The organism is Microbacterium meiriae (assembly GCF_032364335.1).
GTDB lineage: Bacteria > Actinomycetota > Actinomycetes > Actinomycetales > Microbacteriaceae > Microbacterium > Microbacterium meiriae.
Window position 1 is genome coordinate 2,766,060 of the sequence record NZ_CP133984.1, and the last position, 53,497, is coordinate 2,819,556.

A 53,497-nucleotide genomic window follows, 5' to 3' on the forward strand; every position below is an offset into this window, starting at 1 on the left:
GAGCTTCACGGCGATGTCGCCGTTGCCGAGAACCTTGACCTTCTCGTTCTTGCGAACCGCACCCTTGGCGACCAGGTCGCTGACGGTGACGTCGCCACCCTGGGGGTAGAGCTCGGCGAGCTTCTCCAGGTTCACGACCTGGTACTCGACGCGGAACGGGTTCTTGAAGCCGCGCAGCTTCGGCGTGCGCATGTGCAGCGGCATCTGGCCACCCTCGAAGCCGACGCGCACGGTGTTGCGGGCCTTGGTGCCCTTCGTGCCGCGACCGGCCGTCTTGCCCTTCGAGCCCTCACCGCGACCGACACGGGTCTTCGCGGTGTTGGACCCGGGGACGGGACGCAGGTGGTGGACCTTCAGCACACCGGGGCGGGACGCCGGGGCGTCCTTCTTCGGCGCAGCCTTCGCGGAGCCGTCAGCCTTCGCATCGGCGGCACTGGTCTTGGCCGGTGCCTTCTTCGCGGCGGGCTTCTTGGCAGCGTCGGCCTTGGGAGCCGCCGCCTTCTTGGTGGCCTTCTCGGCCTCGACGGCCTCGTTCTTCTCAGCCATTAGTCGATCTCCTCAACCTTGACGAGGTGGGCGACGGTCTTGACGTAGCCGCGCGTCTGCGCGTCGTCGGGGCGGACGGTGGTGTCACCGATCCGCTTGAGACCGAGGCTGCGCAGCGTGTCGCGCTGGTTCTGCTTCTCGCTCACCTTGGACTTGATCTGCGTGACCTTGAGTCGCGCGGCCATCAGGCACCTACCTTCTGTGCGGCGATGGCCTCGGCCTCGGCGCGGACGAGCCGGGCCGGGGCGACCTGGTCGAACTCGAGACCACGGCGTGCGGCGACGGCGCGGGGCTCCTCGAGCTCCTTCAGGGCGGTGACCGTCGCGTGCACGATGTTGATCGTGTTCGACGAGCCGAGCGACTTGGACAGCACGTCGTGGATGCCGGCGCACTCGAGCACGGCGCGGACCGGACCACCGGCGATGACACCGGTACCGGCAGCGGCGGGGCGCAGGAGCACCACACCGGCGGCCGACTCACCCTGCACGGGGTGCGGGATGGTGCTGCCGACGCGCGGGACGCGGAAGAAGTTGCGCTTGGCCTCTTCGACACCCTTCGAGATCGCCAGGGGGACCTCACGGGCCTTGCCGTAGCCGACGCCCACCAGACCGTTGCCGTCACCGACGACCACGAGAGCGGTGAAGCTGAAGCGACGACCACCCTTCACGACCTTCGAGACGCGGTTGATGGTGACGACGCGCTCCAGGAACTGGTTGTCGCCGCGGTCGCGCGAGTTGCGGTCGCGGCCGCCCTGGTTACGGTCACGTCCGCCGCGGCGGCCGTCCCGCTGGTCGCGAGAGGGCTCAGCCTGCGTGGTGCCGGCGGCCGTCTCGGAAGTGGCAGCAGCCGCTTCGGTCACTTCGTTCTCCTTGTTGTCACTCACAGTGCCAGACCCCCTTCACGGGCGCCGTCGGCGATGGCGGCGACACGACCCGCGTAGCGGTTGCCGCCACGGTCGAACACTGCCTCGGAAACGCCTGCGGCCTTCGCGCGCTCGGCGAGGAGCTCGCCGACCTTGCGAGCCTTGGCGGTCTTGTCGCCATCCAGCGAACGCAGGTCGGTCTCGAGCGTCGAGGCCGAGGCGACCGTGTGGCCCTTACTGTCGTCGACGAGCTGCACGAAGACGTGACGCGCCGAACGGTTGACGACGAGGCGCGGACGCACCTCGGTGCCCACGATCTTCTTGCGAAGACGGGCGTGACGACGCGCGCGGGCGTCAGACTTTGACTTGAGAGCCATGGTTACTTACCACTCTTTCCGGCCTTGCGACGCACGTTCTCGCCGGCGTAGCGCACACCCTTGCCCTTGTACGGTTCGGGCTTGCGGATCTTGCGGATGTTCGCAGCCGCCTCACCGACGGCCTGCTTGTCGATCCCGCTGACGGTGAGCTTGTTCGTGCCCTCGACCGTGAGCGTGATGCCGGCGGGCGGGTCGATCAGGACCGGGTGCGAGAAGCCGAGGGCGAACTCGACCGAGTTCCCCTTCTGCTGCACGCGGTAACCGGTGCCGACGACCTCGAGACCCTTGGTGTAGCCCTGGGTCACGCCGATGATGTTGTTGTTGATGAGCGTGCGGGTCAGGCCGTGGAGAGACCGGGACTCGCGCTCGTCGTCGGGGCGGGTGACGAGAACCTGGTTCTCCTCGACCGACACCTCGATGGGGCTGGCCACCGTCAGGGTGAGCTCACCCTTGGGGCCCTTCACCGCGACCTCGCGGCCGTCGACCGAAACGGTCACGCCCGCGGGAACGTCGATGGGAAGTCGTCCAATACGCGACATTTCGGATTACCACACGTAGGCGAGAACTTCTCCGCCCACGCCCTTCTGCTCAGCCTGGCGGTCCGTGAGGAGACCGGAGGAGGTGGACAGGATGGCCACGCCGAGGCCGCCGAGGACCGTGGGGATCTCGGTCGACTTCGCGTACACGCGCAGGCCGGGCTTCGACACGCGCTTGATGCCCGCGATCGAACGCTCGCGGTTCGGACCGTACTTCAGCGTCAGCGTGAGGTTCTTGCCCACGCGAGCGTCGGAGGTCTCCCAACCGGCGATGTAGCCCTCCTGCTGGAGGATCTCTGCGATGTGCGTCTTGAGCTTGCTCGACGGCAGCGTCACGGTGTCGTGGTGCGCCGAGTTCGCGTTGCGCAGACGGGTCAGCATGTCTGCGACCGGGTCTGTCATTGTCATTGTTGTCTACTTTCGATCATGAGGTTCCGGCTGCCGTTACACGACAGACGGCCTGCGATGAGCACGCAATCTTCAATTGTACGTGCACATCGACGGGCTCAGTGACACGGAGACCACTGAGCCCGTCGAAGGGTCACGCCTGGGCGTCGTCCGCGCGGAACGGGAAGCCGAGGTGACGCAGCAGCGCGCGTCCCTCGTCGTCCGTCTTCGCCGAGGTCACGACAGTGATGTCGAAACCACGGACGCGGTCGATCTTGTCCTGATCGATCTCGTGGAACACGCTCTGCTCCTGGAGACCGAAGGTGTAGTTGCCGTTGCCGTCGAACTGCTTGCCCGACAGACCGCGGAAGTCGCGGATGCGGGGCAGCGCGAGCGACACCAGGCGGTCCACGAACTCCCACGCACGGTCGCCACGGAGGGTGACGTGCGCGCCGATGGCCTGGCCCTCACGCAGCTTGAACTGCGCGATGGACTTGCGGGCCTTGGTGACGATCGGCTTCTGGCCGGTGATCTTGGTGAGGTCGTCGACCGCCCCATCGATCACCTTGCTGTCGCGAGCAGCCTCGCCGACACCGGTGTTCACGACGACCTTGACCAGGCCGGGGATCTGCATGACGTTCTCGTAGCCGAACTCGTCCTGCAGAGCCTTCTTGATCTCGGCGTTGTACTTCGCCTTCAGGCGGGGCTGGATCTTGCCAGCCACCGCAGCGTCGGTCGTTGCCATCAGAGGTCCTTACCGCTCTTCTTCGCGAAGCGCACGCGGACGGTGCGCTTCACGCCGTCCTTGGTCTGCTCCTCGACCCGGTGGCCGACCTTGGTCGGCTTCTTGGTCGAGGGGTCGACGAGTGCGACGTTCGAGATGTGGATGGGCGCCTCGACGGTCTCGAGGCCACCCGTCTTGGTGCCACGCTGCGTCTGACCGACGCGCGTGTGCTTGGTGACGTAGTTGACGCCTTCGACGACGACACGGTTCTGCCCGACGAGGACGTCGAGGACCTTGCCCTGCTTGCCGCGGTCGCCACCACGCTCGGGCTTGGCGCCCGAGATGACCTGAACCAGGTCGCCCTTCTTGATCTTCGCCATGATCAGATGACCTCCGGTGCCAGCGAGACGATCTTCATGAACTTCTTGTCGCGAAGCTCACGGCCGACCGGCCCGAAGATACGGGTGCCGCGGGGCTCCCCGTCGTTCTTCAGGATGACGGCGGCGTTCTCGTCGAACTTGATGTAGGAGCCGTCGGGACGACGGGACTCCTTCTTGGTGCGGACGATGACCGCCTTGACGACGTCGCCCTTCTTGACGTTGCCACCGGGGATCGCGTCCTTGACGGTCGCGACGATGGTGTCGCCCAGACCGGCGTAGCGGCGGCGCGAGCCACCGAGGACGCGGATCGTGAGCAGCTCCTTGGCGCCGGTGTTGTCGGCGACCTTGAGGCGGGACTCCTGCTGAATCACTTGGCCTTCTCCAGAATCTCCACCAGACGCCAGCGCTTGGTGGCGCTCAGCGGGCGGGTCTCGTTGATCAGGACCAGGTCGCCGATGCCGGCGGAGTTCGCCTCATCGTGCGCCTTGACCTTCGACGTCCGGCGGATGACCTTGCCGTAAAGCGGGTGCTTCACGCGGTCCTCGACCTCGACGACGATCGTCTTGTCCATCTTGTCGCTGACGACATAGCCACGGCGGGCCTTGCGGTAGCCGCGGGCAGCGGAGTCGCGGACGTCGTGCTCAGACGACTCGTGTCCTGCGGCCTGCGTCTCCACAGTCGCTTCCTTCTTGGTGGCCATCACTCAGCCTCTTCCTTCGGGGCGTCCTCGGCGGCGTCCGCCTTCTTCGCCTTCGACTTGGTCGCCTTCTTCGCGGGAGCCTCGACCGGAGCGGGCGTCGCACGGATGCCCAGCTCGCGCTCGCGGATCACCGTGTAGAGGCGCGCGATGTCGCGCTTGACGGCGCGGATGCGGCCGTGGCTCTCCAGCTGGCCGGTGGCCGACTGGAAACGGAGGTTGAACAGCTCCTCCTTGGCCTTGCGCAGCTCCTCAACGAGGCGCTGGTCTTCGAACGTGTCGAGCTCTGCCGGAGCGAGCTCCTTGGTGCCGATCGCCATTACGCGTCGCCCTCCTCGCGCTTGATGATGCGTGCCTTGAGCGGCAGCTTGTGGATTGCACGGGTCAGTGCCTCGCGAGCGAGCTGCTCGTCGACACCCGCGACCTCGAAGAGGACGCGGCCCGGCTTGACGTTGGCGACCCACCACTCGGGGGAACCCTTACCGGAACCCATGCGGGTCTCGGCCGGCTTCTTCGTGAGCGGACGGTCCGGGTAGATGTTGATCCACACCTTGCCGCCACGCTTGATGTGACGGGTCATCGCGATACGAGCGGACTCGATCTGACGGTTCGTCACGTACGCGGGGGTGAGGGCCTGGATACCGTACTCGCCGAAGGAGACCTTCGTGCCGCCGGTGGCCTGACCCGAGCGCCCCGGGTGGTGCTGCTTGCGGTACTTGACCTTACGGGGGATGAGCATTATGCCGACGCTCCTTCTGCAACAGGTGCCTCGTTGCGCGGGGCACGGCGGCGGTCACCACGGTCGTCACGGCGCGACTTCGGCGCGTTGGCCTGCTCGCGCGCGAGCTCCTTGGCGGTGAGGTCGCCCTTGTAGATCCACACCTTCACGCCGATGCGGCCGAAGGTGGTCTTGGCCTCGTAGAAGCCGTAGTCGATGTTCGCGCGCAGCGTGTGCAGCGGCACACGACCCTCGCGGTAGAACTCCGACCGGCTCATCTCGGCGCCGCCGAGACGGCCCGAGACCTGGATGCGGATGCCCTTGGCGCCGGCGCGCTGCGCGCCCTGCAGACCCTTGCGCATCGCGCGGCGGAACGCCACACGAGCCGAGAGCTGCTCGGCGATGCCCTGGGCGACCAGCTGAGCGTCGGCCTCGGGGTTCTTGACCTCGAGGATGTTCAGCTGGATCTGCTTGCCCGTGAGCTTCTCGAGGTCGCCGCGGATGCGCTCGGCCTCTGCACCACGACGACCGATCACGATGCCCGGACGGGCGGTGTGGATGTCGACGCGGACGCGGTCACGGGTGCGCTCGATCTCGATGTTCGAGACGCCGGCACGGTCGAGCTGCGTCTGCAGCAGGCGACGGATCTTGATGTCCTCGGCCACGTAGTCGGCGTAACGCTGACCCGGCTTCGTCGAGTCGGAGAACCAGCGCGACACGTGGTCCGTGGTGATGCCGAGGCGGAAGCCGTACGGGTTGACCTTCTGTCCCATTACTTGCTCGCCTTCTTGTTGCTGTCGCCGGCCGCGGCAGGAGCCGCCTCCGGCGTCGAGAGCACGACCGTGATGTGGCTCGTGCGCTTCTTGATCTGGAAAGCGCGACCCTGTGCACGGGGCTGGAAACGCTTGAGCGTCGTGCCCTCGTCGACGTAGGCGTTAGCCACGTACAGGTCCTGCTCGTCGAGGTACTCGCCGTCACGATCCGCCTTGACCTGCGCGTTGGCCATGGCCGACGCGACAAGCTTGTAGATCGGCTCACTGGCGGACTGCTGAGCGAACTTCAGGATCGCCAGAGCCTCCTGGGCCTGCTTGCCCTTGATGAGCGCGACGACACGACGAGCCTTCTGAGGGGTCACGCGGATGTGTCGCACGCGTGCGATGGACTCCACCATTTCTCTCTCCTCTATCGCCACCGCGTCAGCGGCGGCGGCCCTTCTTGTCGTCCTTCTCGTGGCCGCGGAAGGTGCGGGTGGGCGCGAACTCGCCCAGCTTGTGACCGACCATGGTCTCGGAGACAAACACGGGGATGTGCTTGCGACCGTCGTGGACCGCGATCGTGTGACCCAGCATGGCCGGGATGATCATGGACCGGCGGGACCAGGTCTTGATGACGTTCTTCGTGCCGGCTTCGTTCTGCACGACCACCTTGCGAAGCAGGTGCTCGTCGACGAAGGGGCCCTTCTTGAGACTGCGAGGCATCTTCTCTTACTCCTACTTGCGCTTCTTGCCGGCGTTGCGACGACGCACGATGTACTTGTCGCTTTCCTTGTTGGCGTGGCGGGTGCGGCCCTCGGCCTGACCCCACGGGGAGACGGGGTGACGTCCACCGGACGTCTTGCCCTCACCACCACCGTGCGGGTGGTCGACCGGGTTCATCGCGACACCGCGGACGGTCGGGCGGACGCCCTTCCAGCGCATGCGGCCGGCCTTGCCCCAGTTGATGTTCGACTGCTCGGCGTTGCCGACCTCGCCGATGGTCGCGCGGCAGCGCGCATCGACGTTACGGATCTCACCGGAGGGCAGACGCAGCTGGGCGTAGGGGCCGTCCTTGGCGACGAGGCGGACCGATGCACCGGCCGAGCGCGCCATCTTCGCGCCGCCGCCGGGGCGGAGCTCGATGGCGTGGATGACGGTACCCGTCGGGATGTTCTTCAGCGGGAGGTTGTTTCCCGGCTTGATGTCCGCCGCGGGGCCCGACTCGACGATGTCGCCCTGCTTCAGCTTCGCCGGCGCGAGGATGTAGCGCTTCTCGCCGTCGAAGTAGTGCAGCAGCGCGATGCGCGCGGTGCGGTTGGGGTCGTACTCGATGTGCGCGACCTTGGCGTTCACGCCGTCCTTGTCATTGCGACGGAAGTCGATGACGCGGTACTGGCGCTTGTGGCCACCACCGATGTGACGGGTCGTGATGCGGCCCTGGTTGTTGCGACCACCGGTCTTCGAGATCGGGCGCAGCAGCGACTTCTCCGGCGTCGATCGAGTGATCTCGGCGAAGTCAGCCACCGACGAGCCGCGACGGCCCGGGGTCGTGGGCTTGTACTTGCGAATAGCCATGATTGTCCTTTATCCCCCGGATCAGCCGATTGCCGTGAAGATGTCGATGGTGCCCGACTTCAGGCTCACGATGGCGCGCTTGGTGTCCTTACGCTTACCGGTGCCGAAGCGGGTGCGACGGGCCTTGCCGACGCGGTTGATCGTGTTGACGGACGCGACCTTGACGCCGAAGATCTTCTCGATGGCGAGCTTGATCTCGGTCTTCGAAGCGCGCGGGTCGACGAGGAAGGTGTACTTGCCCTCGTCGATCAGGCCGTAGCTCTTCTCGGACACGACCGGCTTCAGGATGATGTCGCGCGGGTCCTTGTTCAGGGCCGTCTGGAGAACAGATGCCTGCTCGCTCATGCGGAGACCTCCTGGTTGGCGCCGGACTTGGAGGCGATGAAGCCCTCGAGCGCGGCCTGGGTGAAGACGATGTCGTCGGAGACGAGCACGTCGTAGGCGTTGAGCTGGTCGTACGACAGCAGGTGCACGTTGCCGAGGTTGCGCAGGCTCTTGAGCGCGAGCTCGTCGCCGCGCTCGATGACCACGAGGACGTTCTTCGACGTGGCGACCTGGGCGAGGAAGCCCGCAGCAGCCTTGGTCGACGGCGCGCCGTCGGTGCCGAACGTGTCGATCGCGTGCAGGCGGTCGCCCCGGAAGCGGTCGCTGAGCGCGCCCAGCAGGGCGGCCGCGATCATCTTCTTGGGGGTGCGCTGCGAGTAGTCGCGCGGCTTCGGGCCGTGCACGATGCCACCGCCGGTCATGTGCGGCGCGCGGATCGAGCCCTGACGGGCGTTACCCGTGCCCTTCTGCTTGAAGGGCTTGCGGCCGGCACCGGAGACCTCACCACGACGCTTGGTCGAGTGCGTGCCCTGGCGAGCCGCCGCGAGCTGCGCGACGACGACCTGGTGGATGAGCGGGATGTTCGTCTTGACGTCGAACAGAGCGGCGGGAAGCTCGACGGAGCCTGCCTTCTTGCCGTCTGCCTTGAGGACGTCGAGCGCGAGAGTGGAGTCAGCCATGGTCAGGCACCCTTCACTGCGTTGCGGACGTAGACGATGCGGCCGCGAGCACCGGGGACGGCGCCCTTGACGAGCATGAGTCCCTTCTCGATGTCGATGGCGTGCACCGTGAGGTTGAGGACGGTCACGCGCTCGCCACCCATACGGCCGGCCATGCGCATGCCCTTGAAGACGCGGCTCGGGGTCGACGATGCGCCGATGGAGCCGGGCTTGCGGTGGTTGCGGTGTGCACCGTGCGATGCCGAGACGCCCTTGAAGTTGTGGCGCTTCATGACACCGGCGGTGCCCTTGCCCTTGCTCGTGCCGACGACGTCGACGAGCTGGCCGGCCTCGAACGTGCCGTCCACCGTGAGCTCCTGGCCCAGGGTGTAGTCGGCGGCGTCGGCCGTGCGGACCTCGGTCACGTGGCGACGCGGCGTGACGCCGGCAGCCTCGAAGTGAGCCGAGAGGGGCTTGTTCACCTTGCGGGGGTCGATCTGGCCGTACGCGATCTGCACGGCGTTGTAGCCGTCCTTCTCGGGGGTACGGATCTGGGTGACCACGTTCGGCGCGAGCTCGATGACGGTGACGGGAACGAGCTTGCCGTTCTCGTTCCAGACCTGGGTCATGCCGAGCTTGGTGCCGAGCATGCCCTTGGAAACCTTGGAGTTGATGTCAACCATGGCGGACCTCAGAGCTTGATCTCGATGTTGACGTCAGCCGGCAGGTCGAGACGCATCAGCGAGTCGACGGCCTTGGGCGTCGGGTCGACGATGTCGATCAGACGCTTGTGGGTGCGCATCTCGAAGTGCTCGCGGCTGTCCTTGTACTTGTGGGGCGACCGGATGACGCACACGACGTTCTTCTCGGTCGGAAGGGGCACGGGGCCGACGACGGTCGCGCCCGCACGGGTCACGGTGTCGACGATCTTGCGTGCGGACGTGTCGATGACCTCGTGGTCATACGACTTCAGGCGAATGCGGATCTTCTGTCCCGCCATTGTCTGCTCTCTCTCTTTCAGCGTCTTACCGTCCTGGACCGGGTGGCCCTGGGGCATTGGACGCACGTCGGCGCTGTTCGCGCCTCGGCACTCGTCTTCTCGGACTCCTCGACCTCGCGGCCCGGGAGCCTGTCGAAGAGGCTGCACCACTGTTCTGCTGTCAGCCGCCCACCCGAAGGTGAACGGATGCCCGACCCCCGCCGCGCACGGCAGTGCCCTCGATGATGAAGGTGTCGGGATTGTGTTCTGCTACCCGCGGCCTAGAACCCTGCAGCCTCCCGGAGGAGGTGCCGTCTATGCACTGCCCTGGCAGTGATCCGGCGCACGCACAGCGGCGACGGAATATCGAACCTGTCTATTCTGCCACGGCGGATTTCACTTCTGCAAACCCGGGCGTGTCGCGCTCACCGGACTCCCAGCGAACCTCGTCGCCGCGGGGGCTCAGCCCGCAGAGGAGCGCGGGGCGAGGCATCCCCATGCCTCGCCCCGCTTGGGGAGGGCGTCCGGTGCGAGGGGGCACACCGAACGCGAGGAATCCGGCGTGAAGGGACGCCGGACGCCTCGACCGAGGGCACGGCGGAAGACCCGCCGCGCAGGCGGGGAGACGCTCAGGCGCACGGAGTGCGCGCGTCGCACGATGATCCCCAAGATCGCTTTCCCCAGTGTGAACGCGGATGACCCGCGTGATTCGGGAGCCGAACCCCTTCGGCGCCCCGACCGCAAGATCCCCAGGCGGTCGAGACGATCCTACTCGATCTCTCGGAGAATCCGCCACATCCGAGGGCGCCGCGCTTCTCCCGACGCGGAAGAGCGGCGGTCCCGGGCACGGGGACCGCCGCTCTTCGCGGAGACGTCCGGCTCTACTCGTTGCCGATGCTCTTGTCAGCGCTCTCGCGGATCTCGTCGATCTTGTCGGCGGCGCCGGGTGCGATCTTCTTCGCGAAGTCGGCGACGCCGTCGAGGACCTTGTCGCTGATGTCCTCGGCCTGCTCGCTCTTGACCGCTTCGGCGAGCTTGTCCTTGTTCTGCTCGTACAGGTCCTTGCCCTTGTTGACGGCGTCCTCGATACCCATGTGAATCCCCTTCGGAGGTTTGTGCGTCCGGCGATCCCGCCGGACCACCTCATTGTGCAGGGCAGAGCCGAGCGACGGAACCCTCGATCCGGAAAACGACAGAGGGGCCGAGCCCGAAGGCTCGACCCCTCTGCGAGGAAGCGGATGCTTACTTGATGATCTTCGTCACCGTACCGGCGCCGACCGTACGACCACCCTCACGGATGGCGAAGCCGAGGCCCTCCTCCATGGCGATCGGCTGGATCAGCTCGACCGTCATGTCGGTGGTGTCGCCGGGCATGACCATCTCGGTGCCCTCGGGCAGCGAGATGACGCCGGTGACGTCCGTGGTGCGGAAGTAGAACTGCGGACGGTAGTTCGTGTAGAAGGGGTTGTGGCGGCCACCCTCGTCCTTGGACAGGATGTAGGCCGTGCCCTCGAAGTTGGTGTGCGGCGTGACCGAACCCGGCTTCACGATGACCTGACCGCGCTCCACGTCCTCGCGCTTGGTGCCGCGGAGGAGCAGACCACAGTTCTCGCCGGCCCATGCCTCGTCGAGCTGCTTGTGGAACATCTCGATACCGGTGACGGTCGTCTTCTGCGTCGGGCGCAGACCCACGATCTCGACCTCGGAGTTGATGGCCAGGGTGCCACGCTCGGCGCGACCCGTGACGACGGTGCCACGACCGGTGATCGTGAAGACGTCCTCGACGGGCATGAGGAACGGCTTGTCGCGGTCACGCTCCGGGTCCGGAACGCTGTCGTCGACAGCCTGCATGAGCTCGAGGATCGCGTCGACCCACTTCTCGTCGCCCTCGAGGGCCTTGAGAGCGGAGACACGGACGACGGGAGCGTTGTCGCCGTCGAAGCCCTGGCTCGAGAGCAGCTCGCGGACCTCGAGCTCGACGAGCTCCAGGATCTCCTCGTCGTCGACCGCGTCGGACTTGTTCAGCGCGACGAGCAGGTAGGGGACGCCGACCTGCTTGGCGAGCAGAACGTGCTCGCGCGTCTGCGCCATCGGGCCGTCGGTGGCAGCGACGACGAGGATCGCGCCGTCCATCTGCGCCGCACCCGTGATCATGTTCTTGACGTAGTCGGCGTGGCCGGGGGCGTCAACGTGTGCGTAGTGGCGCTTCGGGGTCTCGTACTCGATGTGCGAGATGTTGATCGTGATACCGCGCTGGCGCTCTTCCGGCGCCGAGTCGATGGAAGCGAAGTCGCGCTGCACGTTCGTGTCGGACGGGTACTTGTCGGCAAGCACCTTCGAGATCGCTGCGGAGAGCGTGGTCTTGCCGTGGTCGACGTGACCGATCGTTCCGATGTTGACGTGCGGCTTGGTCCGCTCGAACTTGGCCTTAGCCACTGGGTCCTCCTCAGGACGTCGTTGTAGAGGTGCCGGGCACTGGTTTGCGACCGGTTCTCTACGGGTTAGGTTCTCAGTTTAGTAGAGAGGGAATGTGAAGTTGTAGGTGACCTGGGAACCCCGGGTGCGTCGACAGGCTCAGCGACCCAGGGCTCCCAGAAGAATTACTCGCCCTTGGCCTTCTGGACGATCTCGTCGGCCACCGCGCGCGGGACCTCGGCGTAGCTGTCGAACTCCATGGAGTAGACGGCACGGCCCGAGGTCTTCGAGCGCAGGTCGCCGATGTAGCCGAACATCTCGGACAGCGGCACCGCGGCGCGCACGACCTTGACGCCGGCGGCGTCCTCCATCGACTGGATCTGGCCACGACGCGAGTTCAGGTCGCCGATGACGTCGCCCATGTACTCCTCCGGAGTACGGACCTCGACGGCCATCAGCGGCTCGAGCAGCACGGGGTTGGCACGGCGAGCGGCCTCCTTGAAGCCCATGGAGCCCGCGATCTTGAACGCCATCTCCGAGGAGTCGACGTCGTGCGCCGCACCGTCGACGATGGTCGCCTTGACGCCCACCATCGGGTAGCCCGCGAGGACACCGACGTTCATGGCGTCCTGGAAACCGGCGTCGATCGAGCCGATGTACTCGCGCGGGATACGGCCACCGGTGACCGCGTTCACGAACTCGTACGTCTTCTCGCCGTCGAGCTCGAGCGGCTCGATGTTGAACTGGATCTTGGCGAACTGGCCCGATCCACCGGTCTGCTTCTTGTGCGTGTAGTCGTGCTTCTCGACGGCCTTGCGGATCGTCTCGCGGTACGCGACCTGCGGCTTGCCGACGTTCGCCTCGACGCGGAACTCGCGCTTCATGCGGTCCACGAGGATGTCGAGGTGCAGCTCGCCCATGCCCTTGATGGTCGTCTGACCGGTCTCGGGGTTGAGCTCCGTGCGGAAGGTCGGGTCCTCCTCAGCGAGCTTCTGGATCGCGAGACCCAGCTTCTCCTGGTCGGCCTTGGTCTTCGGCTCGATGGCGACCTCGATCACCGGCTCCGGGAACGTCATCGACTCGAGGACGACCGGCTGCGCGATGTCGGCGAGGGTGTCACCGGTGGTGGTGTCCTTCAGGCCGATGACGGCGTAGATGTTGCCGGCGGTCAGCTTGTCGACCGGGTTCTCCTTGTTGGCGTGCATCTGGAAGATCTTCCCGATGCGCTCCTTCTTGCCCTTGGTCGAGTTGATGACCTGGGCACCCGACTCGAGCTCGCCCGAGTAGACGCGCACGTACGTCAGACGACCGAAGAACGGGTGCACGGCGACCTTGAAGGCCAGGGCCGCGAACGGGTCCTTCGCGTCGGGGTGACGCTCGATGATCTTCTCCTCGTCCTTCGGGTCGTGCGCCTCGATGGCGGGCACGTCCAGCGGGGACGGGAGGTAGTCGACGACGGCGTCCAGCATCGGCTGCACACCGCGGTTCTTGAAGGCGGAGCCGCAGAGGACCGGGTAGATCTCGCTGGCGACGACCATCTTGCGGATGGCGCCCTTGATCTCCGCGACGGTGAGCTCCTCGCCGCCGAAGAACTTCTCGAGAAGCTCCTCGTCGGTCTCGGCGACCGTCTCCAGCAGCTGCTGGCGGTAGTCCTCGGCCTTGTCCTTGAGGTCGGCCGGGATCTCCTGCACCTCGTAGGAGGCGCCCATGGTCACGTCACCCTTGGCGTCGCCGGGCCAGACCAGAGCACGCATCTCGACGAGGTCGATGACGCCGACGAAGTCGTTCTCGGCACCGATCGGGAGCTGCAGCACCAGCGGCTTCGCGCCGAGGCGGTTGATGATCGTGTCGACCGTGAAGTAGAAGTCCGCGCCGAGCTTGTCCATCTTGTTGACGAAGCAGATGCGGGGGACGTTGTACTTGTCGGCCTGACGCCACACGGTCTCGGACTGGGGCTCGACGCCCTCCTTGCCGTCGAACACGGCGACCGCGCCGTCGAGGACGCGGAGCGAGCGCTCCACCTCGACCGTGAAGTCCACGTGACCGGGGGTGTCGATGATGTTGATCTGGTTCTTGTTCCAGAAGCAGGTCACGGCGGCAGACGTGATCGTGATGCCGCGCTCCTTCTCCTGCTCCATCCAGTCGGTGGTCGACGCGCCGTCGTGCGTCTCGCCGAGCTTGTGGTTGACGCCCGTGTAGAACAGGATGCGCTCGGTCGTCGTGGTCTTGCCGGCATCGATGTGCGCCATGATGCCGATGTTGCGGACCTTGCTCAGGTCCGTGAGCACGTCTTGTGCCACAGGAGTGTCCTTATCTATTGGAGCAGCAGGTGTACTGCGAAGAGGGGGTGCGACGGGCCCAGGAACGCGGAAGGGTCCCTGAGCCCGTCGAAGGGGTTACCAGCGGTAGTGAGCGAACGCGCGGTTCGACTCGGCCATCTTGTGGGTGTCCTCACGGCGCTTGACCGCGGCACCCAGGCCGTTCGACGCGTCCAGGATCTCGTTCTGGAGACGCTCGGTCATCGTCTTCTCACGACGACCCTTGGCGTAGCTCACGAGCCAGCGCAGCGCGAGGGTGTTCGCACGGTGCGGCTTGACCTCGACCGGAACCTGGTAGGTCGAGCCACCGACACGGCGGCTGCGGACCTCGAGCGTGGGGCGCACGTTGTCGAGCGCCTTCTTCAGGGTGGCGACGGCGTCCTGGCCGTTCTTCGCCTCGACGCCGCGGAGGGCGCCGTAGACGATCGACTCGGCCAGCGACTTCTTGCCGTCGACGAGGATCTTGTTCACCAGCGAGGTGACGATCGGTGCGCCGTAGACCGGGTCGTTGACGACGGGGCGCTTGGGGGCGGGACCCTTACGAGGCATCTAACTCAACCCTTCTTCGCGCCGTAGCGGGAACGAGCCTGCTTACGGTTCTTGACGGCCTGGGTGTCCAGGGCACCACGGACGATCTTGTAACGCACACCGGGGAGGTCCTTCACACGACCGCCGCGGACGAGCACCAGGGAGTGCTCCTGCAGGTTGTGGCCCTCACCGGGGATGTACGCGGTGACCTCGGTCCCGTTGCGGAGCTTCACACGAGCGACCTTGCGCATCGCCGAGTTCGGCTTCTTCGGGGTGGTGGTGTAGACGCGGGTGCAGACCCCGGCCTGCTGCGGGTTCGCCTTGAGCGCGGGTGCCTTGGTCTTCGTGACCTTGGGCGAGCGACCCTTGCGAACCAACTGCTGAATGGTTGGCACGTTCTCTCCTCATAGTGCTGCACGGTGACAGCGTGATGGGTTTCACATCATGACCCACCGGCACGCCGGAACCGACGAGCTTTTGGTGTGGTGGGTATGCCGTGGGGGCGGACCGGCGAGGTGCCGACGCCCAGCGCGCACGTCAGGACGTGCACACACCTGATCAAGTGTAATGCCGCGTAACCTGACGGTCAAATGACGGTCGCGCTCCGCGGCGCCGCCCGAAGTCAGGGGATGTCGGGGTCGAACGGCGAGTCCAGCGACTCCGTGAGCTCGGCCAGGAGCGCTTCGATCTGCGGCTCGACGTGTCGCGACACCGCCGCCTGGATCGTGATCCGGTGTCGGAGCAGGATCCCGCAGATCTCGCGCCCGACGAGGTTCGCGTATTCGTCCGCCAAGGCGACTTCCTGTCGCAGAGCGGTCTTGGCCTCGTCCGACAGCGGGGGCAGGGGCGGCAACTCGGCGGCCGAATCGTCGGCGAGACCGGCGATCGTGAAGAGGAAGGGGGCGCCCGGCACCGGCTCCGGATCCAGCGGCATGCCCTCGAACTCGGGATCGAGGTCCTCCGTCGGCCGGTAGCTGCGAGCCCGGTTGCGCGCGGCCTGCTGATCGAGTTCACGCTGCAGGGTCGGCAGGTTGCGCGCGGTGTACTCCGCGACCGCGTGGTCGACGATCGTCTTGATGCGCGTCGACAGGCCGTGCTGGACGCCATGCGGTGTGGTGCCCGCGATGCCTGCGGCGGCGAGGATGGGCGAGCCGAGGCAGCGCCGGCACGGCGCCGTGCGGCCGCGGTGCGTCGCCGGCTCCCAGCGCGGCACCCAGCGCAACCAGGCCTCGACGGCCTGGTCGACCTGCGTCTCCAATGAGCGCTCCACCCCACCAGCGTACGGCGCGTCGCCGCTCACCGTGCGGATTTGCGGGGTGTCACTCCTCCTCGTCGCGCTCCCACGGCCATCGCGGCTGCGCCGACCTCGTCCGGCGGAGGGCGATGCCGCCCCACGCCGCCACCGCCGCCGCGGCGAGGAGCACGATGCTCGCGCCACCGCGGACGAGGTCGCCGGCGACGGCCGTGGCCACGACCACATCGCTCGTCGCGACGAGCACGGCGATCCAGACGGTGATCAGGTGCACCAGCGCCGTGAGCAGGGCGATCACCGGAGCAGAGCCGAAGGAGGCATGCCCTCGTCGCACCGTCGCCCAGAGGACGAGCGCGAAGACCACCACGGCCGCGACCATGCCCGACACTCCGGGCACCTGGCCAAGACCCGGAACGCCGATGATGTCCCGGTCGGTGGCGACGCTCAGCGCACCGAGACCGAAGACGGCGAGGGCGAAGAAGGCGATGGTGGCCATCACCGCCGCGAGGACAGCCGAAACCCCCGCGGACTCGGGCCCGCGGGGGTTCGGTGTAGTGGTGTTCGTGATTACCTCGACAGGGTGGGACCGGCCTCGAGGGTGCGCTCGTACTCGCGCTGCGCCTCCTCGTTCAGCTCGGTCTTGCGGGCACCGCTGCGGGCCACCCAGGCGCCGAACCAGATGGTGAGCTCGCGGGCGAAGACGAAGGCCGCGATGGCGAGCGGGGCCAACAGCTGCTCCCCCGCGACTTCGAGACCCTGCGATGCGGTGAGCTTCCAGAAGGGCGCCTCGAAGAGCTGACCCAGGATGTGCCCGGCGTAGGCGATGAGCCCGACAACGATGCCGAACACCACCCACAGGCCCCAGCGGCCGCGGTTGATGATGGCTCCGAGGAGCCAGAAGCCGAGGAAGAACACGACCACCGGGGTCCAGAACCCCCAGGTGAGCAGCGGGGCGACGAGCGCCTCGCCGATGTTCTCCCCGTTCACGTCGCCGGCGAGGGCGCCGAGGCCGAGCGTGGTGGCGAGGTAGAGCAGCGCGAAGGCGACGGTGGCGAGCAGGCCGATCGCGCCGGCGGTGCCCCGGTTGCCGCGCTCGCGCGGCGGCTCCGGTGCCTGCACGAAGATCGGCTGCGGCTGCTGCGGGGCGGCGGCCGCGCCGTTCGTGAGCGGCTCGGACGGCACGATCCTGGTGTCGGTGTCGTCGGCGTGCGACGCGTAGGCTGCGCCGGCCATGGCCGACTCCTCGTGCGCGGGAGTGCTCGGCGTGGAGTACAGCGAGGTCTCCGGCGTCGCGTACAGCGAGGTCTCCGGGGTGGCATCGCGGCGGTCGGCGTCGCGGAGGCCCGCCTCACGGCCATCGGCGTCGAAGCGGTCGCCGTCGGTGCGCGGGGGCGCCGGGGCGGCGGAGCTGAAAGTACCGGGGTGGTCCCGCTCGGCGGCCTCGAACGCGGCGAGATCGGGATCGATGGCGGGCTCCTGACGCGTCGCGGCCTGGTCGGCCGCAGGCTCGGAGGAGGCCGCGGTGGTGTCTGCGGCGCGGGAGTCATCCGCACGTGCGTCGTCGGCGTGGCCGGGGACATCTCCGCGGGCCGCCGCCGCGGCGTCGAGACCGGCGTTCGCGCTGCCGACGACGTCGTCGACGTCGTTCGACTTCTCGGGCTGACGAGCCTCGGGATCACTCATGGGGTGCGCCTCTCATCGGGGATGTGCAGTGCGAGATTACCGCCGCGGCTCCCGACGCTTCCTTAGGCGTGCCGACGTGTCGCCATACGCGTGCTTCCGCGGGTCTGCGCGATTCACGGGAAGGTGTTGCGGAGGGCGTCCCCGGCGAACTGCGCGAGGATCGGCACCATCGGCAATGAGAGCCAGACGAGTCCGGCGACGATCCCTGCGCACACGATGCCGGCGAACCAGCTCATCCCGAGGTTTCGTCCCCCCACTCGCGCCATGGTCCCACCGTAGGCCCCAGCCCCCGCGCGGGTGCGGAGCAACGCCGCGTCGAGGTGGTGTCGCTCAGCGGGTGCCGCGGCCGCGCATCCGCCACAGCAGCCAGAGTCCCGAGATCGGTACCAGCAGTCCGCCCAGCAGGAGGAGGAGGTGGCATTCGCCGAAAGCGGGGACGAGCGGGTTCACCACCTCCGACATCACGTCGCCGTCGCTCGAGCTGCCGGACGCCGACCCGGTGGAGAATCCGGTCATCGTTGAGGCGATCAGGAAGGACAGCCCGGTGGCGACGAAGGGCACCAGGATCGCGACGGCCTTCTCCCACGTGCGCCACAGCGGACTGAGGCTCACGAGCACCGCGCCCACGAACCAGCCGATGACCGGCACCACGATTCCGCCGAAGCTCAGGGTGAGCGCGGCCGCGATCGCGAAACCCCGCGTCGCGGTCGTCGGCGTGCGCGGAGCCGAGGGCGCGGGGGCGGGCGCGGGGAGCACGAGGGGCGGCGCCGTCGGCACCTCGTCCTCCGCCTCGCGGGCGATCCCCCTCGGATCTCCCAGGCGGTCGATCCGCTCCGCGGTCGCTGCCGCGTCGAGCCCGTCGAGCTCCTCCGCGATCCCGCCACGGATGTCGGAGGCGACACCGTGCGGAAGTCCGCGCATCGCCTCGTCGAGCCGGGCCAGGTAGTCGTCACGCAGCTCGGCTGCGGTCTTCTCGGTCATGGTCATCCTTCCCCCACCATGCCCGTGACGGCACGGGCGAACGGCGCCCACTGCGCCCGGAAGCGCGCGAGCTGATCGATACCGGCATCCGTGAGCCGGTAGTACTTGCGCGCCGGACCGCTCTCGGACGGCCGGTCGAACGTCGTCACCCAGCCGTTGTCCCGCAAGCGCCCGAGCAGCGGGTAGAGCGTGCCGATGCTGGCGATCAGCCCGGCTCCGGTGAGTGCCTCCGACAGCTGCCAGCCGTACATGGGCTCACGCGAGAGCAAGCCGAGCACGCAGTACTCGACCACTCCTTTGCGCATCTGCGCCCCGACGTCAGCTGTCATGCCTCACAAGGTAGCATGTGACGCACGCTAGCACCGAACGGTGCGAGATCAGCCCTTGGTCGCCCCCGCGGTCAGACCGCCCACGATGTACTTCTGCAGGAAGAGGAACAGCACCATCACCGGTATCGCCGCCATGACCGCACCGGCGGAGAAGGCCGACCAGTCGGCGTAGCGGGGGTTCGCCACCAGCTTGGTCAGACCGACGACGAGGGTCTGCTGATCCACGTCGACCAGCATGACGCTGGCGATCACGTACTCGTTCACCGTGCCGATGAAGGAGAGCAGACCGACGACCGCGAGGATCGGGGCGACCAGGCGCAGGATGATCGTGAAGAAGATCCGCGCGTGCCCCGCGCCGTCGATGCGGGCGGCCTCGTCGATCTCCTTCGGGATCGTGTTGAAGAACCCGTACATGAGGTAGGTGTTCACGCCCAGCGCGCCGCCGAGGTACACCAGGATCAGCCCCGTATGCGTGTTCAGGCCGATCGCCGGGAACCAGTCCCCCAGCGTCGACATCAGCAGGAAGATCGCGACGACCGCGAGCAGCTGCGGGAACATCTGCACCACGACGATGGTGACCAGTCCCACGCGGCGCCCGGCGAAGCGCATGCGGGAGAACGCATATGCCGCACAGGCTCCGATGAAGACAGTGACCGCGCCCGTCACGACCGCGATGAGCAGGGTGTTCAGGAACCACGTTCCATACGGGTTCTGCGGGTCGCTGAGGATGCGCCCGTAGCTGTCGATCCCGATGGCCGAGAAGAGCTGGTTCGACCCGGTGAGCGTGCCCTGCGGGTTGAGCGACGCCGACACGACGTACAGGAGCGGGAAGAGGGCGAAGGCGCTCACCACGATGGCGACGAGGTGGCGCCATCCGGTGTCGGCGAACCAGGCGCCGAACGAGCGACGCGGCGGGGCGGTGCGGCGGGCGGTGGCGGTGCTGCGGACGGTGCTCATGTCAGTTCAGCTCCTCGAGGGCCTTGGTCTTGCGGAAGCTGATGATCGAGATCGTCGCGACCACGACGAAGATCAGGATCGTGAAGGCGGAGGCGAGTCCGTAATCACGGGTCTGTCCGGTGAAGGCCACCTTGTAGACCATCGAGATCAGGATGTCGGTGTGGCCCACGGGGATCGACACATCGCTGAAGCGCGGGCCGCCCTTGGTGAGCATGTAGATCAGGTTGAAGTTGTTGAAGTTGAACGCGAACGACGAGATCAGCAGCGGCGCGACGGTCACCAGCAGCAGCGGCAGCTTGATCCGGCGGAAGACCTGCCACGGGTTCGCGCCGTCCATCACGGCGGCCTCGTTGACGTCCTCCGGGATGCCCTGCAGCGCCCCCATGCAGACGAGGAACATGTACGGGAAGCCGAGCCAGAGGTTCACCAGCAGCACGGAGACCTTCGCCAGCACCGGGTCGGTGAGCCACGGGATGGCCGCGCCGCCGAACAGCACCTGGTTGATGAACCCGAAGCTCTCGTTCATCATCCCGGCCCAGACGAGCGCGGAGAGGAACGCGGGGAAGGCGTACGGGAGGATGAGGATGATCCGGTAGCCGTTGCGGAAGCGCATCCGGGTGTTGTTGAAGACGAGCGCGAGCAGCAGTCCGAGGAAGAAGGTCGTCGCGACCGAGACGAGCGCGAAGACGAACGTCCAGATGGTGACGGAGATGAGCGGACCGCGGATGGACTCGTCGGTCACCGCGCGGACGAAGTTGTCGACGCCGACCGTGGTCTGCCAGCCGGGTAGCAGCTGCTCGCCGTCCGCCGCGGTGAACGCGCCGTCGCCCGTGTCGCTGTAGACCGTGCCGGTCGCGGTGTCCGTGATCGTGTCGGCATCGGCGTCATATGCCAGCGTCGAGACATACAGGTAGCCGTTCTGCCCGTCGGGGGCGCGGAGGCTGCCCTCATTGGGGTCGTCGCTGAACGGGACCGAGAGCTGCTCCAGCTCCTCCGACAGCGTGAAGACGGTGGCGAGCGGAAGCGTGGTCCACCCGTCCACGGCGACGGCCTTGCCGCCTTCGAACTCCGCATCGACCTCGGTGAGGGGCTGCTCCGCGGTACCGAGGAGGGCGTCGCCGTCCTCAGGATCCGTGACGAGGAGGCCGTAGGTGCCGAACTGCTCGACCACCGTGACGGGATAGGTCGGAGAGTCCTCGACGCGCTCCTGCGCGGAGGCGAGCAGCGACGAGATCGCCTGCTCCTTGCTCCCGTTGTGGCCGGTGCCGTAGTTCGTGAAGCCGATGTAGCCCGTGTAGAGGAGCGTGAAGACCTGGAACAGGACCAGGAAGATGATGCCGGGGGTGAGGTACTTCGCCGCGATGCGCTTGCGGGAGAAGTAGATGTAGTTGACGACGACCGTCACCGCGACGACGAGGCCGAGCACGAGCCACTCCCGCTGCACGAGCAGCACGAACACGGCGTAGACGGCGATCGCGTCCACGATCGCCAGCAACAGGATCTTGAGCAGCATCCATCCGAGGGGTCGGGAGGCCGCCTCGGCGATCTTCGCCGCCTGGCGCTGCCGAGGCGTGGGGGGCGCGGTGCGCTCTTCGGTGTCTGTCATGTCGTCCTCGTCATGGTCCTGCCGGGGCGGGCTGGGCGGCCCGCCCCGGCAGGGTCGTCATCTGGTCAGCCGTTACTCGATCGCGGCGGTCACGTCATCGACGAGCTTCTGCCACGTCGCCTGCGGGTCCTCGCCGTTGATGATGGCGGCCTCGGCCACACCCCAGAACTGCCAGACCGCACCCATGGCGGGGATCGCCGGCATGGGGACCGCGTCGGCACCGACGGCCTGGAAGCCGGCGATGATCGGGTCGGACGCCGCGGTGTCGGCGGCAGCCGTGAGGGCCGGGAGGACGTTGCCGGCCCTGAACAGCTCCAGCTGCACGTCCTCCGTGCCGAGGTAGTTGACGAGGAAGTCGTTCGCGGCGACCTTGTTCTTCGACTCGGCGCTCACGAAGAAGCCCTTGACGCCGGCGAACGGCGAGGCCGTCTCGCCCGTCGGGCTCGGGATCGGGTCGATCTCGACGTTGATGCCCGCATCGGTGGCCGCGCCCACGTTCCACGGACCGGTCAGCCACAAGGCGGCGGTGCCGTCGAGGAACTGCTGCTTGGCGATCTCGCCGTCGATGTCGGTGTTCAGCGTGCCTGCGGCGCCCTGCGCACCCAGCCAGTCGGCGAAGGCGAAGCCGCCCTCGCTGCCGAGCTGCAGGTCGGTGGGGTCGTAGCTGCCGCTGTCGTCGGTGCCGAAGACCGGTGCATCGAAGGCGGTCTGGAACGGGTACAGGTGGTACGGGTTGCCCTCGGCGCCCTGCTCCACGACGAACGTGCCCTTCGAGACCATGTCGTCGAAGCTCGTCGCGGGCTCGGGGACGAGGTCGGCGTTGCGCAGCACGGCGATGTTCTCGACGGCGTACGGAAGCATGTAGACGGTGCCCTCGTAGGTCGCCGCCTGGAGGGCGACGGGGAGGTAGTCCTCCGAGCTGTCGCCGAGCTCGATCGGCGCGACGACACCGTTGGTCGAGAGCTCGCCGAGCCAGTCGTGAGCGCCCATGACCACGTCGGGGCCCTTGCCGGTCGGGACCTGCTGGATGAAGTCGTCCTTCATGTCGTCGACGGACTTCCCCACCAGCTTGACCGTGACACCGGTCTTCTCCTGGTACGCGTCCGCCGCGCCCTGCAGCGCGTCGACCCGCTCGGCGTCGACCCAGACGGTCAGCGTGCCGCCGCTGTCTCCACCGGAGGAAGAGTCGTCGCCGCCGGAGCCGGTCGAGCAGCCGGCGAGCGTCAGAGCCGAAACGATGGCGATGGCGCCCGTGGCGACCATGCCCCTCTTTTTCACCTTCATTGGTGTGTGCCTCTCTCAGTGCTGAGCGCCTGCAAGACTGCAAGCGCTTACAGTATGCATCGTTTCGAGAGGCGATCACAATCCGCGAACGCGCTGATATCAACCTGTGATCGGCCCGACGCGAGGCACGCGTTATGAAAACGCTTCCATATCGGCCAGAGGTCAGACCTTTCGAGGCTCCGCGGCAGAGTCTGCGGGGTTCCGCAAGGGGCTCATCTGCGAGAGCATCGCCGGATGGGATTCCACGTTCGACCGTCTGCTGCCGCCCTCGCCGTCGTCCTGTCCGCGGTCGCACTCAGCGGGTGCACGGCTGCGGGAGGCGCATACTCCGTGCTCGATCGCGAAGCCGAGGCACGGGACGAGGTTCCTGCCGATCTGCCCGGCTACGCGTGGGACGACGTGGACCAGGCGACAGCCCGGTTCGTCGGAGAAGGCAACGGGACGTCCCTGTGGCTCGCTCGCGCTCGTGACGATGCCGCAGCGTGTCTCCTCGCCTACGTCGACGCTGACACGTGGGTGATCGGGTGCGGTGGGAACGGGGCCCCTTTCTCGATCGGAGGCGTCACGGGCACGTTCACCGTGGTCCCCGACGATGCGCCTGCTCCAGACGGGATGACTCGGGTGTCCGACAACGTCTACACGGCGACCGGAAGCTAGCGGGCCCCGGCCCGGGCGGGTACCGGAGGGTCAGCGCGCGCCGGCCTCGACACCGCGATGCGGCGCATCGCCGATGACTCGGTCGATCCAGCCACGCCGCGGCAATGCTGCGATGACCTCTCGAGAGAACCAGCCCAGTTCGACGATCTCGTCCATGTCCGGTGCCGGATCGCTGAGCAGTTCGCACTCGTAGGCGACCGTGACGTAGCCGACCTGGTCGCCGTTCGGGTAGGTCACCGCCATCGGGTCGCCACCGTATGCGCCGATCAACCCCGTGATTCGAAGACGCGCTCCCGTCTCCTCGAGGACTTCACGGGCGACCGCGTCCGCAGGATCTTCGCCGGGCTCGATCCCGCCCCCGAGCAGACTCCACGTGCCGGAGTGCGCGTGCCGGGCCAGCAGGAACTGCTCGCCATCGCGGATGACGGCGGTGACGCCGGGCAGAAGGAGGAAGTCGTGCCTCGCCCACGGGACTTTCCGCACACCCGCGGATACAGTTGAGTCATGGCTGACAGTTCCTTTGACATCGTCTCGAAAGTGGATCGCCAGGAGGCCGAGAACGCCCTGAACCAGGCGCGCAAAGAGGTGGAGCAGCGCTACGACTTCAAGGGGACCGGCGCTTCGATCGCCTGGAGCGGCGAGCAGATCCTCATCACCGCGAACACGGAGGAGCGCGCGAACGCCGTCCTCGACGTTTTCCAGTCCAAGCTCATCAAGCGCGGCATCTCGCTGAAGAGCCTCGACTCGGGCGAGCCCTTCGCCAGCGGCAAGGAGTTCCGCATCCTGTCGAGCCTGAAGGACGGCATCTCGTCCGAGAACGCGAAGAAGATCGGCAAGATCATCCGCGATGAGGGCCCCAAGGGCGTGAAGAGCCAGATCCAGGGCGACGAGCTGCGCGTGCAGTCCAAGAGCCGCGACGACCTTCAGTCCGTGATCGCGCTCCTCAAGGGCAGCGACCTCGACATCGATCTGCAGTTCATCAACTACCGGTAAGCACCCGCTCTGACCAGGGATTTTTGGATCTAGGTCCGCATCTAGTCCGCATTTCCTCGATCACTCCGCCCTATTCGGCATCATGTATTGCTTGCCGTCCATTCCGGTGACGACGAACGGCGCCGGCAGTTCGGCGTCGATCGAACCGGCCACCAGGCGGGGCACTCGATCAATGACTAGCGAGGTGACTCTGATCTTTCCCGCAGCCTCAAGAGTGCGTGCGGCACGACGGATCGCGTTCTGCTCTGCATGCGACTGACCGGCATGCGTGAGCTGCACCACCCCCCCATCCGCTACTAGATCAAGGATTCTGCGCTGCCAGACCCCGGGGCCTCGAGACATTCGCCACTCCTAAGTGTTGTGCTGAACCAAATGCTACAGCACAACACTTAGCTGGAGGACTCTAACCGAAGACCTGAGCCATAAACATGGCCGTCGCGGAGCGCGTCTTGTCCTCCGCAGACGGCCACAAGTGACTGTAGACATCCAACGTGATCGACGGTTGCGCATGCCCCAATGCCCGCTGCACCGTCACCACGTCACAGCCCGACGCGATCAGGTTAGACGCGAACGTGTGGCGGAGTGCGTGCAGCGTGATCCCTTCGTCGAGGCCAAGAGCTTTACGGACCTTGCGCCACTCATGTCCAGCGTTGTTCCGGTTGTACAGGTGCCCGCGCGGGGTTCGGAACAGGAACGCATCAGATGAGACGCGTGTCTCGCGTGCCAGCATCTCGACGAGCTCCCGCGGCACGAACACATCGCGCTCCGAACCCGCCTTCGGTGGCGCCACCTTGGTGGATGGAACAGAGGTGCCCTGCACCTGCCGACGAACCGCGATCGTTCCCCGGTCGACGTCGATATCGCCCGCCTGTAGCCCCGCGGCCTCACCCAACCGCAAGCCCGCGAAAGCGCACACTGCAACGAACAGGCGGAACTCCCCCGCCGCCTCGAGTGCTGCCGCCACCTGATCTGGAGTCAGGATCTTGATAGCCGTCTCGGCCTTTTGCTTCCGTGGCGTCTTAACTCGCAATGCAGGGTTTCGTGCGATCACCTGATTGTCGACCGCCGCCCGGAACGCCATCTGCACGTAGTTCAGTCGGGTGCGGATCGTCGAAGCGGCCAACCCCCGATCCCGCTCGACAGTCACCCAGCCCTGGACATCGGCCTGCTTGATATCGCGGATAGAGCGGCGACGCCACGGTACTGACTCCACCGCCGTCAGCGCCGCGCTATGGGTTCCCGGCGCCCACACCTGCATCGCCATCCACGACGACACCCATTCATCCCACGAGACGCGGCCGGCAGCCGGATCCGCCCACTGCCCCGTCACCACTGCGGCCGTCTGCTCGTCTAGCCACCTCTGAGCCTCGCGCTTCGTCTTCCGATGCGCTGAGTGCTCCTTGCCATTCTGATCGCGGTAGCGCGCGCGCCAGACCCCGTTAGGCCTCTGCTTGATGCTCGACACGCCTAGTCCCATCTCCACCGTCTAGAAGGTCGTAGATATCGCCCTCCAACTCCGCGATCCACTCCGCATATGGGGAGTCCGGCGGAATTCGGCCGTCTTCCCGCATTCGGCGAACACTGCTGAGGACCTCGTCCGCCGACTCTGCGCCAATCTTGAAACTCCTGTTGGCGGCAAGCAGTTGACCTCTCACATCTCGGAGCGCAGCGAGGGCTTCGGGCCCGCCATCGCCACCGCTGATCATCAGAGGCAAGGTCACATTGAAGACCCGGGCGAGAGCGAGGGCTTCGTTCAGACGGATCGGACGTTCAAGCTTCTCGGTTCGGCTCACGGTCATCTGTGAGTAGCTGGGCCACCCGGCGGCGACCATTCGGCGCGCCAGCTCGCCCTGACTCCAACCGCGGTCTTCCCGCAGTCTCTGGACGGCTTGGGCGAAAGCGGCTTCTTCAGTGTGTTCCACATATCGAGTCTCCCACACAAGTGTGGGGGTGTTGCAGAATCGTTGGAGAGTATGCAATACTGTTTGCACGCCACAATTTTGATGGAAGGAGAACGCATGACCCTCACCGCACTGCCGGAGCCTGAACTGCTCACGGTCGAGGAGGTCGCCGAACTGACCCGACGCACGCCCGCGTCGGTTCGATGGCTCATCCACACGAACCAGATCAAGTCCGGCAAGATCGCCGGTCGTCGACTTGTCCGCCGCTCGGACCTCAACGAGTTCATCGAAGCGGGGTTCACGGACGCAGGATGACCCATACCGCCAAGCGGGCGAAGTTGGACCCGCGCGACGTTGACAGGCTCATCGTCTACGCGATGAACGAACTAGAACGTCACGGAATGTCATTCGTCAATGACAGCGGCTTGTTGGTGTGCATCGGCACCTCAACCGGCCAAATGGCTCGGCTCGCCCGAGATGCCTTGCGGATCTTCGGTCCCGAGAAGGCCCGCCAAACCATCGACGAACACATAGCCAATCTGATCGAGGTAGAACGCGAGTCCTACCGATCCGGCACTAGCCGACCCAAAAGGAAAACCGCCGTCCTGCGGCAACAGGGCGACGGTCGAAGTCACATCGAAGGGAACCGAAAATGACTGGTAACACCAGTATCGCAGATGCGCGCGCCAACCGCACCTTGTTGGCAGCGGGGGCGGAGAGTACATCGGCAACTCCACCCCCGACCCGCCGCGATCCCGGCTGGGACGAGTACTCGGCAACCTACCTGCGTGCTCACCCCGAGGTGTCAGCCGCGGCGCCCTCGTGGACCGAGGAGCTCGAGTTCCTGGACATCGAAGACGAGGTGGAGGGGACTGTCTTCTCCTTCTCTCGGACCATCCGGGATGTCGAGCTTTACGGCGGGGGACGCCTCCACCCGGACGGCCGCGTCGAGCTCTACGACAACGGGGTGCCGAACATCTATATCCGTGAGGAGCTGCGCGCCGACCAAGACCCGGACGTCGCGCGTTGGGCGATGGATGTGGCAGAAGACCTCGTGGCCGCCGCGTTGTTATTGCGAGCAGAGCCGAAGTTGTTGCGGCGGCCCGCTCAGGTCGACGCCGAGTTGCAGAGGCTGGACATCTGATGGCCTGCCGGTTCGGTTGCCGCGGTCTCTAGCTGAGTGGCTCAGGCTGCGCGACGAACTCGCGGACGCGATCGCACAACATGTCGGCGGCTCTCCTTCCGTCCGAGAGGCAGCCGAAGCGCTCCTTGGCCAGGGCTGGATGCGGAACGCTGCTGCCTGACAGACCGCCTCGTGCCCTAATCCGGTGCCCCTCGTCCCCAGCGATGAGGGGCACCGTTCCATTCCCACCTAACCCTGGGGAAGAGAAGTGACAACAGAAAACGCTAGACCCGAGCCGACAGGCGAGGGCTTTTCTCCTATCCGAATTAGTGCCGAGGCATCTCGGGCGATCGACGCATGGGCATGGGGGCTTGCAGACGGCTCCCTCCGGCTTTGGCAGCTTCCCGATGCGATCAACACCTTGTGGACGGTCGCATTCGAGCAGGGCCGGCGATCACGAGACGAAGAGGTGGCCGCTCTCAAGTTGGACGCGGACCGATTGTGGCTCGTGTCGTTCGGCGCGAAGGACCGACAGCAGTACCTCCTCGACCGACTCGAACAGGCCGCGGATCTCGCTAACCGCCCCGACGTGGACGACGTGCTGGACGAAACCTGGCGCATCTACCTCGCCAGCCTCGACAACCTTCGGGAGCCCATCCAGCTTCCGACAACTCAATTCAAGCGAAAGGAGGTCGCATGAGCGGTGCAGGTCGAATCTCTATGTCCGATCTGATGGGACGACGCTTCGCCCCCATCCAGTATGTGATCCCCGGCATCATCCCCGAGGGTCTCACGATCCTCGCGGCGCCACCCAAGGTCGGAAAGTCAAGGCTTGTCCTCGATCTCGCCTACCAGTTGGCCACCAGCGGCACCGCCCTCGGTGCTGTACCCGTCGACCGGGCTCGGCCCGTGCTCTACCTGGCGCTCGAGGACACGCCACGACGCCTACAGGCGCGACTGCGTCACCTCGACGTGACAGAGGCACCGGAAACGCTGTACTTCCAGACCGAGGTTCCGCCCGGAGAAGTACTCGACCAAGCCACCGCTTTCATGGATGAACACCGCGACCAAGCGCCCGTCGTAATCGTCGACACCCTCGGCAAAGTCGCTCCCCCGGCAAACGCTGGTGAGAGCGACTACCAGAGGGATTACAGAGTCGGCGGTGGGCTCAAGGCAGTAGCCGACAGCGTCAGCGGCGGATCGGTAATCGTCGTCCATCACACAAGGAAGGCAGCAGGTGACGACTTTCTCGACTCGGTGTCGGGAACCCAAGGCCTCGCCGGCTCCGCCGACTCCATCCTCGTGCTGCGCCGCGACCGCAACACCGACCGCGGCAGCCTCTCAGTCACGTCACGGGATGCAGTCGAGGGCGAGTACGCAGTCAACCGCGATGGCGTGCGCTGGGTGCTCGTCGGGGGCGAACTAACACAGGCGGCTGTTGCGCTAGCTCAGGACCGGATGACGGAAAACCTGGGCGAACTCTCTGCCGAGGTCGTCGAGTTCGTCAACGGGCACCCGGATGGAGTGCTCGCAGCCGATGTCGCTCAGAGCCTGCAGATCCCCACCCCGACGGCGAGGACTTACCTATCTCGAGCGTTTGCTGCCGGTCGAGTCGAGAAGGCCAAACGAGGCCTATATACGCCTGTTGCAAGTGTTACGACTGTTGCGTCAGCACTAACCGACGACACACAAATAACACTCGCAACAGTGGTTTATGACACCTACTGCGCGCACGGTGTGACGATCGGAGCCAGATGCTCCCGAACCGGATGCGACGGAACGGCGGCGCCAGCATGACCGCTCGAATCCAGTTCATCCGAGAACGACGCAACTTCACCAAGGTCATCATCGACCGACCAGTCAGCGAGACTGCCACCCCCGCGCAACTCGACGCTCTCCGCGACCTCACCGTCGCAGAGTGGATCGCGTTCGCACACCCGAGAAACGGTGCACGGCCGACGCTCACGTTCATCAACTCGCCTACCCTGACACAACTCTGGACAACCAGGGATCGAGAAGCCTTCGTGCGGGACGAGATCGACCGCATTCACGGGATGAACCGCAGACGACCCCGGCGGCGGCGACGCACATGATCCGTCCCGACGTCATCACTACTGCCACGTGTGACACCTGCCTTCCGTGGGTGCGATGGATCCGGACCGGGTCCGGCGCGTGGGTACGTCAACTCCGCCACGACGACCACTGCCTCGTGCAACCACACGTGCAACGAACAGCCAAATGAGAAGGGAACACAGATGGGCGCAGCAGCCCCGAAGCCACTCAACTTCCGAGCACTAAGCAACGCATGGGACGACCCACTCGCATTCGCCCGCGAACTGAGCCGCTACTACTCACAACTCGAAGCCTCAGGCCACAGGCAGCCGACGCGTGACTGGACCACCGCGCTTCGAAAGGAGAAACCAATGGACACCGACGAGGACACCCCCACAACCGGGCTCAGAGACCCTGCCGGCCTCAACAAGACCGAACCGGGACTGTACACACCCGAGGACATGCAGAAGGTCGCACCAGGCCTCTACGCCCCAAAGGAAACCCAGTGACCATCCGGGCCGCAGTCCTCTGCGACGAAGCCGGATGTGACGCCGTATTCGCAACGGCAGAACGGCTCCCACACCACGAACTCATCCGAGAAGCACACGCAGACGGATGGACATCCACGAACAAGTCCGGGCAATGGACGAACGAGTGCCCGGAACACAACGAATGAACAGGACACACAAGATGACGAAGATTCAGAAGCACACCATCGACCTGCGATCCCCTCGCACAGAAGCACTCGAAGCCGCCGAAGCCGAACTCGAGAACCTCACCGCGCAGACCGACACGCTGAAGGCCTCCGCCCTCGCCGGCAACCTCGGCGCCGAAACACTTGCAGCACACACCGACCGCCTCAACCTCGCCACCATGCGAGTAGACGCAGCCCGTCACGCCGCCGAAGCCGAACTCAACAACCTCGCCGACAGGAACACCATCGCCGACGCGATCGCTGAACTCCTCGACGACCCGGCCCTCACAACCTCGCCCATCGAAGAGGCCATCAGCAGACTCCGACAGGCACTCGCCGACATCACCACCGCCAACGAAACCCGCAACAGCGCTATCAGCGGCTGGGTCACCCGACTCCGGGAACTCGGCATCCCGGACACCGGGCTCACCGTCAACGGCGACGAGGTTCACATCCAGTCGGCAGGCCCGACCGGAACAACGATCACGATCGGCGGTGGCCGCGTCTCCACGATCGGATCCGTCGCCGGCCACATCCGCCACACAACGCAGAAGCACAGCGACAGCGCTCACATGGCCATCGACCCAGCCAACCTTCCGAGCTTCGACACGCGTGGTCGCGCACTCGGAAGCATCACAGCCATCCGTCTGCTGAGGGACCTCGGCGGACACAACGCAGGGACTGTGCTCACCACCCGCACACACGCACTCGGTGTCCTCGCGCAGATGGTGCACAACGACAACGCGGAACTCATCGAAGGTGACATCCCCGCACCATCCCCGCACGTACCCAAGCGGTTCGGAGTGGACTCCCGCGCACAAGCAGCACCAGAGCGCATCACCCCGAGGAACGCCAACGACGGCGCTCTCGTCGAGGCGGCAGTAGCACGCGCGTTCCAGAACTGACCCTGAGCCGGCACAGAGGGGGTGGGGGTGACTCCTACCCCCTCTCTGCCGGTCGCCGGGGATAGCCGCTCACATTCTGCGTGCGCGGCTGTCCCGTTTTTTTTAGGACTGAAAGGACTTCCGATGACGGATTTGAAGACGCTGATTGAGAAACAGAAGCGTATGGCCGAGGAGCTGGTGGCTGAGGCTGAGGCGTACTACGAGAAGGTTGGGCCGGTTGAGGTGGAGACCGTGTTCGGTGACAAGCTCGCGACCTTCCGGGTGCCGTTCATGCACCCGAGTGAGTTCAGTGAGCTCGCTGACCGGTTTCCGCCGCGGCCGGGTGTGGCGGTGGATATGCCGTTGTGGTTCAACCTGGACGCCGTTGCGAGGAACTACCCGGGGGTGACGCTCGTCGTTGATGGCGAGGAGGACGACTTGTTCCGGGCGCGGGAGAAGCAGGCGGTCTACGTGTGGCCGGAGCTGTACCCGCAGATGCCTCCGGAAGATCAGAAGGAGTTCCGGATGGCGGTGTGGGCTCTGAATGTGTGGGAGCCGAACCAGCGGCGTGAACAGCTGCTGGCTCGTGGGGAGAAGGAGGCCGTTGATGGCTGAACGGGCGGTGAAGGTTCGACTTTCCGCGGTGGTCGCGGACTATGAAAAGTCGATGCGTGACGCGGCAAATGCGACCGCGACAGTTGGCACGGAGGCGGAGAAGCTGGCGCAGAAAAAGCAGGCGTTTCAGCAGCTTGGAGCGACCGGGCTGACGATGGGCGCCCTGCTGACGGCTGGGCTTGCTGCGGCGACGAAAGCGAGCATGGACTTCGATGCTCAGATGTCGAACGTGCAGGCGGCTACTCACGAGACTGCCGCGAACATGGGCTTGTTGCGTCAGGCGGCTCTGGATGCGGGCGAGTCGACGGTGTTCTCCGCTACGGAGTCTGCGCAGGCGATCGAGGAGCTTGCGAAGGCGGGCGTTTCGACGAAGGACATCCTCGGTGGCGGCCTGGCAGGTGCTCTGGATCTCGCGGCTGCTGGTGGCCTGGATGTTGCGACGGCTGCGGGGATCGCGGCCACGTCGTTGCAGCAGTTCAACCTTGAGGGTTCGGACATGGCTCACGTCGCGGACCTGCTTGCTGCTGGTGCTGGCAAGGCGATGGGTGACGTGTCTGACTTGTCGCAGGCATTGAATCAATCGGCGCTTGTCGCGAAGCAGACGGGTCTGTCGATTGAGGAGACGACTGCGGGTCTGGCGGCGTTCGCTTCCGCGGGCCTTCTCGGTTCGGACGCTGGTACGTCGTTCAAGACGATGTTGCAGGCTTTGAATCCGACGTCCGCGCAGGCGGCAACGTTGATGGAGAAGTACAACTTGCAGGCGTACGACGCTCAGGGGAACTTCGTCGGCCTGTCCGAGTACGCGGGCCGGCTCAAGGAAGGCCTGTCTGGGTTGTCGACGGAGCAGCAGAACGCGACTCTCAAGACGATCTTCGGTGCTGATGCTGTGCGTGCCGCAACGGTCCTCTACCAGCAGGGCGCGGAGGGCATCGAGAAGTGGACTGATGAGGTCAATGACCAGGGCTACGCGGCCTCCACGGCGGCTATGCGGCTCGATAACCTCAAGGGCGATGTGGAAGCCCTCGGGGGCGCTTTTGAGACGGCTCTGATCGATACAGGCTCGACGGCGAATGACACTCTGCGGACGATGGTGCAGGCACTCACGGGCCTGATCGGCATGTACAACGATCTTCCGGCGCCGGTACAGGCGTCGGCAATGGCTCTAGGTGGCGCTGCGGCTGCGGTGGCTCTCACGGGCGGTGCGGCTTTCCTGGCGGTTCCGAAGTGGTTGGAGTTCAAGGCGACGGTGGAGGCGTCCACCTGGACGATGAAGGGCATCGGGCTGACGGCCGGCGCCGCGGGTCTCGCTCTCGGTGGGTTGTTCCTCATCGTCGGTGAACTTGCTTCCCAGCACCAGAAGGCGCAGGCGCGAGCGCAGGCGTACGCGGACTCGATTGAGGACGGCACGAACAAGCTGTCTGATGCTGCACGTTCCACGGCGATCGAAGAGTTGCAGAAGGGCGGTGAGCTGCTGACGTTCAATTGGCAGTCGGCGTTCGACGCGGCGGAGAAGCTGGGGGTGGGGGCTGATGTGGTCACGGATGCGGCGTTGAAGAACGCGGATGCAATCGACGAGCTCAGCACCTATTACGACGCTCTGAACGGCGACCAGGAGGCGTTCAACCGCATCCAGGAGGAGACCGGGATGAACGCGTATGAGACCCGTGCGGCGCTGGAGGCGATGATCGGCGGGATTCAGAAGCAGAATGGTGCGATCGACGACGCGATCAAGCTGAAGGGCCAGGAGGAGGAAGCCACTTCGACCTCCACCTCTCAGTCTGAGAGTGCCACCGATTCGTACGTCGCGCAGGCCGATGCCGTGCAGGATCTCAACTCGCAGCTCACTGGCCTGATCGACAAGATCAACGCCGCTAACGGGGTCGCGCAGGATGCGATCACCGCGAACGCGCGGTATCAGGATGCCTTGGCGGGTTTGTCTGATGTTGTCGCGAAGAACGGCAACTCGCTCGACGAGAGCACCGCGGCGGGGTCTGCGAACGCGGCGGCTCTTTCGGAGGTTGCTGCTGCTGCTCAGACTGCGGCTCAAGCTCAGTTCGAGCAGGATCTAGCGACCATGAGCGCGGACGAGGCTGCGAAGAAGTGGAACTCGACGTTGGCTCAGCAGCGTCAGGCATTCATCGACGCTGCGGTCGCTGCTGGCTACAACGCCGGCGAGGTGAAGGTGTTGGCGGATCGGATCTTCCAGATGCCGAATAAGAAGACCGTCGACATGCTCGTTGAAACCGCGTCAGCGCAGAATCAGATCGACCGGTTCGTAACGTTGAACAACGGTCGGCGCGTGAAGGTGTTCGTGGACGCGGAGGGCGGTCAGTCGTTCCGTGTCGGGAGCAAGACTGTGGCGCCTGGGATGTCGACAGGTGGCCCTGTTCGTGGTCGTGGGCCTAAGGGCAAGGACTCCGAGCTCCGCCTGCTGGCTCCCGGCGAGCACGTCATCCCGGCTGACGAAGTTGACGCTGCGGGCGGACACTCGGCAATCGAAGAATGGCGGGCAACGCTCGCTGGCCGGCGAACTTCTCCGACCGTGGGGAGCCTCGTTGCTGCCGCGGATAGTGTCGAGACGTCGATGGCGATTCCTGCGGAGTACGTGAGAACGTCGAAGGGGCGGTGGGCATGAGTCTTCTGATGTACGAGGTGCGCGATGATCACGCGCTGATCGTGTCCGACACGCTGGTTACTGAGGCTGATCGGGTCACACCGGTCTGTTACCAGTCCAAGGTCTGGCTCATGCCAGAACGGAACATGGCGATGGCTCTCACTGGCACGGCCGAGATCGGCCTTGGCCTGTTCTCACTCGTCCAGCAGGAGGAGGCGCTTCGAGATATCGAAGACGTGAATGAGGTTGCGCCGCTTATGCTGCGGCACATCCGAGACGAGCTCGAGAAGCTGCGCCCCGACGACGACATCACAACCGTGTACTTGTTCGGCTTCCCCACGGGATCAGACCGGCCCGCGTCGTACACGTACACGTCCCGTGACGGTGCGGACTTCGCTTCGAAACCGGGAGTAGTCGGGAACTTCGCGTATCGTCCAGGCGCTCAGCGGTTCACGCCCGACTACCCGGTCTCGGCGGAGGACCTGGTAGAGCTCGCGTGCAAGATCCGAGAAGAGCAGGCTCAGCTTCGCTCCGAGGGCCTGCCGTTCGTTCGCATTGGCGGCGAGCTTCACGCCACCCGCATCGAGAACGGGCAGATTCTGACCTCGGTGTGGCATCGATTCGATGACTACGACGAGAGCTTGCCGAGTCTTTTTTAGCTCCCCCTCTCAGTAGCTGCCTCGGGCCCGTGTCAGTTGTCGGTGACACGGGCCCTTCTCATCTCTTCCGACAGACTCATGATTGGAGTACCTACATATGGTCAATCGACTTGTAGCAGTGGATGACTCGGACTACCGCCTGCCCGAACCTGTGGTGCAGACGCTCAGCCAGTCGTTCTCCGCGTACGACGTCCCTGCCGAAGCCGCGATGCTCGGCGATGCAACGAGCGTGTTCGTGAACAGCGCGGTTACCTCGAAAGCAGCGGGACGCAATGTGCTTCGGGTGGCTCCGGGCGAGTACACCGTGCCAGGCCTGCACCCTGATGACATTGAGGGACTGTACGTCCTCGGCGATGGCGTCAAGCTCGTCGGCACCCCGGTCCCAAACGTTTACCCCTTCTCGACACACGAATGGGCATCCCTGGCGGCGCGGGCAACCACAGGGGTTACGGGCCGCGGGGTGGTCGCGTTCGAGGTAGACGACGCGTTGGACATTCATTGGACCCGCTTGTTCCCTCTCTGTAAGGAGTTGGGGATCACGACGCGCACAAGGAACGCAAGAAGGAAGCTCGCTCCAACGGCTAGCGATGACGGTGCTCGAGGGCCTGGATACGCAGATCCATCGCTGCGATGATTCGGGCTTGCGCCTCAGCAAGCGCCAGCAGCGTGTCAACGATGTCGGACATGTTCGCGTTCTCCGGGTCGGCATGCCACTGGATAGCAAGCGCCTGCACCTGATCAGACGTCGCAAGCAACCAGCGGTTCGCGGAGTCGGGGAGATTCGGGTCGTCGAGTTCCACGCTCAAAACGGTAACCCCGAAAGAGCACCGGAGTGAATGAAGCCCTTAGACGACACCCGGCAAGTGCTCAACCGCTCCCGTGTTGGCGGGCTCGGGCACAAGGTACAGGCCGGTGGGCGCGTTGGCCGTGTAGGCGAGAGCTTCAACCCATGCGCGATTGATAGCAGGCTGGCGGCTCCCCGCGTACTTGAACACAAGAGACGAACCCGCGTGCACCCACACCGTGGTTCGGCCGCCGCCCGCACTGGCATCTTCCTTCCAAGAGAAGGGGAAGGGCTCACCACGTCGGAGCTTCGCCGTCATGACGAGCTGGATATGCGTGAGCGCACGGTCCTCGATCTCAGTCTTCGGTCCGCCGTCATATATGAACTTGCCCATCACGGGTTCCTATCGCTCGTAGTGATACCCACAATCCCACCTAACAGCACGGACGGACACCCCACTTTCGTCTACCTCCCCCCGCAGAACGGCAAGAGATAACGGCGAGATCAGACCCAGTTGTCTCCCGGATAGTCGTCGTACCAGTCCTGAGCGGCACCGGTCTCAGAACCAGGCGCCTCCCCAACGGAATGCTCGACACTGACCACGACTCTCGTATAACGGGTGACGAGCACGCTCAGCGTCTCGAACCGTGAAGCGAAAGTCACGAACCCGGACTCCCCGTGCGAGGCCGACTCGATGCGGCCCATCAGATCACCGACGTCGCAGTCCTCCGCCAAGATGAACGTCTCTCCGTCGATGCTGATTCGTGTAGTGGGGGTCATGACAATCTTGTGCATCGTTTGTAGCCAGCTCATCGGGACACGCACGCGTGTGCTCCGCTCAGACTACGCACGACTCGCCCCGCGTCATGGGGCATTGCGCATCTGCCTCATGTGTGAAACCGACATGCGTAGACCGTCGCCCCGTAGAGTGAACCCATGGGAACGATCCAGTACGGCGACAGCAGCGAGATCCACATCGAAGACCGAGCTCTCGCGCACCTCAAGGTCGCGATCGCGACCAAGCTGCGCCGCAACGAGAGCTTCACCCTTTCCTGGAAGCACCCAGAGGGCGATGCCCCCGGTCGCTCCACGATCTGGCTTCACCCGTCCATCCCGCTGCGTTTCACGTTCGAGACACCGGAGAACCCGCAGCTCAACGCGAAGTGGGTTCAGGCGCTAATGATGGAAGCCAGCTCCTCCGGCGGTATCACCCTCGTGGACGAGGTCGTTGACACCCCCGTGGAAATCGATGCTTCCGCCCTGGCCGACCTCGGGGCAGAATAGGCGGCACCGGGGAGGGGAGCGCGCGCCCATCTTGCGGCGCAGCTCGCTCGGTTGATCCCCTTCCCGCCCGCCGCGGGGAGGGGATCAACTCTTCTCACTCGACGCTGATGTAGAGCGGTAGCGCAGCAGCCTGCCCATGCCCCAGAACCGCCGCGGCCGAACCTTCGTACGGTCGCTCGGCCCCGTATTTGACTGTGCTGTTGTTCATGGTGATCCATGGATACTGGAAGGTGGGGATCGGAGCTACTTGGTCTAGTTCCGATCCCCGTCTTCTGGGAGCAGGGTGACCTTGAGGTCGAACGAATCGACAGGGACATCCAGCGTGGCGGCTAAGCGCGGCGAGCACGAAATCTAGACGCGACTCCGTGCTGTCGTCGCGCTTGCGAGCCTCACGCTGAGCCGCTGCGGAAGCAGTGGTGGCGATCTCGCCTGCTTCCTGCCCCCTGCGCCTCAGAGAAGGTGGGGAGATTCTTGATCTTCCTGACGACGTTGGAACGGGACATGTTGCCCTCGCCCTTGGCCTCCGCAAGCACCTCTTCGAACTGCTCATCCGTAACGTCATCAGTCATGCCGTAGATATCCGACTTCTCCTGAGCGTGCTGGAAGAACTCGCGAGGAGACGGAAGCACGAGCGTCGCGTCTAGATCTTCGTGTTCGTCCGAAACGTCATCCGTCATGTCGTAGATACCGCCGTTGGAGTTCGTTAGCTCGTCCTTCTTAGCGAACTCGTAGACGCTGACCGGGATCTTCTCGCTGCTTACGAGAAGATCCTTCTTGGTGTCACGGTGAAGGGCGCCAGGGCCAACGCAATCATCGACAAGAATGAGATCCGGGTTCACTTCCAAGCAACTCCTCGGACTTCAGAACTGACCGAACCGGGCACGCTCGTCCTGACGCGAAGAGCGTGACTGACCTGCATCTGACTCATGAGCCTGTGACTGTAGGTCGTCGTTACGCGACGACCTAGTCTTGTCGAGACTTTGTCGATGATGAGCAGGTGGGCAACGGTAGGTCTGCGAAGCCCAAGCCTTATCAAGACCGTCGTCTTGCGACCCTCTTGAAGTCTTGTCGTTCGAGACCTTCGTCGGATCCCGACGAGGATCTACTCGGACTAGGTGATCGCTGCGCTCGTAGTCGCGCCGGGGTCCTGTTCAGCGGTAGGTCACCCTCCACGGCTCGTCCGGCAGTGACTCGACCCACGCCCTGAGCGCCTCCGGGGTAAACAACGGCTTTGCGCCGACGTAGTTCGCAACGAGTCGATTCGTCTTGACGGCGGCCCTGATCGTCGTGACACTAACGCCTGTCGCGATGGCGGCTTCCCTGAGGGTGTACGCGATTTTCTGCGAGCCGAGCGCGTTCACCAGCTCATCGTGGATGATGGAGCGCAGCTCGTTCGCGGTGAAGGCCAGGCGCACGGCGGCGGGATCTGGCTGCTCGGGTGGCTCCGGGGCTTGCGGGTAACCGCGCGGAACGTCCGGATGCGTCGCCATGTACTCATCGAGGTCTTTCCACTTGCAGGGGAGCTTGGCGCGAGTCGTCCACAGTTCCACGACGGCCGGGTCATCGATCAGGCGAACCCGAATGCTCGCTTCGTAGTACAGGCCCGGATTCAGAATCAGCGCGCGTTGAAGCGGCAATGCTGTGCCTGCTCTGAAAGCCCAATACTCCCCGGTCTGGATTCCAAGCTCTCCACCCATAGGCATGGATCGAGACTAGCTAGCATTGCCGGATGAACGCGGAGGATCTTGAGCGGATCGTGCGCCGGGTAGTCCGTGAAGAGCTGCACCGGTTTCATGTCGGCGGCGTCAGAGCGCAACCGGTTGTGGAGCGCGTGCCGAACCGGGCCGTCGCGCCTGACGACGAGGGTGCCAAGAACATCGAGCGGGTGTATGAGTACACCATGAGAATCGCCCCTGACGGGACCATGCCGAAGGACGAGGTACGTTCCGACGTCGCCGGCTTTCATGAACCATGCGATTCAGTCCGCACTGAGTCCGCAAAGCATACCGATCTGACCCACACCTGCCAGTAACTGCCAACACCCAATCCCGCGGAATCCCAGCGCACGCGTTAGCCGCCAACGATCACCAACCACCCCGGCACTGTTCATCAACTACCGCTGACGTCACACGCGTCGGCGATCGGGGCTCGGGAGTCATCCCGAGCCCCTTCTTTTCTCCGGTCAACGCATACCGGGATATCGGTGTTCTTCGTCGAGACTGGAAGCGGTCGTGACTCGTCACGACTCCGACGCCATCCCCGCCCGACGCCCGATCGCCGCGGTGGATGCGCTTCGAGGATGCCACGCCGACTCAGGGGAGGGAGCGGCGCGGGCCCCCGAAGCTCGCGTCGGCCTGGGGTCTGCCGGCGTCGCACGTCGACCGGTCCCGGGTTCATGACAAGCCTCCCCGCCCGCTGCGCGCCCCCACGCGGATCGGCCCTCCGTGGAGGCATGACGGCAATCCTGCGACCGTCGCTCCCCTCACCGCCCGGGAGTGGACGCCGGTGGCAGACCAAGAACGACCGGGGGCTGGGCCATGGGGCAGATCGAGTCGAAGAGCATCGGAGAGAACAAGCAGCTGCTGGCGGATGAGGTGTTCCACCACATCGGGCGGCTGATCACGGAGGGAGAGTTCGCCGAGGGTGACCGGATCCGGGACGTCGACGTGGCGGACGAACTCCACGTCTCGCGGACGCCCGTGCGCGAAGCACTCCAGCGCCTGGAGCGCCTGGGGCTGGTGACGATGTACCCGAGCCGGTACACGGAGGTGACGATGGTCACGCCGCAGGTCGTGGCCGAATCGCTGGAGTTCGCCGGCTATCAGGGCGGGATCACCGCCCGGATGGCGGTGCCGCGACTCAGCGCCGTCCACCGCGAGCGGGTCCTGGAGCTCATCGCGCGGATGCAGGACTCGCTCGCCGACGGCGCATCGACGGCACGGGCGCGATGGGCGGTCTTCGCCTACCTCGCCGACCACAGCGGCAACCGCCAGCACCGGATGCTCATCGATGACGTCGCCGTGGCCGTGACCCGGAACCTGCGCGGATGGGTCGTGCGTCCCGGCGATCGCGAACGCATGCGCGAGGTGTATGCCGATTTCGCCGAGGCGGTGCGCACCGGTGACGGCGACGAGGCGGAGCGTCTCGCCCGCGCGATGTACTACGTGTGAGCGGCGCGCCAGCCGACGACCCAGCGGTGCAGGCGACGGTAGGCGTCCTCGCGCGCTTCGTGTCGGGACAGGAAGACGTCGTGCAGCGCACCGTCGATCCGGTCGACCGTCACCGTGGACCCCAGCCGCAGGGCCGCGCGGGCGATGTCGTCGACGACGAGCACGGAGTCGGCGGAGGTGAGCTCCTCCGACCAGCGGGTCGGCGGAACGAAGCGCGCCGACAGCAGCACGCAGACCGGCGCCGCGATGTTCAGACCCGCCGCGACGGACTTGTGCCCGGAGAGGATCGCGTTGAGCCACCCGGCGTAGACGGCCATCGTCTGCACCGGGCGCCACGCGGTGTTGACCTCCATCGGGTCGTCGGGGTCGGCCACCTCTTGCTGGGCCCGCGTGTAGTAGCCGAGGTCGATCTGCGGCGCGACGTCGAGCGGCCGGATGCGCGCCTGGAACTCCACCATGGGAGCGATGGCGGCCCGCACGGGGGCGAACTGGAACTCGAGCCAGGGACTGTTGAGGACGAGGGCGTCGGCCGCACCGGGATGCCGAGACGCCCACAGGCTCAGTGTCAGGCCACCGGTCGAGTGTCCGAAGAGGATCAGACGACGACCGCTCTCCTCACCGCCGTCGCCGCGTCCCATGGCGTCCAGGGCCGCGGCGATGTCCTCGTCATAGGTGGACAGATCGGTGATGTAGCCCGGGGTCTGTCCTTCCCGAAGACTGCGCCCGTACTTGCGCAGATCGAGGGCGAAGAAGCGGGCGCCGCGAGCCGTCCAGAACCGCGCCAACCGCTTCTGGAAGAAGTAGTCCGACCATCCGTGGACGTACAGCACGTCCACGCCCTCCAGCAGCGGGCGACGGCGCCGGGCACGCTCCCACCACGGGACGGGAGTCGGCAGAGCCCGCACGAGAGTGGCGACCACCGGACCCTGCTCGTCGCTGCCGAGGTCGAGGGTGAGCTGGGCAAACTCATCGCCGAGAACATCCGGAACCCACTCGGCCATGCGTCCTCCCCCTCGCGCCCAGGCTAGCCCACGGCGGTCATTCTCCGCCGGGACGGGCCACGGCGAAGTCGTCCGCGATGGTGGCCGCGATCGGCGCGAGGTCGTCGATTCCGGACCCGTCGAACGTCGTGAGACGCAGCCAGTCCGCGCCCACGCGGAGATCCAGCACCGGACGGCGGAGTTCGTCGACGCCGGTGCGGGCGGCATCCGCTCCCTCGACCTCGATCTCCTCCTCGCCCTCGAGCTTGTCGAACGCCCACGCGCCACCGGGCAGCGTGGTGAGCATGATGTACCCCTGCGCGGCGTATTCGTCGTCCCCGGAGGCGTAGTAACAGATCCGCGCACCGTTGCGCTCCTGGTAGACCTCGGCCGGGATGGACCACCCGCCGAACGCGTCGACCACGTACACCTCGGCGTCGACCTGCTCCGCGAGCTCCGTCGCGGTGAGGAACCGCGTGCAGTCCACACCCTCCACCGGGCTCTCCGGCGCATCCACCTCCCGCAGCGACGCCATGGCCGCGGCGCCGAGCGCGCGCAGGACCTCCTCGAACGCCGCGGTGTCGTCCGGCCCCTTCTCCGGGTCCACGACGGTCGCCGACACGAGCACCTCGCCGTCAAGGAGCTGGAAGAAGCAGTACCCGCCGCTCTCGCAGCGGGATTCCTCACCGTAGTAGCCGCCGCGCGACTCCGCGCCCGCGACCGTTTCCTCGGCCCCGGGGAGGATCGTGACCTCCCAGTTGTGCTCCGCCGTTCCCGCCGAGCAGGCGATCCCGCCCGCCCGCTGGAACATGTGCTGCGCCGGACCGGGGTACCAGCTCGGCGACGACCACACGCCGAGCACCTCGGCCACCTCACCGCCGACATCGCCGCCGGCGGCCGACATCGCCGCCTCGACATCGGCGCAGTCCACGTCGAAAGCCGGGGTGGGCGCCTGCGCCGCCGCGTCCGTCGGGGCGGGCGTGATCGCGGCCGACGGCGTCCCGGTCGGCTTCACCTCGGGTTCGGGCGCACAGCCGGACAGCAGGAGCACGGCCACGGCGCCGAGGGCCAGGAGTGCACGAGGTCGCATGGCCTCAGCCTAGGGCTGCGGGGACCCGGCGCCGGGAGCACGCCCCGGCGCCGAGACGACTCACTCGCCGCGGGAGACGCGCACCATCTCGTCGCGCGGGACGACCTTCACACGCGCCCGCTCCTGGGGCGCGCCGAGGCCGATCTCGTGCTCGTCGAGGCGGTGCCAGCCGTCCAGATCGGTCCAGGCGACGCCGCGTTCGGCGAGCAGTGCCGGGATGGCCTCCTCGGACGGGTCCTCCGGGTGCCACCACGAGCCCTGGTCGTTGATGAGGTGACGGACGGTCTCCATGGCGTCGGACTTCGTGTGGCCGATGAGGCCGACCGGGCCGCGCTTGATCCACCCCGTGGCGTACACGCCGGGGACGCGGTCGTTGGAGTCCTTCGCGAGCACCTGGCCCTCGTGGTTCGGGATGACGCCGTGCTTCTTGTCGAAGGGGACGCCCGGCAGCGGCGAGCCGAAGTAGCCAATCGCCCGGTACAGCGCCTGGACCGGGACCTCGCGCAGCTCCCCGGTGCCGACCGCACCGCCCTGGCCGTCCGGCTGGGTGCGCTCGTACACGAGGGCCGCGACACGGCCGTTCTCGTCGGTGCGGACCTCGACCGGGCGGGCCCAGAAGTGCAGGTGCAGGCGGCGCGATGCCGTGCCGCCTGCGTTGTTGACGGAGTCGCGCGTGCGCCACGACTGCAGGATGCGGTCGATGACCATGACCTGCTTGTTGCTCGCGACCGCGTCCTTCGAGGCTTCGTCGTAGTCGAAGTCCTCGTCGTAGACGACCATGTCGACGTCGCGCAGTTCCCCCAGTTCGCGGAGCTCCAGCGGCGTGAACTTCACCTGAGCCGGCCCTCGGCGGCCGAACACGTGCACGTCCGTGACGGCGCTCGCCTTGAGGCCCTCGTACACGTTCTCGGGGACCTCGGTGACGAGGAGGTCTTCGGCGTGCTTCGCGAGCATGCGGGAGACGTCGAGGGCGACGTTGCCGTTGCCGAGGACCGCCACCGACGCGGCGTCCAGCGGCCATTCGCGCGGCACGTCGGGGTGCCCGTCGAACCAGCTCACGTAGTCGGCGGCGCCGTAGGAGCCCACCGCATCGATGCCGGGGATGTCCAGCGACGTGTCACGGATCGCTCCGGTGGCGAAGATGACCGCGTTGTAGTGCTTCTTGAGGTCGTCGAGCGTGATGTCCTCGCCGAAGCGGACGTTGCCGAAGAGACGGATGTCGCCGCGGTCGAGCACGTCGCGCAGGGCGGTGATGATGCCCTTGATGCGCGGATGGTCGGGGGCGACGCCGTACCGGACGAGTCCGTAGGGGGCGGGGAGCTGCTCGAACAGGTCGATGGACACGTCGAACTTGCGCTCGGCCTTCAGCAGGATGTCCGCGGCGTAGATGCCCGCGGGGCCTGCACCGACGATGGCCAGTCTCAGCTTGGTCATGGAGGTCCTTTCGTGTGCCGTCGCGGCAGACACCCGGGCCTTCGGCCCGCGCGATGTCAGCTGGAGCGCTCGGCGAGGGTCTCGGCGAATCGGGTGAGCGCTTCGCGCACGGTGCCGCGCGGAAGGGCGGTGAGGGCGTCGATCGCCTCCTGCGTCCAGGCGTGGGCGAGCTCGAGTGTCTTCTGGGTGACGGCGTGGTCGCGGAGCTCGTCCAGCGGTCCGTCGAGGATGGCGGGGTCGGCGCCGTCGGCGATGAGGGCCACGCCGTCGTCGATGCGGGCGGCGAGATCGGCCGCGGCGTCGTCGTCCTCCGCCTTGAGCAGGAGGTACGGCATGGTCGGGACGCCGGCGCGGAGGTCGGTCCCCGGGACCTTGCCGGTCTCCTCGGGCTTGGCCGACAGGTCGATCACGTCGTCGAGCAGCTGGAAGGCGACACCGATCTTCTCGCCGTAGGCGCGCAGCGGCTCCTCGTACTCCGCGGGGGCGTTCGAGAAGATCACGCCGCCCTGGGTGGCCGCCGCGATCAGCGAACCGGTCTTGTCGGCGAGGACCTGGATGTAGAACGCGATCGGGTCGTCGTCCGGCTGCGGGCCGAGGGTCTCGTGCATCTGCCCGAGGACCAGGCGCTCGAACGTATCGGCCTGAAGTCGGATTGCCCGCTCACCCAGGCGGGACATGAGCTGGCTGGCCCGCGAGAAGAGGATGTCGCCGGTGAGGATGGCGATGTTGTTGCCCCACACCGTCTGCGCGGCGGGAACCCCCCGTCGGCGGTCGGCGCCGTCCATGACGTCATCGTGGTAGAGCGACCCGAGGTGCGTGATCTCCAGCGCCTTCGCGACGTCGATCACCTCTCGGGTGTTCCCGTCGCCGAGCTGGGCCGCGAGCAGCGTGAGCACGGGACGGATGCGCTTGCCACCGGCCTCGTAGAGGTAGCGGCTGGCGGCGTCGGCGAGCGGGTCGGCGACGCGGACGTCGTCCGCGAGCCCCGTCTCCACCAGCTCCAGTCCGTCCTCGATGGTGCGGGCGATGCGACGCGCGGCGGGACCGACGAAGACGCGATCGCTGAAGCCGAGACGGCTCGCGAGTCGCGAACCCGGGGCGCTGGGGCTCGAAGTCACGGTCCCAGCCTACCTGCGTCGGGTGCCGCCGTTCGCGCCGTGGTCACGCGGGCTTGCGAGCCCGGTGCAGGGCCACGATGCCGAAGGTGAGGTTGCGGTACGCGACGTCGCGCCAGCCCGCCTCCCTGATCCACTCGGACAGCCGCTTCTGGTCGGGCCAGTCGCGGATCGACTCGTTCAGATAGTCGTAGGCGTCGCCGTTCGTGCCGGCGACGCGGGCCACGCGCGGGAGCACCTGCGCGTTGTAGAACCGGTAGGCCCCGCGGAAGAGCTTCCCGGGCGGCGTGGAGAACTCGTTGATGACGAGGCGGCCGCCCGGCTTGGTCACCCGGTAGAGCTCGCGCAGCGCCTTCTTCGGGTCGTTGACGTTCCGCAGCGCGTAGGACATCGTCACCGCGTCGAACTCGTCGTCCGCGAACGGCAGGGCCGTGGCGTCCGCCTGCACGAAGGAGAGGTTCCGCATCGCTCCGTGGCGGCGCTGACCCTCGGCGAGCATGCCGGGCGAGAAGTCCGCCGCGACGACCTGCGCGCCGCTGCGGGCGAGGGAGGCGGAGGAAGACGCGGTCCCCGCGCCGAGGTCGAGGATGCGCTCCCCCGGCTTCGGGGCGACGGCGCGGGTGGTCGCGGCCCGCCACAGCGCGTCGTTGCCGAACGTCATCGCCGTGTTCGTGCGGTCGTACCCGGCGGCGACCTGGTCGAACATGCCGCTGACGCGGGCGGGGTCCTTGCCGAGATCGGCGCGGTTCTTGTCGTTCGCGGTCACGCGTCCAGTCTAGGCGCGAGCTCCAGCGCTTCCAGCCGGTCCAGCCACGGATCGGCCGTGGCGTCGTCGAACGGCGCCGTGCGCTCCCTGACCCGCGTCTCGAGGTCGAGCGCCAGCTCCTCCAGATGCCGCATGACGGTGGCCGGGTACCCGTAGCGGGCGCTGTGCTCCGCCCATTCGTCCCGGTCATCGACCCAGGTGCCGCGCTCGCCCTCCACGCGGACGACGTCGAGATCCATGTCGATGCCGATCGCGAGCAGGGGATCGTCCGACCACCGGACGTCCCACCCGAGATCGATGTAGACGCGCATGCCGCGGGGGTGGCGGCGATTGACGGTGAGCGCGAAGTCGGCGCTCGGCGGGACGAGGGTGACGTTGGGCGTGGCCGCATGGAACTCCGCCCCCGGACGGGCGCTGTGCCAGCCGGCGGGCTGCCCCACCCAGTCGCCCCACCGGTCGGCGCCGAGGTACACGCACTCGTGACGCCAGTGCGGCGACCCGTCCCACTTGCGCCACTGGAAGATCATCTCGGCACCGCCTGCGGGACGCGCATCGCTCATCCGCCCACCCTACGTCCGCGGGCTCCGCCGACGCCCCGCGGAATAGGCTGGAGTCGTGCAGCACACCCCCCTGGTCGTGGAGACCCGAGAGATCGACCCGGTCGAAGACCTCCTCTCCTTCGCGGACCCCGCCCGCCCGCTCGCCTGGTTCCGCCGCGGCGACGGGATCGTGGCGGTGGGCGAGCCGCTCGCCGAGCTCCGCCCGCCGGCCAAGGAGGGACGCACCCGCGCCGAATCCCTCGCGGCGCTCTGGCAGGGGCTCTCGGCGGAGGCCGCGGTCTCCGATCCGCTGCGACTCCCCGGGACCGGGCTCGTCGCGTTCGGGGCCTTCACCTTCGACGAGGACTCGCACGCCGACAGCGTGCTCGTGATCCCGTCGCGGATCCTCGGCCGCCACGGGGACCGCTTCTGGGAGACCCGCATCCGTCGCAGCGACGACGACCGTGCGCCGGGCGCCGTCGAGCCCGCAGAGTACGGACCGCACTGGGCCGGCACCGTGGGCCCGGGAGCGCAGAGCCCCCAGGGCTACCAGGACGCCGTGCGGGGAGCGCTCGCCCGCATCGCGGACGGCGAGCTCAGCAAGGTGGTCCTCGCCCGCGACCTCCAGGGCACCATCCCCGCGGGCTCCGACCTGCGGCGACTCGTCCGGGCACTGGCCACCGGGTACCCGGACACCTGGGTCTTCGCGGTCGACGGGCTCATCGGCGCGAGCCCGGAGACCCTCGTCACCGTGCAGGACCGGACGGTGACCGCCCGCGTGCTCGCCGGCACGATCGGACGCGGAGCGGATGCCGACGCGGACACCGCCGCGTCCGCGCACCTCGCCTCCAGCACCAAGGACCTCGACGAGCACCAGTACGCCGTGCAGAGCGTGCTCGCGTCGCTCCGCCCGTACACGAGGGCGCTGGCGGCGAGCGAGCAGCCCTTCCTCCTCAAGCTGCCCAACCTCTTCCATCTCGCGACCGACGTGGAAGGCGAGATGGAGAACGGCCGCTCGGCCCTAGACCTCGTGCGCGCCCTGCACCCGACCGCGGCCGTCGCGGGCACTCCGACACCGACGGCCATCGCCGCCATCCGGGAGCTCGAGCCGTTCGACCGCGGCCGCTACGCCGGGCCGGTCGGCTGGGTCGACGCGGACGGCAACGGCGAGTGGGCCATCGCCCTGCGGTGCGCACAGTTCACGACGGCCGAGGACGCGATCACGGTCACCGCCTACGCCGGGGCCGGGATCGTCGCCGGATCGGATCCGGAGAGCGAACTCCTCGAGACGCGGGTGAAGTTCCGTCCCCTCGTCGACGCGCTGGCCTGACGTCCGCCGCGGTCAGCTCGCGGCGAGGCGCTTCTTCTCGGCCTCGACATCGAAGTCGGCGACCGGCCACTGGGGATCGATGTCCTCGAGGGCGGCGAGCAGCAGCTCCTGCACGGCCAGCCGGGCGTACCATTTCGCGTTCGCCGGCACGACGTACCAGGGAGCGGCCTCCGTCGACGTGCGGTCGAAGACGGTCTGGTACGCCTCCATGTACTGCGGCCAGAGCATCCGCTCGTCGACGTCGCCCGGGTTGTACTTCCAGTGCTTGTCCGGGCGTTCCAGACGCTCCATGAGCCGCGCCTTCTGCTCCTCCGGCGAGATGTGCAGCATGACCTTGACGATGCGGACGCCGGAGGCCGCGACGCGCTCCTCGAACGCGTTGATCGCATCGTAGCGGCGTTCGATCTCCGCGGGATCGGCCAGCTGCCGCACCCGTCCGATGAGCACGTCCTCGTAGTGCGAGCGGTCGAACACCCCGATGAACCCGGGCTCGGGGAGCCGCTTCTCGACGCGCCACAGGAAGTCGTGCCGGCGCTCCTCCTCCGTCGGCGCCTTGAACGCCGCCAGCGCCACGCCCTGCGGATCGACACCGCCGACCACGTGCCGCACGATGCCGCCCTTGCCCGCGGAGTCCATCGCCTGTAGCACGAGCAGCACCGCATCCTGCGCCGTGCCCACCCGGCTCTCGGCGAACAGCCGCTCCTGCAGGTCGTTCAGCTGCTCGAGACCCGCTTCGAGGTCGGCCGTGCCGCGGGACTTGCCGTGGTCATAGCCGGGCTTGCTCTCGGGGTCGACGTCGGCGAGGCGGAAGCCGGGCCGCACCCGCAGGTTCTGCGTCCAGGTGTGCGCGTTCATACGCACATGATGCCAGTCACCGCGGCAGCGGCACCTCGATGATCTGGCGACCGCCGCGCGGCGTCGTCAGCGCCTGGTCGAGAGCGGTGCGCGTGGTGACCCGCTGATACTCCCAGCCGTAGGCGAGCGCGAGGTGCTCCAGGCGGACACCGTGCGGGGTGTAGAACACACGATCCAGGTGCGCGGAGGGGGCGGTGCCCGCCACCTCCAGGCCGTCGAAGATCGTGCCACCCCCGTCGTTGCCCACGATGACCTGGAGGCGCGGCTCCGTCTCGTCGCTCGGGAACAGCAGCGCACCGACGTCGTGGAGGAACGCGAGGTCGCCGAGCAGCACCCGGGTCACACCCGGCGCCCCGGCGGCCTGGCTCGCGACCGCGACGCCCGTGGCGGTGGCGATCGTGCCGTCGATCCCGGCGAGTCCGCGGTTGGCGTGCACGGGGACCTTCTTGCCGCCGAGCACCTCGTCGGCGACGCGGACCAGGCGCGACGATCCGAACACGAGGCGGTCATGCGGCCAGGTGGCCCGCCACACCGCATCCACGAGGCGCTCGCGGTCGAGCGGGCGGCGCACGGCGTCGAGTTCCGCGCGCACGGCGACGCGGCGGGCGGCGACGTCGGTGGAGGAGAGCCCTTCGGTGTCGGGCGCGTTCTCACTGAGATCCACGGCCTCGGCGGCGGCGGCCCGCATCCACGCTCCGAGCCACTCCCTGTCGGTCTCCCCCGGGGCGACCGCGACGGCCGCGACGGCGCGCGTGCGGTGGTTGAGGTTCAACTCCTCGCCGCCCTTGCGGACCGCGACCACCTCCACGTCCGCGCGGGAGAGCAGGCGCGCGGCCTCGCGGCTGAGCGTCGGGTGGCCCAGCACGACCACCCGCTCGATGCGCCCGCCGACGTCGTCGCGGGACAGCAGCCGGCGGTACCCGTGGACCACCTGGCGCCCGAATCGCGCGCCGCTGACGATCTCCGCGATGAGCGGCCAGCCGCCGACGTGGGCGACCTCCTCCGCCTCAGCGCCCGCATCGGCGCCCGCCAGGACGACCGTCCGGGGACCGCGCTCCAGCGGGAACGCCTCCGGCTCCGGAAGCCGCGGCGGCTCCCCCGGTGTCAGCGTGCGTGAGGGCATCGCGCCCGACAGCGGCTCGCGGGAGGGCAGGTTCAGGTGCACGGGGCCGGCCACGCCGGGAAGCCCGGACTCGGCATCCGCCGCTCCGAGCGCGAGGGCGACCACTCGCGCGGCGAGGCCGTCCCAGTCGCCGTCCCCGGGGACGGCGGCGTCGATCTGCGCCCGCACCCAGGGGTGGAAGAGCCCCTCCTGGACGGTGGCCTGATTCGCACCGACCCCCCGCAGCTCGGGAGGCCGATCCGCGGTGAGCAGCAGCAGCGGCACTCCGGAGTGGAAGGCCTCCATCGTGGCCGGGAGGAGGTTCGCGACGGCCGTGCCGCTGGTGCACACGACCGCGACGGGGACGCGGGTCTCCCTGGCGATGCCCAGGGCGGTGAATCCGGCGACCCGCTCGTCGATCCGCACGTGCACGCGGAGCGGGCCCTCGTCGGCGAAGGCCGCCGCGGCGAGCGCAAGAGCCTGCGAACGCGACCCCGGCGAGAGGACGACGTCACGCACGCCGTGGGACACGAGGTCGGCGAACAGGGAGGCCGCGGCCTCCATCGCCGGCGACGAGGTCACGGGCGCGGATCCGCGGCGGGCGGCTCGTCGGTCTCCTCGTCGAGCCGCGCGAGCTCCTCCTCGAGGCGACGGATCCGGGCGTCCTGCTCCGCTTTGCTGATGCTGCGGAGGAACGCGGGGTCGTCGTCCGGGGCGACGGTGCGCGGCACACCCTGGTCGTTCGCCCGGCGACGGCCGATGACGAACCAGAGGATCCCGCCGATGACGGGGATGAGGACGACGATGGCGACCCAGGCGGCCTTGGGCACGCCGCGGTGCCGCGTCGCCGGCTGCACGGCGCAGTCGACGATGCTGTACACCCAGAACACGGCGGCGAGGAAGCCGCCGATGATCAGTAGTCTCGCCACCCCTCCAGTCTAGGCACGTCGGGGCCGGTCGGGCCCGGAGACGGCAAAGGCCTCGTTGCTAGACTGCGCGGGACATGCCGCCCCTCGCCCCCGTCCCGACGCCGCGAGCGCGCGCCGAGCGGATCCTGCCGAGCCGGATCATGATCGCCGTCGGCCTCGCGCTCCTCCTCGTCGTCGGTGCCTGGTCGGCCTCCCACGGGTCGGTGGATCCGCATGCGACCCTGTGCCTCGCCCCCGGCGTCTCGCAGCCCGCCGACGCCACGGCAGCCGGAGTCCCGATCGTCGATGGCCCCTCGGCCGATCTGGCTTCCGACGCGGCGGCGTGCGCAATGGCGGCCCTCTGCTGCGTCGCCCTCGTCCTGCTCCTCCGGCACCTGCGCACCCGCGGCGGCGTCCGTCTCCGCGGTCTCCTGCCCCGGGCGACCGCACGCCTCCGCGCCGGCCCTCGCCCGCTCCTCCCCGCGGTCTCGCTCGTCCAGCTCTCCATCTCCCGCACCTGATCCGACGCCGGCCCCGGCCGCGTCTGCGGCACCCCTCGTCGTATCCCCCGTGTTTGGAGACCCCATGAAGACCCCCGTCAAGGCGACCCTGATCGCCGTCGCCGTCGCCGTCGTGCTGCTCGTCGCCGGCATCGTCTACGCCCTCAGCCAGCAGCCCGCGAAGCCCGATCCCGAAGCCGGCGAGAAGCTGCCCACCGTCCGCACCGACTCCCACGTCCTCGATGAGGGCGGCCCCGACGCCGTCACGGTCGTCGAGTTCCTCGACTTCGAGTGCGAGGCCTGCGGCGCGTTCTACCCGGTCGTGGAGGAGCTGCGGGCGACCTACGACGGCGACATCCGGTACGTCACCCGGTACTTCCCGCTGCCAGGGCACGTGAACTCGACGCAGGCCGCGCTGGCCGCCGAGGCCGCCGCACAGCAGGACCGCTACGAGGAGATGTTCCACCGTCTGTTCGAGACGCAGGCCCAGTGGGGCGAGCAGTCGACGGAGACGCCGGAGGTGTTCCGCGCGTTCGCCGAGGAGCTCGGGCTCGATATGGCCGCGTATGATGCCGCGGTCGCGGACCCCGCCACCCTCGCCCGCGTGCAGCAGGACAAGCGCGACGGTGAGCGGCTGGGGGTGAGCAGCACCCCGACCTTCTTCGTCGACGGCGAGAAGGTCGAACTCGTCGAGTGGAACGACCTGGAGGAGGCGATCGCGGCGGCCGTCGCCGAGTGACCCCGTCGGTGGGGTCGCCGTGCGGCGGCCCCACCTCTACGCTGAGCGCATGACCTCGGAGCGCCCCTCGTCGGCCCGTCTCCTGTTCGGGGCCCTGCGGACCACGCCGGCGACGCTGACGATGATCGGCCTGGTCCTGCTCACGGGCGTGATCTGGCAGGGGCTGTGGCGGCCGTTCGAGGACTCGGCGCTCTTCCCCGCCGTCGCCTACGGGCTGCCGAGCCTGGCCGAGGGCAAGTGGTGGACGCCGGTCACGGGGACGTTCTTCGTCAACGAACCCTGGGTGTACCTCTTCACCATCGCCGGGTTCTGGGGCATGGGCTACCTGGAGCACCGCCGCGGCACCCGGGTCGCCCTCGCCTACTTCACGGTCGGGCAGCTCTTCGCGATCTTCGCGACGGCTCTGTTCCTCCTCCTCGTATCGCAGCTTCCGTGGGCGTGGGCGCAGACTCAGGCGCAGGCCCTCGACGTCGGCGCATCCGGCGGGACCATGGCCTGCATCGCCGCCGCCGTCGGCCTGTTCCGTCCGCCCTGGCGGGTGCGCGCGTGGCTGGTGCTCCTCGGATTCGTGTTCGTCGCGATGATGTTCTGGGGAGAGCTGGCCGACCTCGAGCACCTGTTCGCGGTCCTGCTGATCCTCTTCGTGGACCGGAGTCTCCGCGTGCGGCGCACCACGGTCCGGGAGCAGCGACTGATCGCCGTGATGGCGGTGCTCACGCTCGTGGCCATCGAGATCATCACGGTCCTCGTGCCGACCGACGGCCCGTTCGGTCCCACCGATCCCGCTTCGGGCGGTTTCATCGACACGGCGATCGACGTCGCGGTGATCCTCTTCATCGCGAACGGCCTGCGGCGCGGTCGCCGCTGGGCGTGGGTCGTCGCCGTCATCCTCGGCCCGCTCAACGTGCTCGCCGCCACGCTCGTGCTGGTCCTCATCATCCTCACGAGCGAGGCACAGCTCGAGACGGTGATCGACGCGGAGACCGAACTCACGCTCGCCACCGGGATCCTCTGGGCGCTGGTGCTCACCTATCTGATCGCGGTACGCCGGGCTTTCCGTGCGCGCCGCTCGACCGCGCTCGGCCGGCAGCCTGCCCCGACCGGAGACGAACTCCGGCGCGAACTGCGGGCGCACGGCGGCGGCACCCTGTCCTGGATGACGACCTGGGAGGGCAACGGCTATGCCCGCGTGGACGGCGGGATCGTCGCGTACCAGCGCCGCAACGGCGTCGCCCTGGCCCTCGCCGATCCGATCGGGCCGGCGGAGTCCCGTGTGACGGCGGTGCGCGACTTCATCCGCACGGCCGAGGACGGCGGACTCGTGCCGTGCTTCTTCAGCGCGGACGAGGCGACGAGGGCCGCGGTCCCGGAGACCTGGCGCAGCCTCGTGGTGGCGGACGACACGATCGTCGACCTTCCCGGCCTCACCTTCACCGGCAAACGCTGGCAGCCGGTGCGCACATCGCTCAACCGGGCCGGGCGGGAGCAGATGACCTTCCGGCTCACCCACCTGGCGGCGGAGACCTGGGGCCTCCGTCAGCAGCTCCGTGGGATCTCCGAGGCGTGGGTCGGCGACAAGGACCTTCCGGAGATGCGGTTCACCCTGGGAACCCTGGAGGAGGCGGAGGACCCCGAGGTGCGGCTCGCCCTCGCGATCGCTCCGAACGGCGACGTCGACGGGTTCCTCTCGTGGTTGCCCGTGTACGGGGAGGGCGGGGTGGTCCGCGGCTGGACCCTCGATCTCATGCGGCGCCGCGAGGGCGGTTTCGGACCGGTGATGGAGTATCTGATCGGCGCCTCCGCACAGCAGTTCTCGGAGGAGGGAGCCGAGTTCATG

General features: G+C 67.1%; 72 protein-coding genes (2 of these 72 only partly in view). 20 read left to right on the forward strand and 52 right to left on the reverse strand.

What is annotated here, in order from left to right; translation table 11 throughout:
• The 34 genes from rplO to RI211_RS13550 all read right to left on the reverse strand — a co-directional run.
• On the reverse strand, positions 1-546 hold the 5' portion of the coding sequence (gene rplO, locus RI211_RS13385; RefSeq protein WP_259954467.1) for a 50S ribosomal protein L15. Its footprint begins 72 nt before the window's first position; the window shows 546 of its 618 coding nt (coding positions 1-546); it begins with the start codon at positions 544-546; its stop codon lies off the left edge, out of view.
• Positions 546-731 carry a 50S ribosomal protein L30 gene (rpmD, locus tag RI211_RS13390; RefSeq protein WP_017201575.1) on the reverse strand — a complete coding sequence of 62 codons (186 nt, stop codon included), beginning with the start codon at positions 729-731 and terminating at the stop codon, positions 546-548. The genes rplO and rpmD overlap by 1 nt, the downstream gene beginning before the upstream one ends.
• Positions 731-1,405 (reverse strand): 30S ribosomal protein S5, encoded by a 675-nt coding sequence (gene rpsE, locus RI211_RS13395; RefSeq protein ID WP_269474805.1) that lies wholly within the window; start codon positions 1,403-1,405, stop codon positions 731-733. Before rpsE ends, rpmD begins: the two co-directional genes overlap by 1 nt.
• A gap of 20 nt (positions 1,406-1,425) precedes the next feature.
• Positions 1,426-1,785 carry a 50S ribosomal protein L18 gene (gene rplR / locus RI211_RS13400; protein WP_187662248.1) on the reverse strand — a complete coding sequence of 120 codons (360 nt, stop codon included), beginning with the start codon at positions 1,783-1,785 and terminating at the stop codon, positions 1,426-1,428.
• 2 nt (positions 1,786-1,787) lie between these two features.
• Complete coding sequence (gene rplF / locus RI211_RS13405; protein ID WP_187662249.1) at positions 1,788-2,324, reverse strand: 50S ribosomal protein L6; 537 nt, start codon at positions 2,322-2,324, stop codon at positions 1,788-1,790.
• Positions 2,325-2,330: 6 nt separating this feature from the next.
• Positions 2,331-2,729, reverse strand: coding sequence for a 30S ribosomal protein S8 (gene rpsH, locus RI211_RS13410; RefSeq protein WP_025102396.1), 399 nt, complete (start codon positions 2,727-2,729; stop codon positions 2,331-2,333).
• A gap of 133 nt (positions 2,730-2,862) precedes the next feature.
• The gene (rplE, locus tag RI211_RS13415; protein WP_187662250.1) at positions 2,863-3,453 is read right to left on the reverse strand and encodes a 50S ribosomal protein L5; all 591 of its coding nucleotides are present in this window, start codon (positions 3,451-3,453) and stop codon (positions 2,863-2,865) included.
• Positions 3,453-3,812 carry a 50S ribosomal protein L24 gene (gene rplX / locus RI211_RS13420; RefSeq protein WP_187662251.1) on the reverse strand — a complete coding sequence of 120 codons (360 nt, stop codon included), beginning with the start codon at positions 3,810-3,812 and terminating at the stop codon, positions 3,453-3,455. Before rplX ends, rplE begins: the two co-directional genes overlap by 1 nt.
• 2 nt (positions 3,813-3,814) lie before the next feature.
• Entirely contained in the window at positions 3,815-4,183 is a 369-nt protein-coding gene (rplN, locus tag RI211_RS13425) for a 50S ribosomal protein L14 (RefSeq protein WP_315637788.1), read from the reverse strand.
• Positions 4,180-4,512, reverse strand: coding sequence for a 30S ribosomal protein S17 (gene rpsQ, locus RI211_RS13430; protein WP_021201120.1), 333 nt, complete (start codon positions 4,510-4,512; stop codon positions 4,180-4,182). Before rpsQ ends, rplN begins: the two co-directional genes overlap by 4 nt.
• Positions 4,512-4,829 carry a 50S ribosomal protein L29 gene (rpmC, locus tag RI211_RS13435; RefSeq protein WP_025102401.1) on the reverse strand — a complete coding sequence of 106 codons (318 nt, stop codon included), beginning with the start codon at positions 4,827-4,829 and terminating at the stop codon, positions 4,512-4,514. The genes rpsQ and rpmC overlap by 1 nt, the downstream gene beginning before the upstream one ends.
• Positions 4,829-5,248, reverse strand: coding sequence for a 50S ribosomal protein L16 (gene rplP, locus RI211_RS13440; RefSeq protein WP_187662252.1), 420 nt, complete (start codon positions 5,246-5,248; stop codon positions 4,829-4,831). The genes rpmC and rplP overlap by 1 nt, the downstream gene beginning before the upstream one ends.
• Positions 5,248-6,000 carry a 30S ribosomal protein S3 gene (rpsC, locus tag RI211_RS13445; RefSeq protein ID WP_025102403.1) on the reverse strand — a complete coding sequence of 251 codons (753 nt, stop codon included), beginning with the start codon at positions 5,998-6,000 and terminating at the stop codon, positions 5,248-5,250. Before rpsC ends, rplP begins: the two co-directional genes overlap by 1 nt.
• Entirely contained in the window at positions 6,000-6,398 is a 399-nt protein-coding gene (rplV, locus tag RI211_RS13450) for a 50S ribosomal protein L22 (RefSeq protein ID WP_060927232.1), read from the reverse strand. Before rplV ends, rpsC begins: the two co-directional genes overlap by 1 nt.
• Before the next feature lie 25 nt (positions 6,399-6,423).
• Positions 6,424-6,705, reverse strand: coding sequence for a 30S ribosomal protein S19 (rpsS, locus tag RI211_RS13455; RefSeq protein ID WP_017201589.1), 282 nt, complete (start codon positions 6,703-6,705; stop codon positions 6,424-6,426).
• Positions 6,706-6,717: 12 nt separating this feature from the next.
• A complete protein-coding gene (rplB, locus tag RI211_RS13460) occupies positions 6,718-7,557 on the reverse strand; it encodes a 50S ribosomal protein L2 (RefSeq protein ID WP_025102405.1) in 840 nt (279 codons plus the stop codon).
• A 21-nt stretch (positions 7,558-7,578) separates the two neighbouring features.
• Entirely contained in the window at positions 7,579-7,902 is a 324-nt protein-coding gene (gene rplW / locus RI211_RS13465) for a 50S ribosomal protein L23 (protein WP_025102406.1), read from the reverse strand.
• Positions 7,899-8,561 (reverse strand): 50S ribosomal protein L4, encoded by a 663-nt coding sequence (rplD, locus tag RI211_RS13470; protein WP_187662253.1) that lies wholly within the window; start codon positions 8,559-8,561, stop codon positions 7,899-7,901. Before rplD ends, rplW begins: the two co-directional genes overlap by 4 nt.
• Positions 8,562-8,563: 2 nt before the next feature.
• Complete coding sequence (rplC, locus tag RI211_RS13475) at positions 8,564-9,223, reverse strand: 50S ribosomal protein L3 (protein WP_025102408.1); 660 nt, start codon at positions 9,221-9,223, stop codon at positions 8,564-8,566.
• Positions 9,224-9,231: 8 nt separating this feature from the next.
• The gene (gene rpsJ, locus RI211_RS13480) at positions 9,232-9,540 is read right to left on the reverse strand and encodes a 30S ribosomal protein S10 (RefSeq protein ID WP_017201594.1); all 309 of its coding nucleotides are present in this window, start codon (positions 9,538-9,540) and stop codon (positions 9,232-9,234) included.
• Positions 9,541-10,400: 860 nt separating this feature from the next.
• Positions 10,401-10,613 carry a hypothetical protein gene (locus RI211_RS13485; RefSeq protein WP_062632875.1) on the reverse strand — a complete coding sequence of 71 codons (213 nt, stop codon included), beginning with the start codon at positions 10,611-10,613 and terminating at the stop codon, positions 10,401-10,403.
• A gap of 148 nt (positions 10,614-10,761) precedes the next feature.
• Positions 10,762-11,955, reverse strand: coding sequence for an elongation factor Tu (gene tuf / locus RI211_RS13490; protein WP_025102410.1), 1,194 nt, complete (start codon positions 11,953-11,955; stop codon positions 10,762-10,764).
• 164 nt (positions 11,956-12,119) lie between these two features.
• Complete coding sequence (gene fusA, locus RI211_RS13495) at positions 12,120-14,234, reverse strand: elongation factor G (RefSeq protein ID WP_025102411.1); 2,115 nt, start codon at positions 14,232-14,234, stop codon at positions 12,120-12,122.
• Positions 14,235-14,330: 96 nt separating this feature from the next.
• Positions 14,331-14,801, reverse strand: a complete 471-nt coding sequence (rpsG, locus tag RI211_RS13500) for a 30S ribosomal protein S7 (RefSeq protein WP_017201608.1) — start codon at positions 14,799-14,801, stop codon at positions 14,331-14,333.
• A 5-nt stretch (positions 14,802-14,806) separates the two neighbouring features.
• On the reverse strand, positions 14,807-15,175 hold the full coding sequence (rpsL, locus tag RI211_RS13505) for a 30S ribosomal protein S12 (protein ID WP_018187369.1): 369 nt from the start codon (positions 15,173-15,175) through the stop codon (positions 14,807-14,809).
• A gap of 227 nt (positions 15,176-15,402) precedes the next feature.
• The gene (locus RI211_RS13510) at positions 15,403-16,050 is read right to left on the reverse strand and encodes a hypothetical protein (RefSeq protein WP_062765222.1); all 648 of its coding nucleotides are present in this window, start codon (positions 16,048-16,050) and stop codon (positions 15,403-15,405) included.
• A 49-nt stretch (positions 16,051-16,099) separates the two neighbouring features.
• The gene (locus RI211_RS13515; protein ID WP_259954480.1) at positions 16,100-16,528 is read right to left on the reverse strand and encodes a DUF6121 family protein; all 429 of its coding nucleotides are present in this window, start codon (positions 16,526-16,528) and stop codon (positions 16,100-16,102) included.
• A gap of 71 nt (positions 16,529-16,599) precedes the next feature.
• Positions 16,600-17,715, reverse strand: coding sequence for an acyltransferase family protein (locus tag RI211_RS13520; protein ID WP_315637787.1), 1,116 nt, complete (start codon positions 17,713-17,715; stop codon positions 16,600-16,602).
• Positions 17,716-17,828: 113 nt separating this feature from the next.
• Entirely contained in the window at positions 17,829-17,981 is a 153-nt protein-coding gene (locus RI211_RS13525) for a hypothetical protein (protein ID WP_177173821.1), read from the reverse strand.
• A gap of 64 nt (positions 17,982-18,045) precedes the next feature.
• The gene (locus RI211_RS13530; RefSeq protein ID WP_315637786.1) at positions 18,046-18,696 is read right to left on the reverse strand and encodes an HAAS signaling domain-containing protein; all 651 of its coding nucleotides are present in this window, start codon (positions 18,694-18,696) and stop codon (positions 18,046-18,048) included.
• 2 nt (positions 18,697-18,698) lie between these two features.
• Positions 18,699-19,025, reverse strand: coding sequence for a PadR family transcriptional regulator (locus tag RI211_RS13535; protein WP_168429038.1), 327 nt, complete (start codon positions 19,023-19,025; stop codon positions 18,699-18,701).
• Positions 19,026-19,073: 48 nt separating this feature from the next.
• Positions 19,074-19,982: a sugar ABC transporter permease gene (locus tag RI211_RS13540; RefSeq protein WP_315637785.1), complete on the reverse strand. Its 909-nt coding sequence runs from the start codon at positions 19,980-19,982 to the stop codon at positions 19,074-19,076.
• Position 19,983: 1 nt separating this feature from the next.
• On the reverse strand, positions 19,984-21,588 hold the full coding sequence (gene malF / locus RI211_RS13545; RefSeq protein ID WP_315637784.1) for a maltose ABC transporter permease MalF: 1,605 nt from the start codon (positions 21,586-21,588) through the stop codon (positions 19,984-19,986).
• A 72-nt stretch (positions 21,589-21,660) separates the two neighbouring features.
• Entirely contained in the window at positions 21,661-22,872 is a 1,212-nt protein-coding gene (locus tag RI211_RS13550) for a sugar ABC transporter substrate-binding protein (RefSeq protein WP_315637783.1), read from the reverse strand.
• Positions 22,873-23,106: 234 nt separating this feature from the next.
• Between RI211_RS13550 and RI211_RS13555 the strand changes: the two genes are divergently transcribed.
• Positions 23,107-23,529 (forward strand): hypothetical protein, encoded by a 423-nt coding sequence (locus tag RI211_RS13555; RefSeq protein WP_315637782.1) that lies wholly within the window; start codon positions 23,107-23,109, stop codon positions 23,527-23,529.
• Positions 23,530-23,559: 30 nt separating this feature from the next.
• On the opposite strand, the gene RI211_RS13560 is transcribed toward RI211_RS13555, so the two are convergent.
• On the reverse strand, positions 23,560-24,012 hold the full coding sequence (locus RI211_RS13560; protein WP_315637781.1) for an NUDIX domain-containing protein: 453 nt from the start codon (positions 24,010-24,012) through the stop codon (positions 23,560-23,562).
• Positions 24,013-24,033: 21 nt separating this feature from the next.
• Between RI211_RS13560 and RI211_RS13565 the strand changes: the two genes are divergently transcribed.
• On the forward strand, positions 24,034-24,522 hold the full coding sequence (locus tag RI211_RS13565; protein ID WP_187662263.1) for a YajQ family cyclic di-GMP-binding protein: 489 nt from the start codon (positions 24,034-24,036) through the stop codon (positions 24,520-24,522).
• 60 nt (positions 24,523-24,582) lie between these two features.
• On the opposite strand, the gene RI211_RS13570 is transcribed toward RI211_RS13565, so the two are convergent.
• From RI211_RS13570 to RI211_RS13580, 3 genes are all read right to left on the reverse strand, one after another.
• Positions 24,583-24,804, reverse strand: coding sequence for a hypothetical protein (locus RI211_RS13570; RefSeq protein ID WP_315637780.1), 222 nt, complete (start codon positions 24,802-24,804; stop codon positions 24,583-24,585).
• A gap of 121 nt (positions 24,805-24,925) precedes the next feature.
• Positions 24,926-25,987 carry a tyrosine-type recombinase/integrase gene (locus RI211_RS13575; protein WP_315637779.1) on the reverse strand — a complete coding sequence of 354 codons (1,062 nt, stop codon included), beginning with the start codon at positions 25,985-25,987 and terminating at the stop codon, positions 24,926-24,928.
• Positions 25,962-26,444, reverse strand: coding sequence for a helix-turn-helix domain-containing protein (locus RI211_RS13580; RefSeq protein WP_315637778.1), 483 nt, complete (start codon positions 26,442-26,444; stop codon positions 25,962-25,964). Before RI211_RS13580 ends, RI211_RS13575 begins: the two co-directional genes overlap by 26 nt.
• A 96-nt stretch (positions 26,445-26,540) precedes the next feature.
• Between RI211_RS13580 and RI211_RS13585 the strand changes: the two genes are divergently transcribed.
• The 11 genes from RI211_RS13585 (at position 26,541) to RI211_RS13635 (ending at position 35,064) form a co-directional block, all read left to right on the forward strand.
• Positions 26,541-26,738, forward strand: coding sequence for a helix-turn-helix domain-containing protein (locus RI211_RS13585; protein WP_315637777.1), 198 nt, complete (start codon positions 26,541-26,543; stop codon positions 26,736-26,738).
• Positions 26,735-27,079, forward strand: coding sequence for a hypothetical protein (locus RI211_RS13590; RefSeq protein WP_315637776.1), 345 nt, complete (start codon positions 26,735-26,737; stop codon positions 27,077-27,079). Before RI211_RS13585 ends, RI211_RS13590 begins: the two co-directional genes overlap by 4 nt.
• On the forward strand, positions 27,076-27,567 hold the full coding sequence (locus tag RI211_RS13595; protein WP_315637775.1) for a hypothetical protein: 492 nt from the start codon (positions 27,076-27,078) through the stop codon (positions 27,565-27,567). The genes RI211_RS13590 and RI211_RS13595 overlap by 4 nt, the downstream gene beginning before the upstream one ends.
• Before the next feature lie 247 nt (positions 27,568-27,814).
• Positions 27,815-28,246 carry a hypothetical protein gene (locus RI211_RS13600; RefSeq protein WP_315637774.1) on the forward strand — a complete coding sequence of 144 codons (432 nt, stop codon included), beginning with the start codon at positions 27,815-27,817 and terminating at the stop codon, positions 28,244-28,246.
• On the forward strand, positions 28,243-29,343 hold the full coding sequence (locus RI211_RS13605; RefSeq protein ID WP_315637773.1) for an AAA family ATPase: 1,101 nt from the start codon (positions 28,243-28,245) through the stop codon (positions 29,341-29,343). Before RI211_RS13600 ends, RI211_RS13605 begins: the two co-directional genes overlap by 4 nt.
• The gene (locus RI211_RS13610; RefSeq protein ID WP_315714275.1) at positions 29,340-29,639 is read left to right on the forward strand and encodes a hypothetical protein; all 300 of its coding nucleotides are present in this window, start codon (positions 29,340-29,342) and stop codon (positions 29,637-29,639) included. The genes RI211_RS13605 and RI211_RS13610 overlap by 4 nt, the downstream gene beginning before the upstream one ends.
• Positions 29,640-29,969: 330 nt before the next feature.
• Positions 29,970-30,107, forward strand: a complete 138-nt coding sequence (locus RI211_RS13615) for a hypothetical protein (protein ID WP_315714277.1) — start codon at positions 29,970-29,972, stop codon at positions 30,105-30,107.
• A 106-nt stretch (positions 30,108-30,213) separates the two neighbouring features.
• The gene (locus RI211_RS13620; RefSeq protein WP_315638522.1) at positions 30,214-31,197 is read left to right on the forward strand and encodes a hypothetical protein; all 984 of its coding nucleotides are present in this window, start codon (positions 30,214-30,216) and stop codon (positions 31,195-31,197) included.
• Positions 31,198-31,320: 123 nt separating this feature from the next.
• A complete protein-coding gene (locus tag RI211_RS13625; RefSeq protein WP_315638521.1) occupies positions 31,321-31,791 on the forward strand; it encodes a hypothetical protein in 471 nt (156 codons plus the stop codon).
• Positions 31,784-34,426, forward strand: coding sequence for a phage tail tape measure protein (locus tag RI211_RS13630; protein WP_315714279.1), 2,643 nt, complete (start codon positions 31,784-31,786; stop codon positions 34,424-34,426). The genes RI211_RS13625 and RI211_RS13630 overlap by 8 nt, the downstream gene beginning before the upstream one ends.
• Positions 34,423-35,064: a hypothetical protein gene (locus RI211_RS13635; RefSeq protein WP_315638427.1), complete on the forward strand. Its 642-nt coding sequence runs from the start codon at positions 34,423-34,425 to the stop codon at positions 35,062-35,064. Before RI211_RS13630 ends, RI211_RS13635 begins: the two co-directional genes overlap by 4 nt.
• Positions 35,065-35,645: 581 nt before the next feature.
• Here RI211_RS13635 and RI211_RS13640 read toward each other — a convergent pair.
• The 3 genes from RI211_RS13640 to RI211_RS13650 all read right to left on the reverse strand — a co-directional run bounded on the left by RI211_RS13640 (position 35,646) and on the right by RI211_RS13650 (position 36,643).
• On the reverse strand, positions 35,646-35,864 hold the full coding sequence (locus tag RI211_RS13640) for a hypothetical protein (RefSeq protein WP_315638426.1): 219 nt from the start codon (positions 35,862-35,864) through the stop codon (positions 35,646-35,648).
• 45 nt (positions 35,865-35,909) lie between these two features.
• Complete coding sequence (locus RI211_RS13645; RefSeq protein ID WP_315638425.1) at positions 35,910-36,242, reverse strand: DUF7882 family protein; 333 nt, start codon at positions 36,240-36,242, stop codon at positions 35,910-35,912.
• 110 nt (positions 36,243-36,352) lie between these two features.
• A complete protein-coding gene (locus RI211_RS13650; protein WP_315714282.1) occupies positions 36,353-36,643 on the reverse strand; it encodes a hypothetical protein in 291 nt (96 codons plus the stop codon).
• Positions 36,644-36,784: 141 nt separating this feature from the next.
• Here RI211_RS13650 and RI211_RS13655 point away from each other — a divergent pair, with 141 nt between their 5' ends.
• Entirely contained in the window at positions 36,785-37,132 is a 348-nt protein-coding gene (locus tag RI211_RS13655) for a DUF7882 family protein (RefSeq protein ID WP_313362632.1), read from the forward strand.
• Positions 37,133-37,521: 389 nt separating this feature from the next.
• On the opposite strand, the gene RI211_RS13660 is transcribed toward RI211_RS13655, so the two are convergent.
• Together RI211_RS13660 and RI211_RS13665 are read right to left on the reverse strand one after the other, a co-directional pair.
• Positions 37,522-37,977 (reverse strand): hypothetical protein, encoded by a 456-nt coding sequence (locus RI211_RS13660; RefSeq protein ID WP_315638423.1) that lies wholly within the window; start codon positions 37,975-37,977, stop codon positions 37,522-37,524.
• 306 nt (positions 37,978-38,283) lie between these two features.
• Complete coding sequence (locus RI211_RS13665; protein ID WP_315638422.1) at positions 38,284-38,835, reverse strand: helix-turn-helix domain-containing protein; 552 nt, start codon at positions 38,833-38,835, stop codon at positions 38,284-38,286.
• Between the two features lie 26 nt (positions 38,836-38,861).
• Between RI211_RS13665 and RI211_RS13670 the strand changes: the two genes are divergently transcribed.
• Both RI211_RS13670 and RI211_RS13675 read left to right on the forward strand, forming a co-directional pair.
• Positions 38,862-39,164 carry a hypothetical protein gene (locus RI211_RS13670; protein WP_315638421.1) on the forward strand — a complete coding sequence of 101 codons (303 nt, stop codon included), beginning with the start codon at positions 38,862-38,864 and terminating at the stop codon, positions 39,162-39,164.
• Positions 39,165-39,669: 505 nt separating this feature from the next.
• Positions 39,670-40,302, forward strand: a complete 633-nt coding sequence (locus tag RI211_RS13675) for a GntR family transcriptional regulator (protein WP_259955225.1) — start codon at positions 39,670-39,672, stop codon at positions 40,300-40,302.
• On the opposite strand, the gene RI211_RS13680 is transcribed toward RI211_RS13675, so the two are convergent.
• The 6 genes from RI211_RS13680 to RI211_RS13705 are packed head-to-tail and all read right to left on the reverse strand — an operon-like array spanning position 40,293 to position 46,247.
• Positions 40,293-41,303, reverse strand: coding sequence for an alpha/beta hydrolase (locus RI211_RS13680; protein WP_315638420.1), 1,011 nt, complete (start codon positions 41,301-41,303; stop codon positions 40,293-40,295). The genes RI211_RS13675 and RI211_RS13680 overlap by 10 nt on opposite strands.
• Before the next feature lie 37 nt (positions 41,304-41,340).
• Positions 41,341-42,372 (reverse strand): hypothetical protein, encoded by a 1,032-nt coding sequence (locus tag RI211_RS13685; protein ID WP_315638419.1) that lies wholly within the window; start codon positions 42,370-42,372, stop codon positions 41,341-41,343.
• Positions 42,373-42,432: 60 nt separating this feature from the next.
• Positions 42,433-43,806, reverse strand: a complete 1,374-nt coding sequence (locus RI211_RS13690) for an FAD-dependent oxidoreductase (RefSeq protein ID WP_187662287.1) — start codon at positions 43,804-43,806, stop codon at positions 42,433-42,435.
• A gap of 56 nt (positions 43,807-43,862) precedes the next feature.
• Positions 43,863-44,924 (reverse strand): polyprenyl synthetase family protein, encoded by a 1,062-nt coding sequence (locus RI211_RS13695; protein WP_187662288.1) that lies wholly within the window; start codon positions 44,922-44,924, stop codon positions 43,863-43,865.
• A 43-nt stretch (positions 44,925-44,967) separates the two neighbouring features.
• A complete protein-coding gene (locus RI211_RS13700) occupies positions 44,968-45,687 on the reverse strand; it encodes a class I SAM-dependent methyltransferase (protein WP_259955222.1) in 720 nt (239 codons plus the stop codon).
• Positions 45,684-46,247 carry a DUF402 domain-containing protein gene (locus RI211_RS13705; protein WP_259955221.1) on the reverse strand — a complete coding sequence of 188 codons (564 nt, stop codon included), beginning with the start codon at positions 46,245-46,247 and terminating at the stop codon, positions 45,684-45,686. The genes RI211_RS13700 and RI211_RS13705 overlap by 4 nt, the downstream gene beginning before the upstream one ends.
• Positions 46,248-46,302: 55 nt before the next feature.
• Between RI211_RS13705 and RI211_RS13710 the strand changes: the two genes are divergently transcribed.
• Positions 46,303-47,556 (forward strand): isochorismate synthase, encoded by a 1,254-nt coding sequence (locus tag RI211_RS13710; RefSeq protein ID WP_259955220.1) that lies wholly within the window; start codon positions 46,303-46,305, stop codon positions 47,554-47,556.
• A gap of 12 nt (positions 47,557-47,568) precedes the next feature.
• On the opposite strand, the gene RI211_RS13715 is transcribed toward RI211_RS13710, so the two are convergent.
• The 3 genes from RI211_RS13715 to RI211_RS13725 are packed head-to-tail and all read right to left on the reverse strand — an operon-like array spanning position 47,569 to position 50,442.
• Positions 47,569-48,411, reverse strand: coding sequence for a polyphosphate kinase 2 family protein (locus RI211_RS13715; protein WP_315638418.1), 843 nt, complete (start codon positions 48,409-48,411; stop codon positions 47,569-47,571).
• A 16-nt stretch (positions 48,412-48,427) separates the two neighbouring features.
• Entirely contained in the window at positions 48,428-50,077 is a 1,650-nt protein-coding gene (gene menD / locus RI211_RS13720; RefSeq protein WP_315638432.1) for a 2-succinyl-5-enolpyruvyl-6-hydroxy-3-cyclohexene-1-carboxylic-acid synthase, read from the reverse strand.
• 14 nt (positions 50,078-50,091) lie between these two features.
• Complete coding sequence (locus tag RI211_RS13725) at positions 50,092-50,442, reverse strand: PLD nuclease N-terminal domain-containing protein (protein ID WP_101848410.1); 351 nt, start codon at positions 50,440-50,442, stop codon at positions 50,092-50,094.
• Between the two features lie 74 nt (positions 50,443-50,516).
• Here RI211_RS13725 and RI211_RS13730 point away from each other — a divergent pair, with 74 nt between their 5' ends.
• The 3 genes from RI211_RS13730 to RI211_RS13740 form a co-directional block, all read left to right on the forward strand.
• Positions 50,517-50,942: a hypothetical protein gene (locus RI211_RS13730; protein WP_187662293.1), complete on the forward strand. Its 426-nt coding sequence runs from the start codon at positions 50,517-50,519 to the stop codon at positions 50,940-50,942.
• 64 nt (positions 50,943-51,006) lie between these two features.
• On the forward strand, positions 51,007-51,660 hold the full coding sequence (locus RI211_RS13735) for a DsbA family protein (protein ID WP_315638417.1): 654 nt from the start codon (positions 51,007-51,009) through the stop codon (positions 51,658-51,660).
• 49 nt (positions 51,661-51,709) lie between these two features.
• Positions 51,710-53,497 carry the 5' portion of an MprF family protein gene (locus RI211_RS13740; RefSeq protein WP_315638416.1) on the forward strand. It continues 285 nt past the right edge of the window, so the window shows 1,788 of its 2,073 coding nt (coding positions 1-1,788); the start codon lies at positions 51,710-51,712; the stop codon falls past the right edge of the window.

Coding starts and splice junctions, on each gene's coding strand:
- rpmD (WP_017201575.1), bottom strand. CDS start 731: ATGGCCGCGCGACTCAAGGTCACGCAGATCAAGTCCAAGGTGAGCGAG.
- rplR (WP_187662248.1), bottom strand. CDS start 1,785: ATGGCTCTCAAGTCAAAGTCTGACGCCCGCGCGCGTCGTCACGCCCGT.
- rplF (WP_187662249.1), bottom strand. CDS start 2,324: ATGTCGCGTATTGGACGACTTCCCATCGACGTTCCCGCGGGCGTGACC.
- rpsH (WP_025102396.1), bottom strand. CDS start 2,729: ATGACAATGACAGACCCGGTCGCAGACATGCTGACCCGTCTGCGCAAC.
- rplE (WP_187662250.1), bottom strand. CDS start 3,453: ATGGCAACGACCGACGCTGCGGTGGCTGGCAAGATCCAGCCCCGCCTG.
- rplX (WP_187662251.1), bottom strand. CDS start 3,812: ATGGCGAAGATCAAGAAGGGCGACCTGGTTCAGGTCATCTCGGGCGCC.
- rpsQ (WP_021201120.1), bottom strand. CDS start 4,512: ATGGCCACCAAGAAGGAAGCGACTGTGGAGACGCAGGCCGCAGGACAC.
- rpmC (WP_025102401.1), bottom strand. CDS start 4,829: ATGGCGATCGGCACCAAGGAGCTCGCTCCGGCAGAGCTCGACACGTTC.
- rplP (WP_187662252.1), bottom strand. CDS start 5,248: ATGCTCATCCCCCGTAAGGTCAAGTACCGCAAGCAGCACCACCCGGGG.
- rpsC (WP_025102403.1), bottom strand. CDS start 6,000: ATGGGACAGAAGGTCAACCCGTACGGCTTCCGCCTCGGCATCACCACG.
- rplV (WP_060927232.1), bottom strand. CDS start 6,398: ATGGTGGAGTCCATCGCACGCGTGCGACACATCCGCGTGACCCCTCAG.
- rpsS (WP_017201589.1), bottom strand. CDS start 6,705: ATGCCTCGCAGTCTCAAGAAGGGCCCCTTCGTCGACGAGCACCTGCTT.
- rplB (WP_025102405.1), bottom strand. CDS start 7,557: ATGGCTATTCGCAAGTACAAGCCCACGACCCCGGGCCGTCGCGGCTCG.
- rplW (WP_025102406.1), bottom strand. CDS start 7,902: ATGAGCGAGCAGGCATCTGTTCTCCAGACGGCCCTGAACAAGGACCCG.
- rplD (WP_187662253.1), bottom strand. CDS start 8,561: ATGGCTGACTCCACTCTCGCGCTCGACGTCCTCAAGGCAGACGGCAAG.
- rplC (WP_025102408.1), bottom strand. CDS start 9,223: ATGGTTGACATCAACTCCAAGGTTTCCAAGGGCATGCTCGGCACCAAG.
- rpsJ (WP_017201594.1), bottom strand. CDS start 9,540: ATGGCGGGACAGAAGATCCGCATTCGCCTGAAGTCGTATGACCACGAG.
- RI211_RS13485 (WP_062632875.1), bottom strand. CDS start 10,613: ATGGGTATCGAGGACGCCGTCAACAAGGGCAAGGACCTGTACGAGCAG.
- rpsG (WP_017201608.1), bottom strand. CDS start 14,801: ATGCCTCGTAAGGGTCCCGCCCCCAAGCGCCCCGTCGTCAACGACCCG.
- RI211_RS13515 (WP_259954480.1), bottom strand. CDS start 16,528: ATGGCCACCATCGCCTTCTTCGCCCTCGCCGTCTTCGGTCTCGGTGCG.
- RI211_RS13520 (WP_315637787.1), bottom strand. CDS start 17,715: ATGAGTGATCCCGAGGCTCGTCAGCCCGAGAAGTCGAACGACGTCGAC.
- RI211_RS13525 (WP_177173821.1), bottom strand. CDS start 17,981: ATGGCGCGAGTGGGGGGACGAAACCTCGGGATGAGCTGGTTCGCCGGC.
- RI211_RS13530 (WP_315637786.1), bottom strand. CDS start 18,696: ATGACCGAGAAGACCGCAGCCGAGCTGCGTGACGACTACCTGGCCCGG.
- RI211_RS13535 (WP_168429038.1), bottom strand. CDS start 19,025: ATGACAGCTGACGTCGGGGCGCAGATGCGCAAAGGAGTGGTCGAGTAC.
- RI211_RS13540 (WP_315637785.1), bottom strand. CDS start 19,982: ATGAGCACCGTCCGCAGCACCGCCACCGCCCGCCGCACCGCCCCGCCG.
- malF (WP_315637784.1), bottom strand. CDS start 21,588: ATGACAGACACCGAAGAGCGCACCGCGCCCCCCACGCCTCGGCAGCGC.
- RI211_RS13550 (WP_315637783.1), bottom strand. CDS start 22,872: ATGAAGGTGAAAAAGAGGGGCATGGTCGCCACGGGCGCCATCGCCATC.
- RI211_RS13555 (WP_315637782.1), top strand. CDS start 23,107: ATGGGATTCCACGTTCGACCGTCTGCTGCCGCCCTCGCCGTCGTCCTG.
- RI211_RS13565 (WP_187662263.1), top strand. CDS start 24,034: ATGGCTGACAGTTCCTTTGACATCGTCTCGAAAGTGGATCGCCAGGAG.
- RI211_RS13585 (WP_315637777.1), top strand. CDS start 26,541: ATGACCCTCACCGCACTGCCGGAGCCTGAACTGCTCACGGTCGAGGAG.
- RI211_RS13590 (WP_315637776.1), top strand. CDS start 26,735: ATGACCCATACCGCCAAGCGGGCGAAGTTGGACCCGCGCGACGTTGAC.
- RI211_RS13595 (WP_315637775.1), top strand. CDS start 27,076: ATGACTGGTAACACCAGTATCGCAGATGCGCGCGCCAACCGCACCTTG.
- RI211_RS13605 (WP_315637773.1), top strand. CDS start 28,243: ATGAGCGGTGCAGGTCGAATCTCTATGTCCGATCTGATGGGACGACGC.
- RI211_RS13610 (WP_315714275.1), top strand. CDS start 29,340: ATGACCGCTCGAATCCAGTTCATCCGAGAACGACGCAACTTCACCAAG.
- RI211_RS13615 (WP_315714277.1), top strand. CDS start 29,970: ATGGACACCGACGAGGACACCCCCACAACCGGGCTCAGAGACCCTGCC.
- RI211_RS13620 (WP_315638522.1), top strand. CDS start 30,214: ATGGACATCCACGAACAAGTCCGGGCAATGGACGAACGAGTGCCCGGA.
- RI211_RS13625 (WP_315638521.1), top strand. CDS start 31,321: ATGACGGATTTGAAGACGCTGATTGAGAAACAGAAGCGTATGGCCGAG.
- RI211_RS13630 (WP_315714279.1), top strand. CDS start 31,784: ATGGCTGAACGGGCGGTGAAGGTTCGACTTTCCGCGGTGGTCGCGGAC.
- RI211_RS13635 (WP_315638427.1), top strand. CDS start 34,423: ATGAGTCTTCTGATGTACGAGGTGCGCGATGATCACGCGCTGATCGTG.
- RI211_RS13645 (WP_315638425.1), bottom strand. CDS start 36,242: ATGGGCAAGTTCATATATGACGGCGGACCGAAGACTGAGATCGAGGAC.
- RI211_RS13650 (WP_315714282.1), bottom strand. CDS start 36,643: ATGCACAAGATTGTCATGACCCCCACTACACGAATCAGCATCGACGGA.
- RI211_RS13655 (WP_313362632.1), top strand. CDS start 36,785: ATGGGAACGATCCAGTACGGCGACAGCAGCGAGATCCACATCGAAGAC.
- RI211_RS13665 (WP_315638422.1), bottom strand. CDS start 38,835: ATGCCTATGGGTGGAGAGCTTGGAATCCAGACCGGGGAGTATTGGGCT.
- RI211_RS13670 (WP_315638421.1), top strand. CDS start 38,862: ATGAACGCGGAGGATCTTGAGCGGATCGTGCGCCGGGTAGTCCGTGAA.
- RI211_RS13675 (WP_259955225.1), top strand. CDS start 39,670: ATGGGGCAGATCGAGTCGAAGAGCATCGGAGAGAACAAGCAGCTGCTG.
- RI211_RS13680 (WP_315638420.1), bottom strand. CDS start 41,303: ATGGCCGAGTGGGTTCCGGATGTTCTCGGCGATGAGTTTGCCCAGCTC.
- RI211_RS13685 (WP_315638419.1), bottom strand. CDS start 42,372: ATGCGACCTCGTGCACTCCTGGCCCTCGGCGCCGTGGCCGTGCTCCTG.
- RI211_RS13690 (WP_187662287.1), bottom strand. CDS start 43,806: ATGACCAAGCTGAGACTGGCCATCGTCGGTGCAGGCCCCGCGGGCATC.
- RI211_RS13705 (WP_259955221.1), bottom strand. CDS start 46,247: ATGAGCGATGCGCGTCCCGCAGGCGGTGCCGAGATGATCTTCCAGTGG.
- RI211_RS13715 (WP_315638418.1), bottom strand. CDS start 48,411: ATGAACGCGCACACCTGGACGCAGAACCTGCGGGTGCGGCCCGGCTTC.
- menD (WP_315638432.1), bottom strand. CDS start 50,077: ATGGAGGCCGCGGCCTCCCTGTTCGCCGACCTCGTGTCCCACGGCGTG.
- RI211_RS13730 (WP_187662293.1), top strand. CDS start 50,517: ATGCCGCCCCTCGCCCCCGTCCCGACGCCGCGAGCGCGCGCCGAGCGG.
- RI211_RS13735 (WP_315638417.1), top strand. CDS start 51,007: ATGAAGACCCCCGTCAAGGCGACCCTGATCGCCGTCGCCGTCGCCGTC.